Below are 56,924 nucleotides of genomic sequence, written 5' to 3' on the forward strand. Positions count from 1 at the left end.
CCCCCCCCCCCCCCCCCCCCCCCCCCCCCCCCCCCCCCCCCCCACCCCAGCTCCCACAGTTGATTCGGTTCCAGCCGTTGGATTTCCAGCAATCGATGGCCCAATCCCGCGCGTGATCCGGCCCGATCCCGTGCGCCACAAATCTGTCATCCGTTCATCCTCTGTTCACCAACAACGAACAAGTCCGGCGTACCGGACGAGGAGGGGCGGTGAGCGCAACACCCTTTATTCAATTCTCAGGCGTGCAAAAAAGCTTCAAGGTCGAGGGCCGCCATTTTGTGGCTGTACGCAATGTGTCGCTGCAGGTGCAGCGCGGTGAAATCATCACCCTGGTCGGCCCGTCGGGCTGTGGCAAATCCACGTTGCTCAACATGACGGCCGGGCTGTTCGGGCCCTCCGAAGGCCAGGTGCATTACGACGGCGCCGAGGTCAAAGGCGTGAACACGCGGGTGGGCTACATGACCCAGGCCGACCACTTGCTGCCGTGGCGCACCGTGGCGGGCAACATCGCGGTGCCGTTGCAGATTCGCCGCGTGCCCAAGGCGCAGATCGAGGCGCGGGTTGAAGAGTTGATGGCCTTGGTGGGCCTCACCGGTTTTGGCGAAAGCTACCCCAACCAGCTTTCCGGCGGCATGCGCAAACGCGCGGCCATGGCGCGCTTGATGGCCAGCGACCCGGAAACCCTGCTGATGGACGAACCCTTCGGTGCCCTCGATGCGCAGATGCGCCTGACCCTGCAAACCGAACTGTTGCGTCTGTGTCGCAAGCTGAACAAGACCGTGCTGTTCGTGACCCACGACGTCGACGAAGCCATCGCCCTGGCCGACCGCTGCGTGGTGTTCGCCGGGCGCCCGGGCACCATCGACCATGTGCTCGACATCCCCCTGACGGGCGAACGCAACCTCGTACAACTGCGCTCCGACCCACGCTACGTGGCGCTCTGCGCCGAACTGTGGAAACGCCTTGCGCCAGATGTCGCCGGCGCGGCCGATCCCGCTTCATTGGCTCACTCTCTGGAGGTCGTATGATCCAGGTTTATCGCGTGTTGTTCCTGGTGTTTTTGCTGCTGTTGTGGGAAGGCGTGTCGCGCTGGTTCGGCGTGGAGTTCTTCATCAGCCGTCCTTCGGCAGTGGCGCAAAGCCTGTGGAAAATCCTGTTGAACGGGGTGTTTTTCTACCACGCCGGCATCACCACACTCGAAGCCGTACTGGGCTTTTTCTTCGGTTCCCTCGCGGGCTTGATCGCAGGCCTGGTGCTGGGCCGGGCGAAAGTGCTGGCGGATATCCTCGACCCGTTTCTCACCGCGTTCTACAGCCTGCCCAAAGTGGCGTTGGCGCCGTTGTTCATCCTGTGGTTTGGCATCGGCTTGCCGATGAAAGTGATCCTGACCGCCGCCGTGGTGTTCTTCCTGGTGTTTCTCAACACCTACAGCGGGGTGCGCAACGTGTCCCGCGAGCAATTGACCATCCTGCGCCTGATGGGGGCCAAGGAGCGCGACCTGCTGACCATGGTGGTGATCCCGTCGGCGTTCACCTGGGTGTTTACCGGCCTGCGCTTGTCGGTGCCCTACGCACTGATCGGTGCCCTGGTGGGTGAGATCATCGCCGCCAACCGTGGCCTGGGTTACTTGCTGTCGGATGCCGCCTCGCAGTTCGACACCGCCGGTGTGTTCGCCGCGCTGGTGGGCATCATCGCCCTGGCCCTGATCCTCAACACGGTGGTGAAGCTGGCCGAGCGCAAGCTCATGCCCTGGAAAGCCAATGAAGCGGAACGTGAAGTTGCGGTTTAACCCCCCTTTAATCGTGGAGCTTGATCATGCTTAAGCGTTTCGTGTTTGCCAGCCTGTTGTGCGCCGCTTTCCTGCCCGCTGCCCAGGCCCAGGACCTCACCAAAGTCACCCTCGCGTTCCCCAGCGAAGGCTTCCTGTATGTGCCGATCTACGTCGCGCAGAAGCAGGGCTACTTCGCCGAAGAAGGCCTGAATGTGGAAGTGATCGTGTTTCAAAAAGGCGGCTCGGCCGCGCTGACCGCCGTGCTCGGCCGCGACGCCGATGCCTACGTCGGCCTGCCCGCCGTGGCGGAGCGCGCCCGCAGCAAAGGCCAGAATGTGCAGGCCTTCGCCGCCGTGCAGACCCAGTTCGGCAGTACCGTGGTGATCGACGGTGAGTCGGCGCACAAGGCCGGGGTGTCGGCCACCTCGCCGGTGTCCGCCCGCGCCCAGGCGCTCAAAGGCTTGAAGATCGGCGTGACCGGCCCCGGCAGCACCACCGATATGCTGGTGCGCTACCTGGCCAAGGACGCGGGTTTGAACCCCGACAAAGACTTCACCATCATGCCCATCGGCGGCGCGCCGAACATGCTGGCGGCGTTTTCCCAGGGCAGCATCAATGGCTTTTCGTTGTCGCCACCGACCATCACCACCGCTGCGCAGCAAGGCGGCTTTGTGCTGATGGACCTGGCCAAGGGTGAATACAAGCCATTGGACGGTTTCCTGTTCACCGCGATGATTGCCCGCGAGGACTGGCTGAGCGCCAACAAGGCCACCGCTGAAAAACTGGTGCGCGCCCTGTGGAAGGCCGAACACCTGATCGCCACCGAGCCGGCCAAGGCCCGTGAGTCGGTGCGCCCGTACTTCGCCCATACCGACGCGGCGATCTTTGATGCCGCCTGGACCGCCTCGTTGCCGTCCTACCCGGCGACGCCGCGCATCGAAAAAGACGGTGTCGAGAAAAACATCAGCTTCATGAACGCGGTTGAAAACGAGCCTGTGTCGCTCGACGCGCAACAGGTCTACACCAATTCCATCGTCGACGCTGTGGCGCCGACTGTTTCCACCCTCAAGGGAGAGGCGAAATGACGCCCGAGGTTCACCTGGTCAATGTATTTCCCGCCACCCCCCGTGGCGGCAACCCGGCCCCCACCGTGGCCGTGGCCGATGGTATGAGCGACGCCGATATGCAGCAGGTCGCCCGAGATTACGGGCATGAATGCGGCTTTGTGTTTGCCGCGCCGGCTGGCAGTAATTTTGATTTTGCCCTGCGCTTCTGGGTGCCCAACCATGAGATGGAAATGTGTGGGCATGCCACCGTCGGCGCAGTGTGGTTGCTGGATCAACTGGGCATGTTGCACAAGGACCGCCTGGCACTCTGGACCCAGAGCGGGCGCGTCGACGCGCGGGTAACCGATGCGGGGACGCCGCAGATCCAGGTGGAGATCAGCCAGCCCAAGGGCCAGGTCGAAGCCTTGAGTGACCCGCTGGTGGAGGCCGAAATCCTCTCGGTGCTGGGCATCACTTCCAACGAGCTGGCGCCGTTGCCGATCCAGAATGCTTGCACCAGCCGCGTGAAAACCCTGGTGGCCTTGAAAAGCGTGGCGGTGCTGGACAGCCTCAAGCCGGACTTTCGCCGTATGGAGCAACTGTGTGAACGCATCGGCTCCACCGGTTTGTACCCGTATGCGCCGTCGGACCTGGAAGGTCGCCAGTTCGATGCGCGGCAATTCCCCAAATCCTCGGGCTACCCGGAAGACGCCGCCACCGGCATCGCCGCCGCAGCCTTGTCTTTTGGCTTGCTGGAGAACGGCCTGGTGACCGCCGATGACCGCCCGGTGCATATCCGCCAAGGGCGGGCGATGGGCCGGCCGTCGCAGATTTCCCTGCGCTTTCGCCGCGATGAGACGGGGCAGGTGCAGGGCTGCTGGCTGGGTGGGCACGTGGAATTCGCCGAGGCGCCGGCATGAGCCTGCGCGAGCGAATCACCGTCTTGGGCATGGTGTTGCCCGAGACGCCCAGCCCCAAGGGCGACTACGTACCGGTGACGATCCACGCCGGCGTGGCCTATGTCAGCGGCCAGGTTTGCCGGGTGGGCGAGGGCGTGATCAGCGGCCCGGTGACCGACCAGACGCCGCCGCAAACCGTGCTGCACGCCGGGCAAACCTGCGCACTGCGTGCCCTGAGCGCGTTGGACCAGGCCGTGGGCCTGGAGAACATCGAGCGCATTTTATTCGTGCGTGGCTTTGTGTACGGCGGGGAGGGTTTTCAGAACTTCTCCAAAGTCGTCGACGGTGCTTCGCAGGTGTTGATCGACGTGTTTGGCGAGCACGGCCGTCACGCACGCTCGGCGGTGGGCGTGGCAGGCCTGCCCAGCGGCGGCCTGCTGGAACTGGAGGTTGTCGCCGCGGTGAAACCCAATCCCTAACCGTAGGAGCCGGCTTGCCGGCGATAGCGATCAAACAGGCACCGACGTGCTGACTGAAACACCGCCATCGCCGGCAAGCCGGCTCCTACCCGTCCTGTGGCAGAATGCTGGCCTTTTACGCGTATCTCGCAAAGGTGCCCCTTGAGCGCAGGCAAAGCCGTCGGACTGTTACTACTCACCTCGATGTTGGCGGCGTGCGGCACCTCGCCGCCACGCACACCCAACGACCTCTGCGGCATCTTCCGTGAAAAGGACGACTGGTACGACGCCGCCAAAGTCACGCAAAAGCGCTGGGGCGTGCCGATTCAGGTGCCGTTCGCGATCATGTATCAGGAGTCGGGCTTCCACCAGGACGCCAAGGCCCCGCGCAAATACCTGCTGTGGATCATCCCCTGGGGCCGCGTCTCCACCGCGTCCGGCTACGCCCAGGCCAAGGATGAAGTGTGGAACGACTACCGCAAGAGCACCGGCCGCACCGGCGCCAGCCGCCAGGACTTCGACGATGCCATCGACTTCGTCGGCTGGTACATGGACAAGACCTACAGCATCAACGGCGTCTACAAGTACGACGCCTACGGCCAATACCTGAACTACCACGAAGGCTGGGGCGGCTACCGCCAGCGCACCTACGCCAGCAAAGCCTGGCTGCCGCCGGTGGCCAGCAAGGTGCAGGCGCGCTCGCAGATGTACGCGGCCCAATATGCGGGGTGCAAGGATGATTTAGGGCGCGGGTTCTGGAGTCGGTTTTGGCGGTAGTTGTGATGGGGCAACGACTTTGATTGCTCCTACGCTGCGTAAAGAGCACAGCGTAGGACAGACCTTCACATTTGGATTAACTCACCTACCAGCGGCACTATCAACAGCGTGCTGATTGCCATCGAGATGACATTGCCGATATACGGATGAACGTGCGCAGGCAAGCGCTGCGCAATGGCACAAGCCAATGGTGGGGCGATCAGTGCTCCGAGCAGTGCACTGGAGGCAATCACGCTCCAGCTACCTCCATGGGTCAGTACGGCCGCAGGTACCACAGAGACCAGCGGAACGTAGGTTGGATACCAGCCTCGTCTAATCCACTGTTGCCGCCAGATCACGACGCCCAATGCTGAGGTCAGCGCTTGCGCGCCTAGCAGGGGCAAAACCAATCCCGATCCATATACAGGGCTGAGGGGGTTCAGCGCGTAGGCCAGCAGGACGCCTGCCAGCAGTCCGAGACTGGCTAGCTCGTTCCCGAAAAATGGCGCCTCGGAAAAGTCTGCCAGTACCCGACGCAGGCTCCATATCACGCCATAGGTCGGCGTCTTGGCAGGTATTGGTTTGACTGGAGGGAGATAGTCGGAGCGCACTATCGAGGGTACTCGACGACATAGCACGAATGCGATAACGCTGCTGATGGCCATACCTGTCACATTACCGATGACGACGGGTAAGCCCAACGGAGTGCACACGAAATTCACGAGCAACAAGCACATCGGCGTCACCAGCAATGCCCCCAACACCGCACCATTGAGCGTAACCTTCCACCCCCCACCAAACATCAGCACCATGGCCGCAGGTAAAGACACGAAGGCTGCGAATGTGGGTTGCCACGTCTGTTCGGTGACGCTCCAGCCCCAGAACAGATTGCTGAGCACTAGCCCTAGCAGTGAACTGGTCACCAGCCAGGGCCAGAGGCCGGTACCGTAGGCAATCGAAAACCCTTGCCAGGCTCTCCCGTGCTTGCTGGCCCACCAGGCCAGATAGGCCCCCCCTAACAAGCCGACCGAGGCAAGTTCATGTTTGTAGAAGGCGACCTCACTGATGTCCCCGAGTACCCAACGCAGCCAGGCTGTCGGTTGTGACAGATCTGCCACCATTTCTGTATAGCCTGGCCAGGAACCCTCATGATGGAGTACCACCCAGAGCGCCATCAGTGTGCTGATCAGTCCCAGCACAATAACGGTGATATCTGTTCCCGAAAGACGTCGGTTCGTATTGGTAATGAGCGTTTCCATGTTGTCCCCCTCCGTCAGCGCGGCAGAGCGGGGTGGAGGGAGTATCCGAGCATTTGATCGTAGATATCGTGGCGTCGGTCTCGTTGCAGGTCGTTGAGACTGTTCCAGATAGGTGCGCTGCGGGAGCTGGTGATGTCGATGTCGGCGAACAGTATTTCTTGTCGATTGGCTGAAGCCACTGCTCCGATCGGCCAACCATTGGTTCCGGCTATCAACGAACATCCCAGGTAACGGGCATCTCGCTCTTCGCCGATGCGGCTGGCGGCGGCGATAAACACGTTATTCACATGGGCTGCAGTCATCGTCAGGTAGGACGCCATGCATTTACCCGCTTCATCGAATAGAGGCGGTGGGGTCCACACCCAATTATTCAAGCTACAGATGATATCTGCGCCTTGCTGGCTCAGAATGCGCGGTACCTCCGGGAACCATATGTCCCAGCAAATCAGTAACCCGATGCGGCCGATGGGTGTTTCAAACACCGGAAAACCGGTGTCACCAGGAGTGAACCAAAGCTTCTCCAAGTTCCATAAGTGCGCTTTGCGGTATTTACCGATAAACCCATCCGGGCCGAGCAGTACAGCCGTGTTAAACAACTGCATACCGTCTATTTCGCTCAGACCCGCTACCAGATACACCTGGTGCGTACTGGCAAAGTCAATCCATGCCCTTACGCTTGTTCCGTCCGGTACGGTCTCCGCATGATCAAAGGCGTCCTGTCGACTGCTGAAGAAATAACCGCAATTGGACAGTTCGGGCAACACGATCAGCTTGGCGCCGCCATGTGCTGCTTCGGTCGCAAGTGCAAGGCTTTGGCGCAGGTTATTTTCTCGATTTTCCATGCCGACTTGGGGATCAAGTTGGATGACCGCTACGCGTGCGGGGCTTACTGATTCACTCATGAAGGCGACCTCTTATTGTTATGCAGCCGGAGAGTGGCTGGACGTTTATAAGAGGCGGCAAAGCGTTTAATGGAAAGTCGGATGGTTCCTGTCGTGTTGTGGTCTATTTCTTTTACGGTTCGACTTTATACTCAGGGTAGTCCTGCAGGGTGAAACCACCATTGAACGTTGCGTGGGTTTTGTTACAGATGTGTATTACGGCGTCAATGGCACCTCTGAAGCAAGGTTCAGTCCAGCCCGCGTCCACCGAAAACGACTCGCCACAGAGATAAAGTCCCGAGGTATGAGAGAAGTCTCTGTTGTATTTCATCAAGCTCACCGCATTGTAGTATGTGCCTGCGCGGTAAAGTTTTGCACAGCCTAGAGCGTTTTTATCATTCATCCAGCGTTGAACAATTGCTTGTTTATGACCTATGTAGGGAGAGATTTTTTCATTTGTGTTTATGGATTTTAAGAGGATTCTATCAAGCTCGATTATGCACTTTTCGATTAGCTCTTGGTCATTGAAAAATGAGAGTTTGGTAGCGTCATCTTCCCATGTGTAGCTGAGAAGGATGCAGTCATAGGTGTTGTTGCTATTGTAGCGGTAGGTGTACACGTCGTGTATCAGGGTGTCTGTTACGATGGCTTGCGGTATGTTTTTGTTGCGTGATAGAAAAGATTTCTTAAGCGGGGCGTAGACTTTGCAACTGGTTTCCCAGTGGGCGGATTTATAAGCCTCTATTATTTCAAAAGGGAGCAAGTCGCTGTTGAAATTTTCGATTGATATCTGTGTCTCGATCAGCCAGGAGGGGAGTGTCATTACGACAGAGTCACACTCTATATGTTGAAGGTTTTTCGATATGTTTGACTCGTTATTCCAGTTGTATTCAACTCTTATTTTTCAGTTGTCGAGCCTTTTTAGTTTTGTCACAGCGCTATTGGTCATGAGCCCCGAATCACTTTTGATTAAATGTTCGTATAAGGACTCAGGGGCTTCTTTCGGTTTTATGAAAAGAAGAGACTCCGCCAGCGAACCAAGCCCAATATAGTTTGGTTTGTTAAATTTTAGCCCTCTAGAGTCTAGCGTTTCTTTGGCGTTTAAGTAGGGAGCGTCCAGAATCATACCGTCTGCATTCATGCGGCCGTGGATCAATTGCAGATGGCTGCTGAATCCGAATATCGCTGTGCGCAGTGGATAAAGTGAGCAGACATCATAAAATGCGCCCCAACTGCCATCGCCAATTCCGATGGAATAGAAAATAGCTGATTCCTGTGCCGTCATTCCCATGCCACCAAAATTGCCTGGGTCATTTTTTTGCCAACTGTCAATGGGGGGCATCTTTACCAAATCACGAAAGGAAATACCTTCATACTTTCTTACTATCGAATCCCATAACTTTTCCCAATGGTCGGCACCATAGTGTTCGGCGACGGTGAGCGTCATGCGCTCGGCAAAAGATTTCCATTTTGCGAAAACCTTACCCAGTGTTTCGCCGGGAGGCGCTGTGTTTCCGTCGGTGTTTTTCCATATGAGCATGGTGGGCTCGCCGCTGCCGTCGATGCTGCCCTCTCTAAGGTATATCCCCGTAGAGTGGACCGCAGGGCTACCTGGGTTTGGGAAGTCTGAATGATGCAGTTCGAATTCATTGGCGTAATAGGCCATGAGAGATCGACCATTTTTCGGCGGCTCATTGGATGTGTTGAAAAACGGCATTCTCATCGCTCCCATTTCAAACGGTGGCCTGCCGATGGTCGGAGTGTTGTTATTCCCGAGGGTGGTGAAGTGCCTGCCGCCGAGTCTTTTCGACTTTTCAAATAGCGTGATGTTGGTGAATCCGCATCTATAGAGTTCCCGTGCAGCTGTTAGGCCTGTTATGCCAGCGCCGATAATGCAGATCTTATGGTTGGCGTTCGTCGCCTGCGCGATGCCGTTTACTTGTTCTACCAAAGTGCGATAGTCAAAACACAAATCGGGAGGATTAGGGAATCTGGCCCTCCATTTATTTTGAGTAGAGCGCTTTTTTCGAAAATGTTGTTGGGCTACGTCAGCCGGATAATTAAAGTTGGAGCCGATGGTCATTCACATTTCCTTTATTCGGTGTTGCTGGTTTATTTATAGGATGAGCGCAGGCATTGCGGGTCAACATCAGCGGGTTGAAGTTTCTAACGACGGGAAGTCGTATTTTTTTGTAGGTGCAGCGCAACCGGCGAACGGAGTAGCTGATCCCAGCTTTGGTTGTCATGCAGTGATCTGGCCCCGGGACTTGCCAAACCCACCCAGTTCTGGGAAAACCCCACCCTTTGCACTTCCAGCGAGCACCTCATGAGCACCGACGAACTCCAAATCACCGACATCCGCCCCGGCACCGGCAAAGCTGTGGTCAAGGGCGCGCTGATCACCACGCAATACACCGGCACCCTGGAAGATGGCACGGTGTTCGATTCGTCCTGGGAGCGCGGTAAGCCGTTCCAGTGTGTGATCGGCACCGGGCGGGTGATCAAGGGCTGGGACCAGGGTTTGATGGGCATGCAGGTCGGCGGTGTGCGCACCTTGTTTGTGCCGGCGCACTTGGCCTACGGCGAGCGTTCGATGGGCGCGCATATCAAGCCCAACAGCAATCTGCGTTTTGAGATCGAATTGCTCGAAGTGCTGACACGGGACGATTGAGGACGAGCAAACATGGACGTTGATTCACAGGTATTGCCGGGATGTTCCGTTGCGGGCATCCGGGTGGTTGAGTTGGGCGGTAGTGATGTAGCCGAGCTGCAGCAATTTTTCGAGCGTGCGCCGGATTACTTCATCGCCGTCAACGGTGAGCCGGCCACCCCGACGGAGGCGCATGAAGAGTTGCAGGGTCAATTGCCCGCTGGGTGGTCATGCAGCCGGATGTACTGGTTGGGTTATCGCGATGCACAGGATCAACTGGTTGCGGTGGTAAACATCGCAGCGGATTTGTTGGCGATGGGCGTCTGGCATATTGGCCTGTTGCTGGTGGACACACCCTTGCATGGCACCGGGCTTGCGCAGCGGTTGCATGCAGACCTTGAGGCGTGGGCTGCCCGAAAGGGGGCCCAATGGCTGCGGTTGACGGTGGTCATCGGCAACACCAGGGCCGAACGCTTCTGGCCCAAGCTGGGGTATGTGCAGGTGCGCACGCGGGAAGGCATCACCATGGGGCGGCAGGTGAATACGGTGTCCATTCAGGTCAAGGCGTTGGCCGGTGGCCAGGTTGATGATTACCTGGCGCGAGTCGAGCGCGATCGACCGGGTTATACACCGCCCTTGTAGGAGCCGGCTTACCGGCGATTGCGGAGTGTCTGCCATGAAATGATTGGCTGATACGCCGCAATCGCTGGCAAGCCAGCTCCTACAGGGATTGGGTCAGATAATTTTCCTGAACCAGCCCTGAAGAATGGGCTTTATTCAGTGGCGGTACATTTTCCTACGGTTTACTCACCCATCTTCGGAGCGTAAGCTGCGGGCGTTTTTATCAATAGCGGAGACCCTCAGTGGGTACTTGTTCGAGTGACAGTCGTCGGCCGGTTTCGGTAACCGGCACCAACTTGGCAAGGTAACGCGCATTCTTCCGATGCCGTTGTCTCGCCTGAAATAGCGAGATGCGGTATCCCGGCAGTGGTCAGTCCTGGCTCCTGCTCAGATCCCTCTCAATTGACGCTGACCCGCACCTGATGCCAATCGGGATGCGACGGACACGCCTGCCTTTACGGTGGGCGGGCCGAGCTGACCTTGCCTGTTTATCGGGCATGGTGCGGCCGGTCGTACCTGGCTGGATGGATTTTCACAATGGCCAGTCAGACTGGCAGGCAAGGACCGTGTTCATAAGGACAGTCCGTCGTCAGGAGCAACATTCCATGCAAGCAATCAACAACATCAACCTCAATTCCCTGGTCGATACCCTGGTGAGCCTCACCGCGGCGTTTATCCTCGGTGGCTTGATCGGTTTCGAACGTCAGTATCGCCAGCGCACGGCGGGGTTGCGTACCAACGTGCTGGTAGCGGTGGGCGCGGCGATTTTTGTCGACATGGCCAACCGGCTCGGTGGTGCGGAAGGTGCGGTACGCGTCGTGGCGTATGTGGTGTCGGGCATCGGTTTTCTCGGTGCCGGCGTGATCATGCGTGAAGAGGGCAATGTGCGCGGGCTCAATACGGCCGCAACCCTCTGGGCGTCGGCGGCAGTGGGGGCGTGCGCGGGGGCCGACCTGATTCTCGAAGCACTGCTGGGCACATTGTTCGTGCTGGCAGCCAATACGCTGCTGCGTCCGATCGTCAATAACATCAACCGTCAGCCGTTGGATGTGGTGTCGGCAGAGGTCACCAACATTCTTTATGTCATTGCGCGACGCACTCAGCAGAAGGCTGTCCTGGCGTTGCTGGAGGCTGAGTTGGCGCGGTGCAACTACCCGGCCAGTGATGTCGACGTTCGCCCGTTTGGCACTGAAGAAGTGGAGATCGAGGCAACCTTGGCGGTTACGTCCGTGGACGGTGATGAACTGGATGCGCTGGTGGCACGAATCTCCACCTCGACCCTGGTGGTGCAGGCCTTCTGGAGCCCGAGTACCACCGACTAGTCCCCTGGCGCCAGTTTTACCTGGCGCAATGTTGCCTATGCTTATGCGAGGAAAAGTCCTACATGCATTCGAGACTATCCCTTCATTCAAGGGGACGCGGCGTTGTTAAGGTTGCGCGCTTGTTCCTACCCAGGAATCAAGGTGCGGCTTTACGTGGTTGTCGTGTTTTTCAATTAGAGGGGCCCCGTTGCCGGAGTTGCCGCGCAGGGTAATCAGTGCCGTTGGTCGGAACTGTTACTTTTCACAGGTAGATGGGGCCCGCTTGAAATGTAAGTGTTCCGATCCTCCCAGGGGAGCCCTATGAACAAAGCGTTAATTGTGGATGATCATCCGTTTATCCGTGCCACCGTCCGCTATCTGCTCAAGCAAGAAGGCTTCGATACCCTCTATGAAGCGGGAAATGGCGCCGATGCCATGCAGATCGCTCGTGAGGAGCGTCCGGCCCTGATTATCCTGGACCTGGCCATGCCCAAGCTGGGCGGTCTGGAAGTAATCAGCCGCATCAGGGCCCTGGGCCTCCCTTGTAAAATCCTGGTGCTGACGTCCTATCTGGCGGTGTTCTTTTCGACCCGTTGCATGCGCGCGGGCGCCATGGGGTTTGTCGCCAAGACCGGTGAACTGGATGAGCTGCAAAAAGCCATCAGAGCCGTGATGTCCGGTTATAGCTGTTTCCCCAGCCTGCCGACCAGCTCGGTCCACCGCGACGATTTGCAGTCCACCGAGCAGCAATTAGTGGACGCACTGTCGGATCGCGAATTGACCGTGTTGCAGAAGTTGGCACTGGGCCTTGGCAACAAAGAAATTGCCGAGGATATGTTGCTGAGTCACAAGACCATCAGCACCTATAAGACTCGGCTCAAGGAAAAGCTGCGCATGTCCTCGATCGTGCACTTGTCCAAGTTTGCTCAGCGCAATCATCTGATCTGACCTGAAATGACTATCCACTGGCTGCTCAGGGGGGCGGTGATCCTGTGGGCGGGATTACTGCCCGTGGCGGCGACCGCACTGGACGAGCCGCGACACCTGCACTTGCTGGGGCACTCGGATTTTGACGGCATTTCCGTGCCGCTGGACGAAGCCGACGGGCGCTGGCTGCGGCAGCGGCGGACCTTGTTGATGGGGGTTTCCGCGCCCGATTACGCGCCCTTTGACCTGACCAATAACAATGACGAACTCGAGGGTATCACCGCCGACTACGCGGCGCTGATCGGCCAGGCATTGAACGTCACGATCGAAGTTCGTCGCTACGACACCCGCGACGAAGTGATCGAAGCGCTCAAGGTAGGGGCCGTGGACTTTCTCGGCTCAGCCAATGGGTACGAAGCAGCCGACCCGCAGTTGGTGCTGTCTCGCACCTATGCCAATGATCAACCGACGTTGACCACCCGCTCCAGTGCCAGCCAGGCGTTGAGTGCCGACCTCGCCGGCAAGCGCGTGGCGATGCTGTATCACTACATGCAGCCCGATGCCGTCCAGGCGTTCTACCCCAAGGCTCATCTGCAGTTGTTTGCATCGACCTTCGAAGCGATCGGTGCCGTGGCGTTCGGCCAGGCTGACGTGTACCTGGGCGATGCCATCAGCAGCCGTTATCTGATCAACAAAAATCACCTCAACAACGTACGCATGGCGGACTTCTCCGCCCTGGAGGTCAACCCCTTCGGGTTTGCCTTCGCCAAGGACAATACGCGGCTGCTGAATATCATCAACACCGCATTGGCGGCGGTTCCCGTCAACCAGCAAATGGAAATCCTGCGACGCTGGAGTGCCGGAGGCGGTTATCTGGAGGCCGATCGGCTGCGCTTGAGTGTCAGTGAGCAGCGCTGGCTGGAAAAATACCCGAGGATCAAAGTGGCGGTTCTCGACCCATTCGTCCCGCTGTCTTTTTTCAACGAACAAGGGCAATTTGAAGGACTGAGCGCCGAGGTGTTGTCGCGGATCAGTTTGCGTACTGGCTTGAAGTTCGACGTGGTGCCGGGCAGTTCACTGCCGCAGCAGATCGAGGACGTCAACGCGGGGCGTGCAGATATGCTCGCGGTCGTCACCCCCAGCGTCGAACGGTCTGAAAAGGTCCGCTTCACGCGACCCTATGTCTCCAACCCCTACGTCCTGGTGGTGCGCAACGACGACAAGCGCACGGTTACGCTGGAGGACATGTCGGGAAAGCGCCTGGCGTTCATCGGCGGCAACAGCCTGGGGGCGCAAATAGCCCGGGATTATCCCACCATCACGTTTCTCGACACACAGAGCCCGGAGCAGGCCATGGCGCTGGTCGCCAATGGGGAAGCCGACGCAACGGTGTTGTTGCTGATCAGCGCGCGCTACATGATTGCGCGCAACTACCGTGATCGCCTGCGTATCACCAGTACCGTTGGCCCAGAGCCAGGTCGCGTCACATTTGGCGTCAACCGAAGCCAGTTGGAACTGTATTCGATCCTCGACAAGGCGCTGTTGAGTATCCCTCCAGAGGAACTGGATGAACTGACCAACCAGTGGCGCACCGAAGTCATCGTCGAAGAGAGTTACTGGCTGCGCCATCGTGACGTGATCCTGCAAGGTTTTGGCCTGGCCACGTTGTTGCTGTTGCTGACCCTGGGTTGGGCGATTTACCTGCGCACGCTGATCCGCAAGCGTGTGCAGGCCGAGCGCGCCTTGAGCGATCAGATGCGCTTCATGAGCGTCTTGATCGATGGCACGCCCCATCCGATTTACGTGCGAGACCGCCAGGGACGGTTAATGGCGTGCAATAACGCCTATCTCGATGTGTTTGGTTTCAAGCTTGAACACGTGATCGGCAAGACCGTGGTGGAAACCGACACTGGCAACCCGCCGCAGGCCCGGTCGTTCCATGAGGACTACTTGCGGCTGATGGCGATGGGCGAACCGCAGATCCACGACCGGATACTCAAGTTGCCCAATGGTGAGGCGCTGACCATCTATCAATGGATGCTGCCGTACCGTGATGGCGACGATAACGTGGTCGGCATGATTGCTGGCTGGGTGGATGTGAGTGAACGCCAGCGACTGTTGCGTCAGGTCCAGGAGGCCAAGGAAGATGCCGATGCGGCCAACCGCGCCAAGACCACCTTTCTGGCGACCATGAGCCACGAGATACGCACGCCGATGAACGCGGTGATCGGCATGATCGAGCTTGCCCTGAAAAACGCCGAGCAAGGTCGGGCAGACCGGGATGCACTGGAGGTCGCTTCGGTGGCCTCGCGCGGCATGCTGGAGTTGATCGGCGATATTCTTGATATTGCACGGATTGAGTCCGATCATCTTTCCCTGACCCTTGAACCCACCAACCTCCACGAGCGGCTCGCCTCGGTGGCGCGGGTGTTCGAGGGCCTCGCACGGGCCAAGGGCCTGGTATTGCAAGTGGACCTGGACCCGCTGATTGAGCGTGCAGTGCTGGTCGATCCGCTGCGATTCCAGCAGGTCGTATCCAACTTGCTGAGCAATGCCATCAAGTTCACCGCCAACGGCCAGGTGGTACTGGGGGCCCACGGGACACTGCTGGGAGAGCAGTTGATGCTCCGGCTGTGGGTGCAGGACACGGGCATTGGCATCAGCGCGCAAGATCAACTGCGGTTGTTCAACCCGTTTAGCCAGGGCAGCAACAACGAACAGTCAGTTCGCAGCGGTTCAGGCCTCGGGTTGGTGATCAGCCGCAGCTTGTGCGAAATGATGGGGGGGCAGCTGCACCTGAGCAGTGTGCTGGGGCAGGGCACGCGCATTGATGTGACGTTGACACTGGCCCTCACGACGACCTCGCCCGCGCCGCTGGCAGTGCCCATGCCGCACCTTGCGCCTGCGCGTGTATTGAGCATTCTGGTGGTGGATGACTATCCGGCCAATCGGTTGCTGCTGACACGGCAATTGAGTTTCCTGGGGCATCGTATTACGTCGGCAGAAGAGGGCGTCCAAGGGCTGGCACTCTGGCAGGCGGGCCACTTTGACTGCGTGATCACCGATTGCAATATGCCCCTCAAGAACGGTTACCAACTTGCCCAGGAGATTCGCGCCCAGGAGCGTGACAAGAGGCGGGTGCCATGCCTGTTGCTGGGGTTCACTGCCAATGCGCAGCCTGAAGAAGCTGAACGCTGTCGCCAGGCGGGTATGGACGGATGCCTGTTCAAACCCACAGGACTGGATGATTTGCGCTCGGCATTGGCTGCAACCACGGCCGGGGATGTGGTCGAGCCTGGAGCAAAGTTTGATTTGAGTGCATTGATCGCGCTGACCAACGACGCCCCTGGCGCCCTCAACGAGTTACTCCAACCACTGCTCGACAGCCTCAAAGCTGACCGCACGTTGCTCGCCTCCCTGCGACATGAGCCCGAGTTTGTAAAACTGCACGACCTTGCCCACCGTATCAAGGGCGGCGCGCGGATGGTCAAGGCCCAGGCATTGATTGCCTGTTGTGAAGCCTTGGAGGCCGTGTGCGAACAGCGGGATCGGCAAACCCTGGGCCCGGTCGTCGAGGCGGGGATGGAGGTTCTCGACGATTTGCACCATGGCCTGAGCCGTTATTGCAATCAGGTATGACTACAGTTGACGGCCATTCGGAGGGTTTGGGAGAACTCCTACATGAAGGGGGAACAAGCCTGATTTTGTCTGCGGAATATGTCTGGAAAATGGGCCCCGCTCACTGACGAGCACTGCCTGCCCAGGGGTTTGCCATGCCGAACAAAGCACTGACCATCCTGATTGCCGATGAACAGCATCTGCAACGGTTGTACATCGAGAAAATGCTCAACCAGTTGGGGTATCACCGGATCGTCCCGGTGCAAACGTTCGAGGAAGTCCAGATTCTGACTGCCATCCCTGCCGAGCCCTTTGATGTGCTCATCATCAACGCGGGGCTCGCCGCCCACACGTGCGGGCCGCAACCCCAGGTCCGCCATGTGCTGGTCTACGATCACCTCGACCTGGCGGCACCGGCCGGCGCAACGCCGGCTGTACTCGTGCGGCTGCCCGGCGTGCCGGACAACGTCAACCTCGAACACTTCATGGATATCATCGACCCACCGCAGGCCAATACAGGCCTGCGGGTGTTGCCGTGGCTGCGGGAGTTATCCCGCCAGCCAGTGGCCAGGGTCTAGTCCCACTTCGGCGCGATGCCCTTGGGGCTGGTCAGGCGGTGGCCACGTTCCAGGCTGGCGATCTGCGCCATGTCGGCAGCGCTCAAGGTCAGTTGCAAGGCCTTGAGGTTGCTCTCCAGGTTGGCCCGTTTGGTCGACGACGGGATCACCGCATAACCCAGCTGCATCGCCCAGGCCAGGGTGACCTGCGCCGGGGTGGCTTGATGGCGTTCGGCGATCTGTTGGATCACCGGGTCTTTCAGCACTTCGCCATAGGCCAGGGTCATGTACGAGGTGATCTGGATGCCGTTGGCGGTCGCGAAGTCCACCACTTTCTGGTTTTGCAGGTAGGGGTGCAGTTCGACCTGGTTGGTGGCGATGTTCTCGGCACCCACGGCGGCGATGGCCTGCTTCATCAGGTCGATGGTGAAGTTGGAAATGCCGATTTCACGGGTGAGGCCCAGGCGCTTGGCTTCCAGCAATTGCCCCATGAACTCGGCCACGGGCACCTGGTCTTCCGGCGATGGCCAGTGGATGAGGGTCAGGTCCAGGTAATCGGTCTGCAGTTTGCGCAGGCTTTCCTTGAGGCTCGGGATCAACTGGCCTTCGGCGAAGTTGGCGATCCAGATCTTGCTGGTGATGAACAGCTCGTCGCGCGGGATGCCGCTGTTGGCAATGGCCTGGCCGACGTCGGCTTCGTTTTCATAGATCTGCGCGGTGTCGATGACGCGGTAACCCAGTTCCAGGCCGGTGCTCACCGAATCGATGACCACCTGGCCTTGCAGGCGAAAGGTACCAAGGCCAAAGGCGGGAACAGCGTGCTTAGGGATAGACATCGGTAACTCCTGAAGGGGGTGTGAACAATGGAGTCGAGTATCCGCTCGTCGTTCCTTCGGAAAAACCACCGAACCCGAAAAGGACTCTTTACCGCAAATCACGAATGGTCAGTGCTATCTCTGAACATCCACACGACCGCTCATCCACTTTGTCATCCGGGATTTGCCGGCTTCACTTGCCAGCCACTGCTGCTGCGCGGTATTCCAGAACGCTCTCCCTTCACCCTGGATATGCCATGACCCAACACCTCACCGAATACGCCGATGCCAGCCCCGAAGTGCGCGCGGTCTACGACGACATCATGCAAACGCGCAAGGTCGAGCAGGTGAACAACTTCTGGAAATGCCTGGCCGCGCACCCGCCGACCCTGCGCCGTACCTGGGAAAGCCTCAAGGAGATCATGGCGCCGGGCGCACTCGACCCGCTGACCAAGGAGCTGCTCTACGTGGCCGTGAGTGTGACCAACAACTGCCCGTACTGCATTGCGTCCCACACGGCTGCTGCGCGTAAGGCCGGCATGACGGATGAGATGTTTGGCGAGTTGCAGGCAGTGGTTGGCATGGCCAACGAAACCAACCGTCTGGCCACCGGCTACCGCGTGCCGGTGGACGATGCGTTCAAGTTGCCGTGAGGCAACTCATCGGTCGAACCACGCCAGCAATACCGTGACGTTATCGCGCCCGGCGTACTCGCGGGTGAGGTTGACCAGACGTCGGCACGCCGTTTCCAGCGTGTCGCGTTGGGCGACCGCGAGCACCTGGAGCATTTCCTGGTGTGGCACGCAGCCGTGCAGGCCGTCACTGCACAGCATCAACAGGTCGCCGGGCTGAACCGGGTGAACACGTACCTGCGGTTCGACCCGGGGGCCGGGGCCGATGGCTTGCAGCAACAGGTTGCGCGCGGGCAGCCGGTCGACCTTGCCGGCTTCGAGGGCTTGCTGGTACCAGGTCTGGTCGCGAGTTAGCAGGCTCAGTTCGCCCTCGCGGTAGCGGTACAGGCGGCTGTCGCCCACATGGAACACCAGCAACGGCCCGTTTGATTGCGGGCGCCACACGCCGGTGAGGGTGGTGCCCATGCCGCTGCCTTCGCTCATGTGGCGGGCCACGTTCTGCTGGTAAACACACTGGTTCACCTGGTCGATGGCGTTATGCAGCAGGCTGGCGGCTTGCATCTGCGGGTCGGACCAGGTGGCGTCGGGGTCGAGGCCGTCGTGGGGCGGGTGGATGCTGTGAACCTTGAGGGCCTCGCGCAGGCTGACCAAGGCTTCGGCGCTGGCCAGGGCGCCGGCCTCATGGCCACCCATGCCATCGGCCACGGCGAGCAGGCCCAGGGCCGGCTCCACCAGAAAATTGTCTTCGTTACTCTGGCGCACCGAACCGACATCACTGACCCCATAGGCAACCGCAGCGGCCAGTTGATGGGGCCCGCAGGCGCTGAGTGGGGAATCGGTCATGGGAGAGACTCGAAGCTGGTGAGGAATGCCAGGCGCTGGGCCTCGCTCTCGATGTGCTCGGCCAACAGCTGCAGGAACGGTTGGCGCAAGGAGGTGGCCCGTGCAGCCCGGCTGACCACAATGCGCGCGATGGGGCCGATCAACACAGCCAGGCGCTTTTCGGCCATCTGCGAAAAGGCCGGGTCAAGGGGCGCGGGCACTGTTTCAGTGGTGCGGGTGACTTCAGTGGGCGGCTCGATCGCCGTGGGCTCACGGGGCGGTTCCACAGGCGCGGTCGGCGGGTTCAGGCGCAGGAACAGCGACTGGCTGGCACTGGCGAACTGTTCCCGGCCACGCTCGGAAGGGATGTGGGGCAGCAGTGCTGCGCAGATGGCGTCGAAGTCATCTGCACCGTTGAGGCTCTTGCGCACCAGAAAACGTGCCAGCGGCCCGATCTGATGGGACAGCAGCGATTCCAGTTCCGGCATCACCGCAAGCTTCCAGGGCGTCAGGGTTTCCACCGCTTCGGTGAGCGCCGCCGTGCCGGTTGGCAGCGGCGTTACCCCACTGCTCAAGGGCTGGTTGGGGCGGATCAAGACGGTGCGGTCATCGTCGATTTCGGCGTTGGTCCAGGTGCCGGTCGCCGTGCCCAACAGGGCTTCCAGATCGTCGAGAAACGCCTGGGCCGAGGGGTAGCGCTCGGCCGGGCGTTTGGCCAGGGCGCGCACGATGACGGCATCCAGCGCCGGGTCCAGCGCCAGGTTGAGGCTCGACGGTGCCACGGGTGTCTGGTTGAGGATCTGCTGCATGACCATGGTGGCGGAGCCCGAGAACGGCCGCTCGCCCGTGAGCAATTGGTACAGCACGATGCCGGCGGAAAACACATCGGAGCGGCCGTCGATCAACTCGCCGCAGAACTGCTCGGGCGACATGTAGCTGGGCGTGCCGATCATCGAACCGGTTTGGGTGAGGGTCGAAGAGTCCAGGCGAGCGACGCCGAAGTCGGTGACCTTGACCTTGCCGTCGGCGGTGATCAGCAGGTTGGCCGGCTTGATGTCGCGGTGCACCACACCTTTGGAATGGGCGTATTCCAGGGCCGACAACAGTTGGCGCATCCAGCCGAGGCTGTGGCTCAGGTCACGGGGCGTCTGTGCGGCGAGCAAGGTGTTGAGCGGCGTGCCCTCGACAAACTCCATGGCGATGTACGCCGAGCCTTCATCCTCGCCGTAGTCGTACACGCCGACGATATTGGGGTGCATCAGGCGTCCGGCTGCCTGGGCCTCATTCTTGAAACGGCTGACCAGCTCGGCGTGCTGGCTGTCGCCGAACAGCTCCTTGCGGATGGTCTTGAGCGCCACTGTACGTGCGATGTTCGGGTCGAACGCCTTGTACACCGTACCCATGGCGCCTTTGCCGAGTACGCTGTCGATGCGGTACTTGCCAAGTTGTTCAAGCATGATCGCGAACCTATTCCTCAAGCATCTTCATGGCACTGACCAGGCTGGTGCGCATGCGGCCAAACGACTGGCCCAGGCGCGCCAGCTCGTCGCTGCCGCTGACGTCCATCGGTGGCACGTCGGTTTCACCCAGGCTGACCCGGTCGGCCAGCGCCGACATCTGCCGCAGGCGACGGGTGACAAACAGGTGCACCGCCACGTTCAAGGCTACGAACAGCACGGCAAAAATCCCCAGCATCGACAGCATGTAGCTGTGCAGCAGGCTTCTGGCCCGTTGCAGCGGCAGGTCCAGTGGCACGGTGACCAGTTGCGCGCCGATGGTGTCGTTGAGCTTCCAGCCAAAGCCGTTGCTCGCGCCGTAGATGTCGACCATGGTTTTGGGTGCCGCTTCGGGTGTGCTGTGGCACGCCAGGCAAGCCCCGTCCTTGATCTGGATCGGCCGCGCGATGTACAGCGCGGCGCCTTTTTCGTCGCTACGCTCGCCGACCAACTCGTCTGCCTGCGGCTGGCTGCGCAGGTTGTTGATCAGGCTTTTCTCCCAGTCATTGGCCAGGTCGCGTGGGTTGGTGGGGTTGAGGGTGGCTTCCTTGTAGGCATAGTCCGGATAGGACTTGAGCAGCTCCTGCAGGTGCGAAATGGCGGCGAAGTCCGGCACCGACTGCGGCAGGAACTGGAACTTCAAGCGGTTCTCCAACAGCGGCACGATCTGCTCGGCGGTGTAGGTGCTGGCGGCCGAGGCCGAGCGCATCAGCATGCGCGCGGTCTCCAGGGTTTCCCGGCGCGCGCTCTGCTGCAGCATGTAGTTCGTGGAGAGGCTGGTGGCGATAAAACCGACGATGAACACCGCCAGGAACACCACGTTGAATTTGACCGCGAGCGACAGTTTCATAAGGACCTTCAGGTACAGGCGTGGTGAGGATCAGTGCGCATTCTTGCGGCGCTCCAGGTGCAGCAGTTCCAGCTCCCACTCCAGCACGCCGCCGCGGTTGACCTTGACCGCCTGGCGGAACGCCGGGTCGTTGAGTCGCGGAGCAAAACGGCTGGCGAGCATCTGCTGGCTGAGGTTCAGCGGGCTGACCACCCAGGGCGCGATGTCGTCGTAGGTGACGTCGCGCTCTTTTTTCGGCTCCGCTGCCTTGGGGGCCTTTTTGCCAAGGGGCACCAACGGGTCGAGGAACTGGGGCGGCAAGGCGTCGATGAACGCCTGTTCGGGACGCGGCACACGCTTGAGTGGCCCGTCGCCGTCGCGCTGGGCAAAGTCTTCATGGCCCAGGGTGACGTTGCTGTCGGCCTTGCCACGGTTGTCGAGCTGGCTGACCACTTGGCTGCCGTCCTCGACGAACATCTCGGTCTGGTGCTTGCCCACATGGATCACGCTGGCGCTGCCGGTGAGGTTGAACGCCAGCCCTCCCGTGGTGACCGCCAGGTTCCCATGGCTGTTGCCCGCGACGGGTTGCAGCTTCAACCAGCCATTGAGCAGGTTGATCTGTGCGGCATTGCTGTTGGTCGCAATGAGGATGCGCGTATCGGGCCCCAGTGCCAGGGTCGCTGCGGCGAGCCCTTCGATCTGGATGCCGGCAGCACCGGTCTGCAGGATGTCGCCACCTTGCAGGCGGGTGCCGGGGCCGACGGTATACAGCGCAGTGGCGCGGATCAGCTTCAGCGGTTTTTCCGCATAGGCGATCACGGCGATGCTGGGCGCCGCCGCGTGTGCCAGCGCAAGGGGCAGCAGGCTGGCGAGGAGTAGGGCAATCGAAAGTTTCTTCACGTTGGCGCCATCTATCGAGCACTTGGGGTCAGGCACCGATGCTGTGGGTACAGCCGGTGTTCGTGCGTGCGCAAGGCATCGCAGGGCCGAAGGCTACCGGCTGCAAGGGCGAAGGAAGAAGACAATTATCTGCATGGAAATCGCTCATTTCGATTAAGCGAAATCATGGAATAAAGCATCGGGGGAGGGTGTTCTTCTCATGGTTTCCCGTGATCCGAACGGTGTTTGAGGATCGGCAACACGTCTACGCTTTCCTACTGCCCGGAGCCCCTTATGTCCACCCAATGCATGAACGCGTTTTCATCCACCAAGACCTTTCTGCAACAGAACTTCATGACGGCCAAGCGTATTCCTTCCGGGCTGGTTGCCGGCCTGAATGTGTTTGACGTCAATGATCACAAAGCCGGCGGCTTTCGCCTGGCGACCCTGGATAAACCGGGGGAGTACGGCAAGGTCGAGCGGCCACTGATGGGGCATTGGGTGCCCCAGGGCAGCTTCTGTGACATTCCTGCCAACCCCGGTGCGACTGGCTATGTGTTCACGCCGGATTTCAGTGGTTGTTCGATCCTGATCGACCACATCGACGACACCACCTACCGGGTGTTCCATGTGCAGGGCGGCAGCGATTATCTGAACAAGGAGTACCTGAGCCGGTTTGATGGGCATGGCCTGGGATTCGCCACGGCCATGACGTTCGATGACTATGGCGAGGATGCGTACCCACGAGGCTTTGCCTTTATGAAGTTCGAGGAGGGCCGTTGGTGGATTTATTTCCAGCGCCAGAACGGCGTGGGGCTGAACTTTGCGTACGGCAAGTTCCAGATGAATGGGGCGCAAACCGTGCGCGGCGGGGGGCGTATCCCGGTGCCGAACCTCAAGCGTGAGTCGCCGCGACACGGCGTGGTACACAGCGGCAAGGCGCTGCCGATGCCCGCCAGTCAACGCGCGGAGTTGAAGGTGGAGGTCTGGTAGGTGGGGCGTTTTCGCCGGGTCTGGAAAAAAGTCGGGAATAAATACTTCGGGTCGGTTGTTCATCCTGCAGACGCTGATAACCAGCCGTGATCGACTACCGATGGATCCCAAAATGATTGACCAGACCCTTCTCGACCCTTCTTCTGACAGGCGAACAATGAGCAACACCGACCCCGACGTTGTAGCGCGCCGTAATCGCCTGGCGCTGATGGTATTGCAGGTGATCGGCCTGGTGGTGCTGGTGCTCTGTGCAATCGACGCACAGCGTGCCCAGGCCCAGGACCTGCCGGAACCGGCCGCGGGAGCTGCGAAACATGTGCTGATGACGGTGCAGGCAACGGGTGTGCAGATCTACACCTGCGCCAAGGACAGCAACGGCCAGTTGGGCTGGCAGTTTCGCGAGCCGCTGGCCACGTTGATGATCAACGGCAAGACGGTCGGTCGGCATTTCGCCGGGCCGACCTGGCAGCTGGATGACCGTAGTGCGGTGGTGGGCAAGGTGCTTGCCCAGGCCCCGGGGGCCGGCCCCAAGGATATCCCGCTGTTGCGCCTGGGGGTGGTCGACCATCAGGGCGAGGGTGGGCTGGCGCAGGTGGTTGCCGTGGAGCGCTTGCATACGTTGGGCGGTGTGTTCAGTGGCAGCTGCGAGCAAGCCGGTGAACTGCACGTGGAACCCTACAGCGCCGACTACCGCTTCCTCGGCCAATAGCCTTACCCCGAACTGTTCGGTTCGGTGCTGACCCCCCTTATCTGAATTCACGCTTCGCGCCGATCCCATTCGGCGTGCGGCAACGCTGTGCCTGTCAATCAACCAAAAAAACCAGGAGCTTCTACATGATCACTCGTTTACTCGGCGTTACTGCGCTTACTGTGGTGGCTTGCGCCTCCGTCCAGGCTGCCGAAGGCCCCACCGACTGGACCGGTTTCTACGGTGGCCTGAGTGCCGGCTACGGCTTTGGTGGCGACGGAGACGTCAACACTAAGGGCCAGGCTGCACCGAACATTGCCAACATCAACGGCGGCGCCCGCCCGGGTCGGGTTGACCTGGACCGCAATGGCCTGCTGGGCGGTGCGCAGATCGGCTACAACTACCAGTTCGGCCAATGGGTTGCCGGCATCGAGGCCGACATCTCCCACACCGACCTGCAAGACAGCCGCACTATCGGCACCTCGCAACTCAACACCCACCTGGCGCTGAACAACAAGTTCGAGTCGAAGATCAAGTACCTCGGCACCCTGCGCGGTCGCTTCGGTTATGCCTTTGACCACACCTTGATCTACGGCACGGCCGGCTTGGCCTACGGCGAAACAAGCCAGAGCGTCGACATGTTCGGTCCTACTGGAAACACGCAGTTCAGCGGCGATCAAAGCCATTTCAAGATGGGTTACACCGTGGGCGCCGGTATCGAGCAGGCGATTACCCAGAACCTGTCGTTCAAGACCGAATACCTGTACTACGACCTGGGCGAGGACAAGCTGAACGTGGCGGTGATTCCGGGCAGTGGCGGGGCGGGCACCGGGTACGACTCCAAGTTCAAGAACGATGGGCAGATGCTGCGCGTGGGGTTGAACTGGAAGTTTGATTGACGTGACGCGCAAGGCCTCAGGCGCAGGCGCTTGAGGCTTTCAACGGGCGCGCCGGGCGGTGTTGGTAGAACTGGCCCTGGCGTGCCTTGCGGTGTTTGCGGGACTGGAAGCTGTTCCAGGTGGTGAAGTCGAAGCGCGTGGCCGAGACGACGTTTTCCTGGATAAGCATGATGGGCGCCGGTGTGATCACGTTTGCGTAGTGGGTGTTGAGCGTGACTTCGAGCGTGTCTTTGTCGCGGTAGCCGCTGAGCAGGGGGATCAGGGTGAATGCGTGGTCCACACCGTCCGACTCAGTCGGCCCGCCAACCACGGCAACAATGCCTACATACACTTTTCGGTCACTGAAACTGAACATGCACGGCACTTGTTGTTGAATTGACTCCTTGAGCAACGTCTTGAACGGTGTGCCTTCAAGAATACCGAGGGTCAACTGCCAGTCCAACTGCGTGGCATTTTCGAGACTCAGGCGGCTGCTTTTGGACAGGACATACAACCGTGCCCAGCAAAAAGGCATGAGCATCGATGTCAGCCCGACTTGCAGCAGGAACACCCACAGCGTGCAGTTTTTTTCATTGGCAATATCGAGTTGCACCAACTGGGAACCCAGATAGTCACTGTAGTCGGTCGGGACCAACCTACCGCCCGCGTACAGGTTCTGTTTTGACACGACCAGTACCAGAGCACTCAAGAAGGTGGCTGCAAGCAGGCAAGCGACTCCCAGTCGCGCTACCTGCAGATAAAGCAACTGCCCATCGAAGCGATGCAGGCGGCAGTAGTAATAGGGGTGTTTGATGCAGACCAGATAACCGCTGACCAGCAGTGGCAGAATGATTAGCAGGCCCATGAATCGTCAGTCTCCATTTTGCGGATCTGGCGTATCGCATTCCGATAGTTTTGCGAGGACATGATCTCGACGGGGTCCAGCGAGATGTACCTGCCCGTGATCTTCCAGGTCTTGAGCGACTTGACGGCCTTCGCGGTCGCCAGTTCATCCGGGGTGGGTTTACAGCACAGCAGATGCAATCCAAACATAGCCACAACCTCGAAAAGAAGTAGCCAGTTTTATAGCAAGCGCTCCCAGGCCTTCACCACTGATGGCCGCCACGCCACTGTCGCCAGTTCCCGTAGGAAAGGTCTCCATTGCCACCAGCGGCTTAAAATGTCGGCGGTGTTATCACCCAGATCACCACGGTTTCCACCTTGCCCGGGTTGCCATAGCGATGGGGCTCGTTGCTGGCAAAGCTGAAGCTGTCGCCCTCATCCAGCAAAAAGCGCCGCTCACCCACCCACAACTCAAACTGCCCACTCAGTACGTACCCGGCTTCCTCACCCTCATGGCTGTAGCTCTCTTGACTGTAGGTGCCCGGAGGAAAGCACGAGTGCAGCATTTCCAACTGGTGATTGGGCAACGGCGTCAGCAGTTGATCGACAATGCCGTCTTCGTAGCGAATGCTCTGGCGGTTGCCCCTGCGCACCACATAACCTTCGTCCTCCGCTGCCGGCACGGTTTCGCTGGCGAAGAACCACTGGATGGTCACCCCCAGGCTGCGGGCGATATTGAACAGCGCCGGGATCGACGGATAAGCCAGGTTGCGCTCCAGCTGGCTCAGGTAGCCGGCGGTCAATTCACTCATCTGCGCCAGGTCCGTCAGCGTCAGGCCGCGAGCCTTGCGCAGGCCGCGAATGCGGGTGCCCAAAAACAATTGCGCTGATTCGTCGTTCAAAGCGTCCACGCTACCTTCAGTCCTTCATAGATCGCCTCTTCGGCGGTGCGCGGTGCCAGGCAATCGCCAATGCGATCGAAGGGCATCACCCCTTGCAGCTGTGCACCCAGAGTGTCTACCGGCTGATGGCCCTGGCACAACACCAGGGTGTCGACCGATTCGAGCAACATCGGCTCGCCGCTGGCGGTGTGTTGCAGGTACACGGTGCTGTCATCACAGCCGTAGAGGCGGGCGTAGGGAATGATCGGGATGCCCAGGCGATGCAACTCGCCGGCCAGTTGGTCGCGCACATACAGCGGCAGGTTTTCCCCGCAATGTGTGCCGTTGACCGCCAGTTGTACGGCGTGGCCGGCGCGCACCAGGCGTTCGGCAATGCCGGGGCCGATCCAGTCGCAGCGCCAGTCGACCACCACCACCGAACGACCCAGTTCGACCTCGCCGCGCAGCACCTGCCAGGCGTCGACCACTTGCAGCTCGCCGCCTTGTTCGAAGGCCGGCCAATAGGGTTCGGCGCCGGTGGCGATGATCACGTGGTCGGGTTGCTCCCGTTCCACCAGGGCGCGATCAACCCGGGTGTTGCGCACCACACGTACGCCCGCCAACTCCATCTCCCGTTGCAGGTTGGTGCTGGCGCCGCCGAACTCACTGCGCCGTGGCAGCAACTGCGCCAGCAGCACCTGGCCACCCAATTGCCCACTGGCTTCATAGAGTGTCACCGCGTGCCCCCGCTGTGCCGCCACGGCCGCCGCCTTCATCCCAGCCGGGCCGCCGCCGACCACCATCACACGCTTGCGCGTCATCGCCGGGCGCGGGTCGCCGAATTGCAACTCGCGGCCGGTCTCCGGATGCTGGATGCAGGAGATCGGCAGCCCCTTGTGAAAGTGACCGATGCACGCCTGGTTGCAGGCGATGCATGCCCGTACATCCTCGGCCTGACCGTTTAGGGTTTTGGCGGGCATCAACGGGTCGCAGATCAGCGCGCGCGTCATGCCGCACACATCGGCCTGGCCTCGCGCCAGGATCAACTCGGCCTCCTGGGGCTGGTTGATACGCCCGGTGACGAATAGCGGAATCGACAGGCTGGCCTTGAACGTGGCCGCCTCATCCGCCAGGTACGCGGCGGCAATCGCCATGGGCGGCACGATATGGATCGCGCCGCCCAGTGACGCCGATGTGCCCGCAACGATATGCACGTAATCCAGGTGCGTTTGCAGGCTCTGCACCGCTTCCAGGGATTCACTTTCGGTGAGACCTTCGGCATCGCGCTCGTCGGCCGAAATACGCAGCCCGATGATGAAGTGCGTGTCGGTGACTTGCCGCACGGCGGCGATGATTTCTCGCAGGAACCTCAACCGTTGCTCAAGCGAACCGTTGTACCCGTCGGTGCGCCGGTTGACCCGAGGATTGAGAAACTGCGCCGGCAAGTAGCCATGGCTCGCAACCACTTCCACGCCGTCGATCCCCGCTTGATACAACCGCGAGGCTGCCGCCGCGTAGCCCGCGACGATCTCGTCGATCATCGGCTGCTCCAGCGCCCGAGGCATCACCCGGAACCGTTCGTTTGGCACCCCTGACGCGGAGTACGCCACTGCCAGCAGGCCATCGGCCGATTCCATGATTTCGCGGCCCGGGTGAAAGATCTGCGACAGCACCACCGTGCCGTGGGCATGGCAAGTCTCGGCCAATTCGCGGTAGCCCTCGATGCAGGCATCGTCCGTGGCCATCAGCACATGGGAGGTGTACCGCGCGCTGTCGTGCACCCCGGCCACCTGCAACACAATCAGCCCCACGCCACCTTCTGCACGGGCCCGGTGGTAGGCAATCAACTGCGGGTTGACCCGGTTGTCGGTGGGCATCGAGGTGTCGTGCCCGCTGGACATGATGCGGTTCTTCAGGCGTTTTCCCCGCAGTTGCAGGGGCTCGAACAGGTGGGGAAAGGCAGCGTGCGACATGGTGCGGATACTCCAGGCGCGATTGTTGTTATTTTTCTATAGGAGGTGAGCGCCAGTAAAAAATCAACCTGTTTTTTTACTGGTGCTTGTTTTTCATGGGTGCTTGTTTTTCTACTGAAGAGTGGATTAGCGTCGCCATCACCCACCCCGCCCGGAGCATAAAAATGACTCACTCCACCGAACAGCAACTGCGTGAAGAGCTTGCCGCGTGCTACCGCTTGATCGCGCACTACCGCATGAGCGACCTGATCTTTACCCACATTTCGGTGCGTATTCCCGGGCCGGAGCATCACTTCCTGATCAACCCCTACGGGCTGATGTTCGATGAGATCACCGCCTCCAGCCTGGTGAAGATCGGCCTCGATGGCCGCGCGGTGGAGCCCTCGGCGTATGCGGTCAACCCGGCCGGTTTTGTCATCCACAGTGCAATTCACGGTGCCCGAGAAGACGCCCAGTGTGTGCTGCACACCCACACCCGTGCGGGCTGCGCGGTGGCGGCACTGGAGTGCGGGTTACTGCCGGTGAACCAGATCTCCATGGAGTTCTACGGCAAAGTCGCTTACCACGATTACGAAGGCGTCGCCCTGGACATGGACGAGCAGCGGCGGCTGGTGGCCGACCTGGGTGACAAGCCGGTGCTGATGCTGCGCAACCATGGCTTGCTCACGGTGGGCGAGACGGTCAGCCAGGCATTCCTGCGCATGTACTACCTGGAGAAAGCCTGCGATATCCAGATCGCCGCCCAGGCCTGCGGCACGCTGATCCTGCCGTCTGCCGAGGTGTGTACCTACACCGAACAGCAATTCAACAACCCGGACAGGCCGCTGGCCGAAGGCGAGCTGGTTGACCTGGACGCCATGCAACTGGCCTGGGCGGCGTTGCTGCGCATGCTGGATCGGGTGTCGCCGGGTTACCGGGAGTGATGTAGAGTCTGGCTGCCGACTCAACTGCAGGAAACCGCCGCATGACCCAGGAATCCCGTTTTTCCCGGATGGACCCGGAAGTGCGCAAGGCCAATCTGGTCCAGGCCACGCTGACGTGCCTCAAGCGCGACGGCTTCCAGGGCGCGTCGATTCGCAAGATCAGTGCCGAGGCCGGGGTGTCGGTGGGGCTGATCAGCCATCACTATTCGGGCAAGGATGAGCTGGTCGCCGAGGCCTACCGCACCATCACCGGCCAGGTCATGAGCCTGTTGCGCGAGACCATGGCCAAGGCACCGCCGGACCCTCGGGAGCGGCTGTCGGCGCTGTTCCGTGGCTCGTTTTCCCCGGAGCTGCTCGACCCGCACCTGCTGGATGCCTGGCTGGTGTTCTGGGGCGCGGTCAAGACCGCGCCCGCCATCAACCTGGCCCACGAACACTCCTATGGCGAGTACCGCACCATCATGCGTTCGGCGCTGACCGACATGGCAGGGGAGGAGGGCTGGGAATACTTCGATGCCGACCTTGCCGCCATCGGCTTGAGCGCCTTGCTCGACGGGCTGTGGCTGGAGTCGGGGCTTAACCCCGGCACCTTTACCCCGGAGCAGGGCATTCAGATCTGCGAAGCCTGGGTCGACGGCCTGCAGGGCGCCGGGCGCCAGCGTTACCAGCTCAAACCCTGAGCCTTTCTCGCCGCCTGGGCGCACTGTCCGGGCCGGCATTTCTCCTCTGAAAATATTTGCAGTTTGCCGATTGCCACCTTACTGAACGCTCGTTTAGTATCTCGCCATGTCGCACCCCTCAAGCCAATTAAAATAATTCGAGGAAGCCATGACGATCGATTCGCCCGTGCTCACCGCAGTGCAAGCAGGCGTTGCCTGGATCACCCTCAACCGTGGGCCCCAGCGCAATGCGCTCGATATCCCCACCCTCAAGCACCTGCATGCCTTGCTCGACGGCTTCAACGCCGACGCCAGCGTGCGGGTGGTGGTGTTGACCGGCAGTGGCCGCAGCTTCTGCGCCGGTGCCGACCTGGCGGAATGGGCCGATGCCGAAGCCCGTGGCGCCCTGGAAACCTACGGCTGGACCGAAACCGCCCACGCCCTGATGACCCGCTTGCACACCCTCGACAAACCCACGATTGCTGCCATCAACGGCACCGCCGTCGGCGCCGGCATGGACCTGACCCTGTGCTGCGACCTGCGCGTCGCCGCCCAATCGGCACGCTTCAAGGCCGGCTATACCAGCATGGCCTACTCGCCGGACGCCGGTGCCAGCTGGCACTTGCCGCGCCTGATCGGCACCGAGCAAGCCAAGCGCCTGCTCTTCCTGGATGAGCTGTGGAGCGCCGACCGCGCGCTGGCCGCCGGGCTTGTGGGTGAAGTGGTCGCCGATGACCAACTGCAGGCCCACACCCTTGAACTGGCGGCACGCCTGGCCAACGGCCCGACCTTCGCCTTTGCCCAGACCAAGACCCTGATCCGCGAAGGCGCCGACCGCAGCCTGCCCGAGCAATTGCAGGCGGAACTGGCCGCCGGCCTGTTGTGCGGGCGCAGTGCTGATGGTGCCGAAGCCCTGCGCGCCTCGATGGAAAAACGCCTCCCGATTTTCAGCGGCAAATAACAACAACACCTCCGAACAGGTAGCGCCATGAATTTCCAACTCAGCCAAGAACAAGACATGTTGGTGGACGCGGTACGCAGTTTTGTTGCCAAGGAATTGCTGCCCCATGAGGAGGCCGTGGACCGTGCCGACGAGGTCTCGCCAGCGCTGGCCGCACAGATCCGCGACAAGGCGATTGCTGCCGGTTTCTATGCCTTCAACATGCCGGAAGAGGTGGGTGGCGGGGGCCTCGACTACCTGTCCCAGGCCTTGATCGAACGCGAGTTGTCGAAGGTGTCGTGGGCGCTGCATGTGTTCGTTGCGCGCCCCTCCAAGATCCTCATGGCCTGCACCGGCGCGCAGATCGAGGACTACTTGTTGCCGTGCATTCGGGGCGAGAAAATCGACTGCTTTGCCCTCACCGAACCGGGGGCCGGCTCTGACGCCAACGCCATCAAGACCCGTGCGGTGCGCAGCGGCGATGACTTTGTGATCAACGGCAGCAAGCACTTTATCAGCCATGCCGGGCACGCCGATTTCGCTATCGTGTTCGCGGTCACCGACACCTACGAGCACAACGGCCGGCAGCGCAATGCCGTGACCTCGTTCCTGGTGGACCGCGGCACGCCGGGCATGACCATCCGCCGTGGCCCCAAGTGCGTGAGCAACCGTGGCTACCACACCTATGAAATGTTTTTCGACGACTGCCGCGTGCCAGCCTCCAAAGTGCTGGGCGAAGTGGGCAAGGGCTGGGACGTGGCCAATGCCTGGCTGACGGCCGGCCGTGTGATGGTCGCCGCTAACTGTGTCGGCCAGGCCCAGCGGGCGCTGGATGTGTCGCTGCAATGGGCGGCTGATCGCAAGCAGTTCGGCCAGCCGATCGGCACCTACCAGGGCGTGAGTTTCAAGCTGGCCGACATGGCCACGCAAATCCGCGCCGCCGAGCTGTTGACCCTGCACACCGCCTGGAAGATGGACCAGGGCAGCATGACCGACGGCGAGGCCGGCATGGCCAAGCTGTTTGCCAGCGAAACCCTGGGCAAGGTCGCCGATGAGGCCGTGCAGATTTTTGGCGGCATGGGCCTGATGGACGAAGGCCCGGTGGAGCGCATCTGGCGCAACGCGCGGATCGAACGGATCTGGGAAGGCACTTCGGAAATCCAGCGCCATATCATCGCCCGCGAGCTGTTGCGGCCACTGTTGCGCTGATCGGCGCGGAGAACGCTTATGTCCCAGGCTATTCGCGACAACCTCAAGCGCCTGCTGGCGCCCCGGCACCTGGCCTTTGTGGGCGGGCGCAGCATGGCCCGCGCACTCAAGCGCTGCGCCGAGGGTGGTTTTGACGGGCCGATGTGGCTGGTCAACCCGCAGCACGACAGCCTTGATGGCATCCCCTGCGTGCGCCGGGTTGCTGATTTGCCCTGCGCCCCGGATGCGGTGTTTATCGCCACCAACCGTGAACTGACCCTGACCTGCGTCGCCGAGTTGGCCGCCATCGGCACCGGCGGCGCCATCTGCTACGCCTCCGGGTTTGCCGAAACGGGGGCCAGCGGCGCGGCCCTGCAGCAACAGCTGTTAGCCGCTGCGGGCGACATGGCCTTGCTCGGCCCCAACTGCTACGGCCTGCTCGACTACCTGCACAGCTCGGCGCTGTGGCCGGTGGCCCACGGCGGCAAGGCGGTGGAGAAGGGCGTGGCGGTGCTGACCCAGAGCGGCAACTTCGCCTATAACCTGTCCATGAGCGACCGCTCGTTGCCAGTTGCCTACATGGCGTCGGTGGGCAACCAGGCGCAGCTGGGTGTTGCCGAATTGATGGACGTGTTGCTCGATGAGCCGCGTGTCACTGCCATCGGCCTGCATCTGGAAGGCTTGAAAAATGTGCCGGGCTTTGCCCGTGCGGCGCACAAGGCGCTGGAAAAAGGTATCCCGATCATCGCGTTGAAAACCGGCGTGTCGCAGATTGGTGCCGAGCTGGCTTTGAGTCATACCAGTTCGTTGTCCGGCTCCGATGCGCTGTATGACAGCCTGTTTGCGCGGCTGGGGGTGATTCGCGTGAGCGGGCCGGTGAGTTTTGTCGAGACCCTCAAGGCCGCCGCGTGCGGCAACCTGCCTGCGGGTCATAGCCTGATCGCACTGGCCTGCTCCGGTGGCGATGCCGGGCTGATTGCCGACTACGCCGAGCGCAACCAGCTCACCCTGCCAAAACTCGACGAAGACCAGCGCGGCGAACTGGCCCACGTGCTGCCCAGCTACGCCAACCTGGTCAACCCGCTGGACTTCACCACCGCCATCTGGGGCGACCGTGAAGCCCTCAACGCCATGCTCGACACGGCGCTGCGCACTGACGCCGATGCGGCCATGCTGGTGCTGGATTACCCGGCGGAGTTCACCGGCGAGCGCAAGGAATGCGACCTGTTGCTGGATCTGTTTTGCGACGCCCTGGGTCGCCATGGCAAGACCGGGTTTGTCACCTCGGCGTTTCCTGAACTGTTGCCGCCCCATGCCCGCCAGCGCTTGCATGCCGAGGGCATTGCGGCACTGCAAGGGGTCGAGGACGCACTCGCGGCCTGGGGGCGGATTGCGGCATATCAAACCACCCGCCGTACCTTGCTGGCGCGCGGCGAATCGATCCTTGAGCCGCTCTGCCCGCAAGCACTGGATGGCCACGGATTGGCGCTGGATGAATGGACGTCCAAGCAAGCCCTGCGCGCCTTTGGCCTGGCCACGCCAGCCGGGGTATTGAGCACACCGGGGCGGGCCGTGGGCGATGCCGAGTTGCTGGGTTACCCGCTGGTGCTCAAGGCGGTCAGTGCAGATTTGCCGCATAAGACCGAAGCGGGCGCCGTGGCGCTCAACCTCAAGGACGGCGTCGCGCTGACCACGGCGCTGTCGCTGATGCGTGAGCACATCGCCGCGTATGCACCGACGGTGGTGTTTGACCAGTTGCTGCTGGAGTCCATGGCCACACCACCGTTGGCCGAGCTGATCGTGGGCATCAAGCGCGAAAACGATTTCGGCCTGGCCCTGGTCATCGGCGCGGGCGGCATCCTGGTGGAACTGCTCAAAGACAGTCGCAGCCTGTTGCTGCCCACCACCGATGATGCAATCCGCAACGCCGTGCTCAGCCTGCGCAGTGCGACCCTGCTGCAAGGCTTTCGCGGGCGAGACAGGGCGGACATGGAAAGCGTGGTCGCAGCGATCCGTGCGGTGGCCGATTACGCCTGTGCCAACGCCGGGCGCTTGCTGGAGCTGGATGTGAACCCACTGCTGGTCAGCGCCCACGGCGCCACGGCGGTCGATGCGTTGATCCGCCTGGGAGGTGAACATGTTTGACAAGACGATGACAGGCGGCCAGGCCTTGGTACGGTTGCTGGCCAACTACGGCGTCGACACGGTCTTCGGCATTCCCGGAGTTCACACCCTGGAGCTGTACCGGGGCCTGCCTGGCAGTGGCATTCGCCATGTGCTCACGCGCCACGAACAAGGCGCCGGCTTCATGGCCGACGGCTATGCGCGGGTCAGCGGCAAGCCGGGGGTGTGCTTCGTGATCACCGGCCCCGGCGTGACCAATGCGGCCACGGCCATCGGCCAGGCCTATGCCGATTCGATTCCGATGCTGGTGATCTCCAGCGTCAACAGCACCGCCAGCCTCGGCAAGGGGTGGGGCATTCTGCATGAAACCCAGGACCAGCGGGCGATCACGGCACCGATCACCGCATTTTCGGCGGTGGCGTTGAGCGCCGAAGATTTACCTGAACTGGTCGCCCGGGCTTACGCGGTGTTCGACAGCGAACGGCCGCGCCCGGTGCACATCTCAGTGCCGCTGGATGTGCTGGCAGCGCCGATCAAGCGCGACTGGAGCAGCGAGGTGGTGCGCCGTCCAGGGCGTGGTTTGCCGTCGGTTGACGCGCTGGAGTTGGCAGTGGCCAAGCTCGCGGCGGCCAAGCGGCCGATGATCATAGCCGGTGGCGGCGCGCTGGCCGCCGGTGAAGCCTTGCAGCGTTTGAGCACACAATTGGCCGCGCCGTTTTTCACCAGCGTGGCGGGCAAGGGCCTGTTGCCGATCAATGACCCGCTGAATGCCGGTTCGACCCTCTGCGTGGAACCCGGTTGGCAACTGATCAGCGAGGCGGATGTGGTGCTGGCCGTCGGCACGGAAATGGCCGACACCGATTACTGGCGCGAGCGCTTGCCGCTCACCGGAGAGCTGCTGCGGGTGGATATCGACCCGCGCAAGTTCAATGATTTCTACCCCTGCGCGGTGGCGTTGCGCGGCGATGCCCGGCAGACGGTGCAGGCGTTGCTGGAGCATTTGCCGACGGCATTGCGTGACCCCGCCGAGGCGGTTGAAAAAGTCGCGGCACTGCTCCAGGCCGTCGAGCTTGGGCATGGCCCGTTGCAGTCGATTCACCAGGCCATCCTCGACCGCATCGCGGCCGAACTGCCGGCCAACGCCTTCATCAGTAGCGACATGACCCAGTTGGCCTACACCGGCAACTACGCCTACCAAAGCCGTGCACCGCGTAGCTGGTTGCACCCCACGGGCTACGGCACCCTCGGCTACGGTTTGCCGGCCGGCATCGGCGCCAAGTTCGGTGCGCCGCAGCGGCCGGGCCTGGTGCTGGTGGGCGATGGCGGCTTTCTCTACACCGCGCAGGAACTGGCCACCGCCGTCGAAGAACTGGACAGCCCGCTGGTGGTGCTGCTGTGGAATAACGACGCCCTCGGCCAGATTCGCGATGACATGCTGAGCCTCGATATCGAGCCCATCGGCGTGTTGCCGCGTAACCCGGATTTTGCGCTGTTCGCCCAGGCGTTCGGCTGCACCGTGAACCAGCCACACAACCTGGATGAATTGCAGACGGACTTGCGCAATGGTTTCAAACGCAATGGCGTGACCTTGATCGAGCTGAAACATGCCTATGCCTGTTGACCTTTAGAGGAACAAGACCATGAGCGAAAACAACAACAAAATGACTCAAGTGATGCACCGACGGGATTTCCTCAAGCACAGCGCCGTGGCCGGTGCAGTGGCTGCTGCGTTCTCCATGGGCTTGCCGTTGCCGGCTTTTGCCGCTGATGCCACCCCCAAGCCCGGTGGCGTGCTGCGCCTGGGCCTGGCCGGGGGCAGCACCACCGACTCTCGCGACCCCGGCTCCTGGGTCGATACCTTCACCTTCGTCGGCTTCTCGGCGGTGTACAACACGCTGACTGAAATTGCCGTCAACGGCACCGCCATCCCTGAGCTGGCCGAGCGGTTCGAGTCCACCCCGGATGCGCGGGTGTGGACCTTCACCCTGCGCCAGGGCGTGACGTTCCATAACGGCAAAAGCCTGACCGCCGAAGACGTGGTGGTGTCGATCAATCACCACCTGAGCAAAGACTCCACCTCGGCGGCCAAGACCGTGCTCGGCGATGTCGCCAGCGTCAGCGCCAAGGGCAACGACACGGTGGTGTTCGAGCTGCATTCGGGCAACGCCGACTTTGCCTATGTGGTCGCCGATTACCACCTGGTGATCATGCCCGCCAAGGACGGCGTGGCCGACTGGCAAGCCGGTATGGGCACCAGCGGGTATCGCCTGAAGAGCTTCGAGCCCGGCGTGCGCATGGACCTGGAGCGCAACCCCGACTACTGGAAACCGGACCGCGCACACTTCGCCAGCGCCGAGCTGTTGGCCATTGCCGACGGCGCGGCACGGGTCAACGCGTTGGTCACCGGGCAAGTGGACGTGATCAACAAGGTCGACCTGAAGACCGTGGCGCTGCTCAAGCGCAACCCCAATCTGGTGATCGAGGAAACCAAAGGCGCCCAGCACTACACCTTCCCGATGTTGTGCGACAGCAACGAGTTCAAGAACAACGATATCCGCATGGCGATGAAGCATGCGATCAACCGCGAAAGCTTGCTGGCGTCGGTGCTGTACGGCTATGGCCTGGTGGGCAACGATCACCCGATCCAGCCTGGCAGTCGCTTTATCAACGCGGCGTTGGAGCAGCGCACCTACGACCCGGAAAAATCGCGCTTCTACCTGCGCAAGGCCGGCGTGGAATCGCTCAAGGTGCGCCTGCAAGCGTCCGATGCGGCCTACACCGGCGCGGTGGATGCCTCGGTGTTGTTCAAGGAGCAGGCGCGCCAGGCCGGTATCGATATCGATGTAGTGCGCGAGCCGGCCGATGGGTTCTTCTCCAATGTGTGGATGAAGCAACCGTTCACCACCTCGTTCTGGTACAGCAGCCTGACCGCCGACCGCATGTTCAGCATCGGCTACGCCAAGGGCGCGGCGTGGAATGAAACCCACTGGGACAACCCGCGCTTCAACCAATTGCTCACCGCTGCGCGTGGTGAGATGAACGCCCCGCTGCGCCAGGAGATGTACAACGAAATGCAGGCCCTGTGCCGGGACGACGGCGGCGCGATTGTGCCGTTGTTTGCCAGCTCCGTGGCGGCACGTTCGAACCGCGTGGCCCATGGCGCGCAGACCGCGCCGTATGGTGAGTTGGATGGGCTGCGCCTGATTGAGCGGTGGTGGCAGGCCTGAGTTCAACGACGAACACCTGTAGGAGCCGGCTTGCCGGCGATGGCTGCCTTGAGAGTGCCAGAGATGCCACTGGCCCTATCGCTGGCAAGCCAGCTCCTACAGGTAGCGGTGGTGTTTTTGAACGTGTGCCCAGTCAAGGAATCGCACGATGAATAGCTTGTTGAAACTGGTCCTCCAACGCCTGGCCCTCGGCCTATTCTCACTGTTCGCCGTCTCGGTGATCATCTTTCTCGCCGTGGGCATGCTGCCCGGCGATATCGCCCAAGCCATGCTCGGCCAGTCCGCCACGCCGGAAACCGTGGCGGCGTTTCGGGCGCAGTTGGGCCTGGACTTGCCGCCACTCACGCGTTTTGCGCAATGGCTGCTGCGTCTGTTGCACGGCGACCTGGGTGCTTCGCTGGCCAACCAGCGACCCATCGCCGATTTGATCGGCGCACGCCTGGGCAACACCTTGAGCCTGGCCGCGTTGGCGGCGTTGGTCTCGGTGCCCACTGCGCTGGTACTGGGCATGCTGGCGGCGTTGTATCGCAACAGCTGGTTCGACCGCCTGCTCAATACCTCGGCGCTCAGCGCGGTGTCGTTCCCGGAGTTCTTTGTCGCCTACCTGCTGATCCTGGTGTTCTCGGTGAAGCTCGGCTGGTTCCCCAGCCTGTCCAACCTGGCGCCGGACGCCACCCTGGGCACGATCCTGGAACGCTCGGTGTTGCCGGTCGCCACCCTGAGCCTGGTGGTGATCGCGCAGATGATGCGCATGACCCGCGCCTCGCTGATCAACCTGCTGGCCAGCCCGTACATCGAGATGGCGCGCCTGAAGGGCATCAGCCAGTCGCGGATTATCTGGAAGCACGCCTTGCCCAACGCGCTGGCGCCCATCGTCAACGTGATCGCGCTGAACCTGGCGTACCTGGTGGTGGGGGTGGTGGTGGTCGAAGTGGTGTTCGTCTACCCGGGCCTGGGCCAGTTGCTGGTGGACTCGGTGTCCAAGCGCGACATCCCGGTGGTACAGGCGTGCAGCCTGATCTTTGCCGCGACTTACATCCTGCTCAATACCGGGGCGGACGTGTTGTCCATCGCCAGCAACCCACGCCTGATGCATCCGAAGGGGTAGACCATGAGCCTGTTGAGCCAAGTGGCACGGGCGCCGTTGAGCGCCAAGTTCGGCCTGCTGATCATTGTGATGTACATCGTGGTGGCGGTGTTTGCGCCATTGCTTGCGCCCTATGGTGAAACCCAGGTGGTGGGTGAGGGCTTCGCGCCCTGGAGCGGCCAGTTCCTGCTGGGCACCGATAACCTGGGGCGCGACATGTTCAGCCGCCTGGTTTACGGCGCGCGCAACACCTTGGGCATCGCTTTTCTGACCACCACCCTCGCGTTTTTGCTGGGGGGCTTGAGTGGCCTGGTAGCGGCCATCAAAGGTGGCTGGATCGACCAGGGCCTGTCGCGGGTGGTGGACGTGCTGATGGCGATCCCGCAGCTGATTTTCGCGCTGTTGATCCTCAGCGTGGTCGGCACCAACGCCACCTCGTTGGTGCTGGTGATTGCCTTGCTGGATTCGACGCGGGTGTTTCGCCTGTCCCGTGCCGTGGCGATGACCGTGGTGGTGCAGGACTTCGTCGAGGCCGCCCGCCTGCGCGGCGAGGGCCTGTGGTGGCTGGTCACCCGCGAGGTGTTGCCCAATGCGGCCGCGCCGTTGATTGCCGAATTCGGCCTGCGCTTCTGCTTTGTCTTTTTGTTTATCAGTGCGCTGTCGTTTCTCGGCCTGGGCATTCAACCACCGACCGCCGACTGGGGCAGCATGGTACGTGACAACGCGGTGCTGATTACCTTCGGCGACATCAGCCCGTTGCTCCCGGCGCTGGCCGTGGCATTGATCACGGTGAGTGTAAATTTCGTCGTCGACTGGATGTTGCATAAATCCAGCGGCCTGAAGGAGTGTTGAGGATGGACACGCCATTGCTGGAAATCCGCAACCTGCAGATCGAAGGACATTACGAAGACGCGTGGCACCCGCTGATCAAGGGCATCGACCTGACCTTGCAGCGCGGCGAAGTGCTGGGGTTGATCGGTGAGTCGGGGGCGGGCAAGTCCACCCTTGGCCTGGCCGCGATGGGCTATGCGCGGGACGGTTGCCGCATCACCGGTGGCTCGGTGTGTTTTGACGGCATCCAGCTGCTGCAGGCCAAGCCCGAAACGCTGCGCAAGCTGCGCGGCCTGCGCATCGCCTATGTGGCGCAGAGCGCGGCGGCGTCGTTCAACCCGGCCCATCGGTTGATCGACCAGCATGTGGAAACCGCCGTGATCAATGGCGGCATCAGCCGTGCCCAAGCTGAACGCGAGGCGGTGGAACTGTACCGCGTGCTGCGCCTGCCCAACCCGGAAAGCATTGGCCAGCGTTACCCCCATCAAGTCTCGGGCGGGCAGTTGCAGCGTGTGATGACGGCAATGGCCATGGCCTGTCACCCGGACCTGATCATCTTCGACGAACCCACCACGGCCCTCGATGTCACCACCCAGATCGAAGTGTTGGCGGCGATCCGCGATGCGGTGAAAACTTTCGGCAGCGCCGCACTGTACATCAGCCATGACCTGGCGGTGGTGGCGCAGATGGCCGACCGCATCATGGTGTTGCGCCACGGCAAGCTGGTGGAGGAAGCCGACACCCGTAGCATGCTCAGCCAGCCGCAAGAGGATTACACCAAGTCGCTGTGGGCGGTGCGCAGTTTCCGCACTGAGCCCAAGGCCTGCCCGACGCAGCAGGTGCCGTTGCTGGAGGTGCGCCAGGCGTGCGCCAGTTATGGGCATCAGCCGGTGCTGCATGAGGTGTCGATGAAGCTGTATCGCGGCCAGACCCTGGCCGTGATCGGCGAGTCCGGCAGCGGCAAAAGCTCCACGGCGCGGCTGATCACTGGTTTGTTGCCGGCTACGGCCGGACAGGTGCTGTACGACGGCGAGGCGCTGCCGGTGGATTTTCGGCGGCGAAGCAAGGAGCAGCTGCGGCGCATCCAGATGATCTACCAGATCCCGGACACCGCGCTGAACCCACGCCAGCGCATCGTCGACATCATTGGTCGTCCGCTCGCGTTTTACCTGGGGCTCAAGGGCAAGGCCCTGCGCGCCCGCGTTGCCGAGCTGCTGGAAATGATCGAGCTGGACCCGGCGGTGTTCATGGAGCGTCAGCCACGGGAGTTGTCCGGTGGGCAGAAGCAACGCATCTGCATCGCCCGCGCCCTGGCGGCTGACCCGCAACTGATCATCTGCGACGAAGTCACCTCGGCCCTTGATCAGTTGGTAGCCGAAGGCGTGTTGAAGCTGCTCAACCGAATCCAGCAGCAACTCGGCGTGGCCTACCTGTTTATCACCCATGACGTCGCCACCGTGCGCGCCATCGCCGACGAGGTGGTGGTGATGCAGCGGGGCAGGGTGGTGGACCACGGCAGTCGCAGTGCGATTTTCACCCCGCCGTACCAGGACTACACCGGCCTGCTGTTCTCATCGGAGCCGGAAATGGACCCCGACTGGCTCGACCACCTGCTGGCCCAACGGGCGGCCCACACTGTTTGAGGAATTCCCATGAAGGTTTTGATTGTTCACGCTCACCCTGAACCGCAGTCATTCACTGCCGCTCTGCGCGATAAGGCCATTGCCACGCTGCAAGGCCAGGGGCATGCGGTGCAGGTCAGCGACTTGTATGCCATGCACTGGAACCCGGTGGCGTCGGCGGCGGACTTTTCGTCGCGGGAAAACCCTGACTACCTGGTGTATGCGCTGGAGCAGCGGCTGGGGGTGAAAAAGCAGTCGATTGCGGCGGATATCCAGGCTGAACTGGACAAGTTGTTGTGGGCGGACCTGCTGATCCTCAACTTCCCGATCTTCTGGTTCTCGGCGCCGGCGATGCTCAAGGGCTGGATCGACCGGGTGCTGGTGTCGGGGGTGTGTTACGGCGGCAAGCGCTTCTATGACCAAGGCGGGTTGGCGGGCAAGCGCGCGATGGTCACGGTGACCCTGGGCGGGCGTGAGCATATGTTCGGCGAGGGGGCGATCCATGGGCCGCTGGAGGACATGCTGCGCCCGATACTGCGGGGGACGCTGGCGTATGTGGGCTATGACGTGCTGGCGCCGTTTGTGGCGTGGCATGTGCCGTACATCAGTGATGAGGCGCGGCGGGACTTTCTGGTGGCGTATGAACAGCGGCTGCAAGGGCTGGCGGATGAGCAGCCCTTGGTGTTTCCGAAGCTGGCGCAGTTCGACGAGGCGTTGTATCCCCGGCCTTGAGTTCACTGTGGGTCAAATGTGGGAGCTGGCTTGCCTGCGATGGCGGCCTGTCAGGCTACGCATCTGTAGCTGATGTACCGCTATCGCAGGCAAGCCAGCTCCCACATTTTTGATCTTCACATGTCAGAGGTTTCGGTGCTGTGCGCGCGAAGACGCTCCGCCGCACTGCGCAATAGCTGCTCAGTCCCCGCCCAACCCAAGCAACCATCGGTCACCGACACACCGTATTTCATCGACGCGCTCAACGGCTGGCAGCCTTCGAACAGGTGGCTTTCAATCATCATGCCGATGAGCGAAGTGTCGCCTTGCAGGCGTTGCTCCAGCACGTCATTGAATACCGCCGGCTGACGCAGCGGATCCTTGCCGCTGTTGGCATGGCTGCAGTCGACCATGATCCGTGCCGCCACCTTGGACTTGGCCAGGTCCTGTTTCACTTGGGCCACGCTCTGGGCGTCGTAGTTCGGCCCACGGTGACCGCCGCGCAGCACCAGGTGGGTGTCGGGGTTGCCCGGGGTCTGGATGATCGCCGGGTGGCCCTGGCTGTCGACGCCGAAATGGCGGTGCGGGTGGGATGCCGAGCGCATCGCGTCACAGGCAATCGCGACGCCGCCATCGGTGCCGTTCTTGAAGCCCACGGGCATGCCCAGGCCGCTGGCCATTTCACGGTGGATCTGGGACTCGGTGGTGCGTGCACCAATCGCCACCCAACTGAGCAGGTCGTCGAAGTAGCCGGCGGCCATGGGTTGCAGCAATTCGGTGGCCACCGGCAGGCCCAGGCGCAGCATTTCGCGCATCAATTCGCGCGACAGCGTGAGGCCGGCGGCCATGTCGTCGCTGCCGTCCAGGTGCGGGTCGTAGGCCAGGCCTTTCCAGCCGACGGTGGTACGCGGTTTTTCGACGTAGGCGCGGATCACCAGCAGCATCTGGTCGCTGACGTCGAGTGCGAGTTTCTTCAGGTTGCGCGCGTATTCCATGGCCGACTCGGGGTCGTGGATCGAGCACGGGCCGACAATCACCAGCAAACGTGAATCTTCGCCATTGAGGATAGCGCGCACGGCTTGGCGATGGGCGTGGACTTGTTCATTGAGGAACGGGCTGAGGGGCAGCTGGTGCTTGAGCTCGAGGGAGCTGGGCAGGCGTTGGGTCAGCGCTTCGTTGGCGCTGGACAGGTTGGCAACAGGCAGAGCGGCGGTGGCAGAGTTCATATCCAAGGCTTCCTGGGCAAGCGGCGGGCTATTCCCGCACGCTCGGCCCTACTGGGGTGTTCGACAATTGGCCGTATCGGCGACGTGTGTTGGTTTGCCACCAATAGGTGACCGATCGGAGGCGGCAGGCTGTCCCGAACGGAGCTTGCTAAATCGCCATGCAGTGCTGGTGTCGTAGCGGTAATAGGTGGCGTAGTTCATGTCGTGATTCCTTTAAATGTTCTTCAAAAAAGTTAAGGGCCTGAAAAAACAAAACCCCCGGTCGGGGAGCCGACCGGGGGTTAGATTTCTCTGGCAGGCGACCCCTTGAGTAGTGGCCGCCGATTTCAGGTATCAGGCGCGCCAGTGGCTAAACCAATACCCAAAATAAAAGCTTACAGCTGCGCTCGAACCGTTCACGCGGGTAGCCGATACCGAACGCGGGGCGCTGGCAGCAGGGCAAACCTGAGTGTGGGTGAGTTGCAACATGTTATGTCTCCAAATGATGGGGGTGAGCTTACTAGAGGCACGCAGGAGGATTCAATCGGTAATTTCTATCGCGCAGGGGTACTGACGGCTATCGGTCGGGATATGCTGATAACACTTTGATACCGATTGCTTGGACGCGACCATGACTGCCTTGACCCTTGCTGCTGCTCAATCTGCCTCCATCGCCGGCGACGTGCCCGCCAATATCCAGCGGCATCTGCGATTGATGCACGCCGCCGCCGAGTATGGCGTGCAGGTATTGGTGTTCCCGGAATTGTCGCTGACCGGGTATGAGCCGTCGCTGGCGGCCGGCCTGGCGATTGCCCTGGATGACGCGGTGCTGGCGCCGCTGCGGGAAATGGCGCGGGAGTTGCGAATGACGGCGGTGGTGGGGATGCCGATCCGCCTGGCACCTGAGGGCAGCGTGCTGATTGGCGCATTGGTGCTGGGGGCGGACGGTTCCCTGGCGGTCTACACCAAGCAGCACCTGCACCCGGGTGAAGAGGTGGCGTTTATCCCGGGGCAGGGCGGTGAAGCGCTCGAACGGGGCAGTGATCGTATTGCGCTGGCGGTATGTGCAGACTTTTCCCACGCCAGCCATCCACGGCAGGCGGCTGAATCGGGGGCCACGGTGTATGCCGCAGGTGTACTGATCAGCGAAGGCGGTTATGCCAATGACAGCGCGCTGCTCCAGGGATACGCCGCCGAGCATGGCTTGGTGGTGTTGATGGCCAACCATGGTGGCCCCTCGGGTGGCTACGTGTGTGCTGGTCGCAGTGCCATCTGGTCGGTTGATGGCAGTTTGCTCGCATCCGCCCCCGGCGTTGGCGACGCCTTGGTGATCGCCCGCCGTGAGGGCGTGCAGTGGGCTGGCCAAGTGGTCGTCCTCTAGCCATGGCGTTTCACCTTCGAGCAGCGACAGATGAGGATCGTGTGTTTGCGCGAAAGCTCACCCGCGAAGCCATGAGCCGCTACTACCTTCAATATGGGTTGTTGTGGTCTGACGATGGTTTCGACGTCGCCTGGGCGGGGCGCGAGAACTGGCTGATTTGCAACGATGACACGGTGATGGGCTTTATCAGCCTGAGTCGTGACAGCCGGGCGCTGTATATCCGCGAGCTGCATATGCTGGAGAGCTGTCGCAAACACGGCGCGGGTAGTTGGGTGCTCGAACAGATGGCGCTCAAGGCCCAGGCGCAGGGGCTTTTGCGCTTGACGGTGTTCAAGACCAATCCAGCAAGAAGACTGTACCAGCGGCTGGGTTTGAGCATCGTTGGAGAGGAAGATTGTTTCTGGCGCATGGAGCGCGAATGTCCTCGTGTTCCGGAGGCGTAGCGCATTGGCGCCAGGGTAAAGTTGACCTTTTGCTCAGCATAAGAGGCCGGCTGCGAGTCGGCGATGGCCGAAATCGCACGCAAACTCTATATATATGACGCTTGCAGCTAGGTCTGCACCTTGGTTTTTTGCTAAGGTGTTCAGCAACCTATAAGACCATATCGCGAGGTGTCTGCTTGATTAGGGTGCTAGTAGTCGATGACCATGATCTCGTTCGTACAGGCATTACACGAATGCTGGCTGACATCGATGGCCTGCAAGTAGTCGGCCAGGCTGAGTCGGGGGAGGAGTCCCTGATCAAGGCCCGGGAGTTGAAACCCGATGTGGTTTTGATGGACGTCAAGATGCCTGGGATCGGCGGTCTTGGTGCCACTACCAAATTGTTGCGCAGCCATCCGGACATCAAAGTCGTGGTGGTGACCGTGTGCGAGGAAGACCCGTTTCCTACACGCCTTCTACAGGCAGGTGCGGCGGGTTACCTGACCAAGGGCGCAGGCCTGGCGGAGATGGTGCAAGCCATTCGCCTGGTATTTGCTGGCCAGCGGTACATCAGCCCACAGATTGCCCAGCAATTGGCCATTAAATCGTTCCAGCCCACCAGTGACTCGCCGTTTGATGCGCTGTCGGAGCGGGAAATCCAGATCGCCCTGATGATCGTCGGTTGCCAGAAGGTGCAGACGATCTCCGACAAGCTGTGCCTGTCGCCCAAAACCGTCAACACCTACCGCTATCGTATTTTCGAGAAGCTCGCCATCAGCAGTGATGTTGAATTGACCCTGCTCGCGGTACGCCACGGCATGGTGGACGCCAGCGCCTGACATGACCACACCGTTTGATCCGAGTGCCTTCCTCTCAACCTGCAGTGGCCGCCCTGGCGTGTACCGCATGTTCGACAGCGAGGCACGCCTGCTTTATGTCGGCAAAGCCAAGAACCTGAAGAACCGCCTGGCGAGCTATTTTCGCAAGACCGGTCTTGCGCCCAAGACCGCCGCCTTGGTGGCGCGTATCGCCCAGGTCGAGACCACCATCACCGCCAATGAAACCGAGGCGCTGCTGCTTGAGCAGACGCTGATCAAGGAATGGCGGCCGCCCTATAACATCCTGCTGCGCGACGACAAATCCTACCCTTACGTGTATTTGTCCGACGGCAACTTCCCGCGCTTGAGCATTCACCGGGGCGCGAAGAAGCTCAAGGGCAAGTATTTCGGCCCTTATCCCAGCGCCGGAGCGATCCGCGAAAGCCTGAGCCTGCTGCAAAAGACTTTTTTTGTGCGCCAGTGCGAAGACAGCTTCTACAAGAACCGCACGCGGCCCTGCCTGCAATACCAGATCAAACGCTGCAAGGCGCCGTGCGTAGGCCTGGTTGAGCCGGCGGAGTACGCCGAGGATGTGCGCCATTCGGTGATGTTTCTCGAAGGTCGCAGCAATGCGCTCACCGATGAACTGTCGGGGGCCATGGAGCAGGCGGCCAGTACGCTGGATTTCGAGCGGGCAGCAGAACTGCGCGACCAGATCTCCTTGCTGCGCCGAGTCCAGGACCAGCAGAGCATGGAAGGCGGCACCGGCGACGTCGACGTGATCGCAGCCTTCGTGAACCCGGGCGGCGCCTGTGTGCACCTGATCAGCGTGCGCGGCGGGCGAGTGCTGGGCAGCAAGAACTTCTTCCCGCAGACCGGTATCGACGAAGACGTGGCCGAAGTCATGGCCGCGTTCCTCGGCCAGTACTACGTCAGCAGTCCCGAGCGCGACCTGCCGTCGGAGCTGATCGTCAATGTGGTGCATGAAGACTTCCCCACCTTGATCGAGGCGATCCACGAACTGCGTGGCCGCGAACTGGACATCAGCCACCGCGTGCGCGGCACCCGTGCCCGCTGGCAGCAGTTGGCGGTGACCAACGCCGAACAGGCCCTGGGCGCACGGCTGGCCAACCGGCAGCACGTCGCCGCGCGCTTCGACGCCCTGGCCGAAGTGCTCAACCTGGACGAACCACCGCAGCGCCTGGAGTGCTACGACATCAGCCACTCCAGCGGCGAGGCCACGGTGGCCTCCTGCGTGGTGTTCGGGCCGGAAGGGCCGATCAAGGCCGACTACCGGCGCTACAACATTGAAGGTGTGACGGCGGGCGATGACTACGCCGCCATGCACCAGGCGCTGACGCGGCGCTTCAGCAAGCTGAAGGACGGGGAGGGCAAGCTCCCCGACATCCTGCTGGTGGACGGTGGCAAGGGGCAGTTGTCCATGGCCCGTGACGTGCTCAACGAACTGGCCGTGCCCGACCTGATCCTGCTCGGCGTGGCCAAGGGCGCCACGCGCAAGGCCGGTTTCGAAACGTTGTACTTGAATGATGCCGCCCATGAGTTCACTTTGAAGGGCGACTCACCGGCGTTGCATTTGATCCAGCAGATCCGCGACGAAGCCCACCGCTTCGCCATTACCGGCCACCGCGCCCGACGTGGCAAAACTCGGCGAACCTCAACCCTGGAAGGGGTGGCGGGGGTAGGACCGACACGGCGGCGTGACTTGCTTAAACATTTTGGTGGCTTGCAAGAGCTATCCCGTGCCAGCATTGACGAAATAGCCAAAGCACCCGGTATCAGTAAAAAGCTTGCTGAGTTGATTTATGCCAATCTGCACAGCGAATAGAATGCCTTTCCACCTCGTAGCCAGTTGTGCCGATGAATATCCCTAATCTGATCACCGTTCTACGCGTCCTGCTTATTCCGATTTTCATTTTGCTGTTCTATTTGCCTTACGAATGGAGCTATGCCGCCTCCAGTTCGGTCTTTGCATTTGCCGCTGCGACCGATTGGCTCGACGGCTACCTGGCACGCCGCCTGGAGCAAAGCACGCCGTTCGGTGCGTTCCTGGACCCGGTGGCCGACAAACTCATGGTCGCTGTCGCCCTGGTGTTGCTGGTGCAGGAACACGGCAACCTGTGGTTGACCCTGCCGGCTGCCGTGATCATCGGCCGCGAGATCGTCGTCTCGGCCCTGCGCGAATGGATGGCCGAAATCGGCGCCCGCGCCCACGTGGCCGTGTCCAACCTGGGCAAGTGGAAAACCGCTGCGCAAATGCTGGCCTTGGTGATCCTGCTGGCCAACCCGTCGGACTTCTCCTTCTGGGTGCTGATTGGCTACGCGCTGCTGCTGATCGCTGCCGGCCTGACACTGTGGTCCATGCTCCAATATCTGCGCGCTGCCTGGCCTCACCTGCGCACCACCGTGGAAAAGAAATAAAACTTTTTTGAATCAAGCGGTTGACGAGTTCTGAGATTTCTATAGAATGCGCATCACCAAGCGGGAATAGCTCAGTTGGTAGAGCACGACCTTGCCAAGGTCGGGGTCGCGAGTTCGAGTCTCGTTTCCCGCTCCAAGCATTACGAAAAAAGCCACTCTAACGAGTGGCTTTTTTTTGCCTGCGATTTATGGAAGGAGACGCTTTTGCGTCTTTTTTTGTTTTCGTGGAAATCTCTGACACACAGCGCGCATCGGCCTCAAGCGTTCACGCCGCCATCGACCAGCAGACCTGCACCGGTGATCTGCTTGGCGCCGGGGCTGGCAAGGAAGGCCACCGCCGCCGCAACGTCTTCGCTGGTGCCGTAATGGCCCAGCGCGATGCCGGCCTTGCTGGCGGCGGCTTTCTCGCTGTCGGCGGGGTTCATGTCGGTGTCGGTGGGGCCGGGGTGAACAATATTGACCGTGATGCCGCGCGGCCCCAGGTCGCGGGCCAGGCCTTGGGTGAAGGCGATCAGTGCGGATTTGCTCATGGAGTAAATGCTCAAGCCGGCTGCGGGAACCTGCTCGGCCAGGCAACTGCCCAGGTTGATGATACGACCGCCGTCCGGCAGGTACGCCAACGCGGCCTGGCTGGCGAGGATGACGGACTTGATGTTGACGTCGATCACCGCGTCCAGCGTGGCCAAGTCCAGGGTTTCCAGCGTGCCGTACTGAAAAATGCCGGCGTTGTTGACCAGTATGTCCAACCCGCCCAATGCCTCTGCGGCCTGATCTACCGAGTTTTTCACCGCCTGCGCGTCGGCGCTGTCGGCCTGCAAGGCCAAGGCCTTGCGCCCGTTACCAGGGCGCGTTTTCCGTTGAGAGTGGTCATGTGAGCCGCCTTTCTGTGTTGATCGTTATATAAATATGCTGAGGTTGTTCCAGGGCTGTCAATCAATTATTGTGGTGATCGATACAGAAATAGGAGTCACCCATGTCTACCCGAGGTCGTCCACGCAATTTCGACCGTGATCAAGCACTCGATGCCGCGATGACGCTGTTCTGGGAAAAAGGCTACAGCGCAACGTCGATTTCAGAACTGTGCAGCGCCATGGACATTGGTTCTCCCAGCCTGTACGCCGCGTTCACCAGCAAGGAGGCGTTGTACGTCGAGGCGGTAACGCGTTATCGGGAGGTCGTCACTCCGTCGATCTGGAAACCGGTGTATGAGGTTTCACCCGTGCGTGAGGCGGTTGAGCAGTTCCTGATGGAGTCCGCTGACGTGCTCACATTGAAAGGCCGGCCGGGTGGCTGCATGGTGACCCTGTCAAATGTCGGCAGTGAAGGGCCGCAATCCCTTGGCTGCTGGGTACAGGATCTGCGTCAAACAGGCGTGATGAAACTTGAAGAGCGAATCGCCGAGGCTGTTGCCGAGGGAGAGTTGCCCGCCGACACCGATGTTCAGACCTTCGCCAGGTTCATCATTGGCGTACAGCAGGGCATGTCGGTGCAGGCTCGGGATGGGGCCTCTCGCGAAAGTCTGCAGCAGGTGGCGCGGATGGCGATGACGATCTGGCCGGAGCATATTCAGGACAAGCTCAAGGGGTAGGCTTGGCGCCTGCCTCCTCCAAACACCGTTTCTCCCCCTCGCAACTGCATTCCAAAAACGACCCGATACTTTCCTGTAAGCGACCTGCTACCGTCGAGACGTACCTCTGTAACTCGATGATTTAACTCATAAAAATATTATTTATTTTGTGTTTTGTGTGAATTCTATTTGTATACACAGAAAATACATCCTATTGACCCGCACTTTCCCCCATGCCAGTCTGGCTTCGCCCGGCAGTCTTTTTCAGCGCTGAACCCCTTGTTTTCGCGTCACTCCTTCCTCTGGCAACCAGAGGTCCGACACTACAAATAAAATGAGATCGAGGCACGCCATGAAGAAATTCTGGAAAACGGTTTGTGCGGTTGCACTGATGGGGATGGTGATTCTTCCCGCGCAAGCAGAAGAAAAAACCATCACCGTCGGGACGATGTCCTGGGAGGACCTGACCCCCATTACCGGCATTACCAGGAAGGTCCTGGAGAATGCCGGTTACACCGTCAAGGTCGTCGAGTTTTCCGAAATCGGCATCGCGTATGCCGCGTTGACCAAAGGCGATGTGCAGGTACTGGCCTCGCAGACCGACTACGCCACCCAGGACTATTGGAACAAGAACAAGAACCGCCTGGAAAAACTCTCTCCGGTTTCCTACGGCTTGTACCAGGCAATCGCGGTGCCCAAGTACGTCGACATCGATTCCCTGGAACAACTCAATGACAACGCCGAGAAGTTCAGCGGCAAGATCGTCGGCATCGAACCCGGCTCGGGCTTGATGAGCGATGCCAACAAGGCCGTCAAGGACTATGGCCTCAAGCTGCAATTGCTCGAAGGCAGCACCGCCGCCATGACCGCCGCGCTCAAGTCGGCGGTCGACCGCAAGGAATGGGTTGCGGTCACGATCTGGGAGCCGTCGTGGATGGCCCAGAAGTTCGACCTCAAGTTCCTCAAGGACCCAAAAGGCTCCTTCGCGCCGCCCCAGGCTTACTACTGGATCGGTCATAAAGGCTTTGCCGCCGAATACCCCCATGCCCGTGAGGTCATCGCCAGCGTGTACGTGCCATTGGCCGACATCACCGCCATCAACGGTGTGGTCAAGGACGGCAAGACCATGGATGAAGCGGTCGCCGGTTGGGCCGACAACCACGCAGACCTGATGAAACGCTGGGCCAATATCAAACAATAAGCATCGACCTTTTTTTGCCACTGCCAGGTACGGATAACGCGTTCTGATCCATTAGAAAAACCAGCCCGACTGGTTCAATAGGCTCAAAGATGACAACGGTCAAAATAGACACCAACGAAGTGCTCGTGGATTGCCAGTCGGTCTGGAAAATCTTCGGTCAGAATGCCAAGGCGGCGATGGACGCGGTGGTCAGCAGGGGGCTCGGCAAGACCCAGGTGTTGCAGGATTTCAGCTGTGTAGTAGGGGTGTCGGATGTCAGCCTACAGGTTCGCCGCGGCGAGATTTTTTGCATCATGGGCTTGTCCGGCAGTGGCAAGTCGACCCTGATCCGCTTGCTGAACAAATTGATCACCCCCAGCGCCGGCAAGGTGCTGGTCAAGGGTAAGGATCTGTCTGCCCTATCGCCCGCGCAGTTGCGGGATGTGCGGGCGAAAAACATTGGCATGGTGTTCCAGAGCGTGGCGTTGCTGCCTAACCGCACGGTGTTGGAAAACACCGCCTTCGGTCTGGAGGTGCAGGGCGTCGGCAAGGCTGAGCGCTACAAGGTGGCGGAGCGTGCGTTGGCCAAGGTCGGTTTGACCGACTGGGCCTCGCGTTACCCCAGCGAATTGTCGGGTGGCATGCAGCAGCGTGTCGGGCTGGCCCGTGCGCTGACTGCTGACCCTGAGATTATCCTGATGGATGAGCCGTTCAGCGCGCTCGACCCGTTGATCCGTCGCCAGTTGCAGGATGAGTTCCGTCAACTCACCAAGGAACTGGGCAAGTCCGCCGTGTTCATCACCCACGACCTGGAGGAGGCGATCCGCATCGGTGATCGCATCGCCATCATGAAGGACGGGGTGATTATTCAGGTCGGCACCGCCGAAGAAATCGTATTGAACCCGGCCGATGATTACGTCGCCGAATTCGTCGCGGGCATCTCGCGCTTGCACCTGGTCAAGGCCCATTCGGTGATGACACCGATTGCGCTCTACACACGAACGTTCCCGCTGTGCGATTTCTCTCGATTGCCCCAGACCTCCCCCGACACGGATATCGATGCGCTGATCGGGTTGACCATGAACGCCGACCTTGAACCCCTGGCTGTGGTCGAGCACGGCGTGGTGGTCGGCGTGATCACCGCCAAGGACCTGTTGCGCGGCGTGCAGGGCATCCCCAACGACGCCCAGGCGCTGACTCCCGTGTTGGAGACTTCGTCATGAGCGTCCCGGATTTCTCGGTGCAATTCGATGCGGCCGTGGACGCGGGCCTGATGTGGCTGCAGGACAACGGCGAGGCGTTTTTCGAGGGGGCCAATACCGCGCTGACTGGCGTGTTCAAGGCCGTGCAGTGGTGTCTCGCGGCGCCGCCGTTCTACGTGATTGCCATGGCGGTCGGCCTGCTGGGCTGGCGCATGGTGGGTGCACGGTTTGCGCTGCTGTCGGCGCTGGCGTTGCTGGTGTGCAGTTTTATCGGCCTGTGGCCGGAAACCGTCGGCACCTTGGCCCTGGTGCTCACCGCCACCTTGCTGGCACTGCTGGTGGCGATACCGCTGGGCGTGCTGGCCGGGTTGACGCCGGCGTTCGACCGCGTGGTCGACCCGTGCCTGGACCTGGTGCAAACGTTGCCACCTTATATCTATCTGCTGCCGGCCATCGCCTTGCTCGGGTACGGCCCCGCTACCGCGTTGCTGGCGACCTTTATTGTTGCGGTGCCGCCGGCCTTGCGCCTGACCTCGCTGGGTATTCGCATGACGCCCAAGGAGTTCGTCGAACTCGGCGACGCGAGCGGCGTGACCGGCCTGCAGATGTTCTTCAAGATCCGCTTGCCGTTCGCCATGCCCAGCATCATGGCCGGGGTCAACCAGAGCCTGATGATGGCGTTCGGCATGGTGGTCATCGCCGGGATCGTCGGTTCCGGGGGCTTGGGCGAAACCATCTACGGCGCGGTGCGTACCCTGGATATCGCCAAGTCGATCAACGCCGCGCTGGCCATCGTTATTCTTACCATGATTCTCGACCGCCTCGCGCAGGCTGCTGCCCAGGCGCGCAAGGGAGCCAGCCAATGAACGTGACGGACTTTCGCTTTTCCCCGGGCGCATTCCTGGCGCCGGCCATCGATTGGTTGAATGCCAACCTGCATGGCGTGTTCGTGATCATCAGCAAGATCATCGAAGCCACGTTGGGCGCCATCGAGACGGTGTTGCTCGCGCCGCCTGCGTATGGGCTGATTGCTGTGGTGGTGCTGGCGGCATGGGGCCTGGCCAAGTGGCGGGTGGCTCTGTTTGCCGGGCTGATGTTGGCGTTCTGCTTGTTCGCCGGGCTGTGGGTGGCGTCGATGCAGACCATCGCGCTGGTCTCGGTGGCGGTGCTGATTTCTGTCAGCGTCGCGTTTCCCCTGGGCATTCTTGCCGCAAGGGTCAAGCGCGTGGACGCGGCGCTGCTGCCGATCCTCAACATCATGCAAACCGTGCCGCCGTGGGTGTACCTGATCCCGGCAGTGATGCTGTTCAGCCTGGGCCGTGTGCCGGCGATCATCGCCACCATCGTGTATGGCATTCCACCGATGCTGCGCTTGACCACCCTGGCCTTCAAGCAACTGCCCAAGGACCTGCTGGAGTTGGGCCAGGCCATGGGTGCGTCGCCTCGGCATATCCTGTTCAAGATCGAGTTGCCCACTGCCGCGCCTACTTTGTTGGTCGGGCTTAACCAGTGCATCCTGCTGTCGCTGGCGATGGTGGTGTTGGCCGGGTTGGTGGGGGCTGGGGGGCTGGGCGCCGAAGTGACGCGCGGCCTGACCCGCATGGAAATGGGCCTGGGCCTGCGCGCCGGACTGGCGATTGTGGCCGTGGCGCTGTTGCTCGATCGCCTGTCACGCGGTGCGTTGCAGCGCCAGGCTCGGCGTGTCTGACGTGGTAGCTCGACGGCAATTCTGCGGTGCGATGCAGGGCAAGAACCTGCGCTATCTCGACGCTCAGCCGAGCCAGGAGGTGCGCAGGGCGCGGGCGGGGTTTGTGCTGCTGGAGCATTTTTCGCTGCCGGCCTTCACTCAGGCGCTCGATACCATTGTCACCGCCAACCTGTTGCGGCCGGCAGTGTTTGCGACAAAAACCTTTGGCCTTGGCACCGACGAAATTGTCAGCGACCTGGGCCTGATGATCCGGCCGGACGAGCACCTGACGCCCGATGCGGTGTGCGAACTGGACCTGCTGGTGATCTGTGGTGGCTATCGCACGTCGTTGCGCTACAACGATGAACTGAGCCTGTTGCTGGAAGTGGCGGTGGAACAGGGCGCGGCGCTGGCCGGGATATGGAACGGTGCGTGGTTTTTGGGCCGGGCAGGGCAGTTGGACGGGTATCGGTGCGCGGTGCATCCGGAGCACCGTCCTGCAGTGGCCGAGATAGCCCGGCTTACCCAAGTGACGAGTGAAGCCTACGTGGTGGATCGTGATCGGCTGACGGCATCGAGCCCGACGGGTGCCTTCTATATGGCCCTGGAGTGGATCCGCAGCCTGCACGGCAAAAGCCTCACCGATGGCATCGAGGACATCCTGGCGTTCGAGGCGTCACGCTTCAGGCGTATCAAGCCGATGTTGAACCTGTCTGTCAGCGGGCCGCTGCGTGAGGTGATCAACCTGATGGACGTCAACCTCGAAGAACCGTTGCAAATGCTCGATCTGTGCCTGTACGCCGGCCGCTCGCGACGGCAGATCGAGCGCCTGTTCAAGGAACAGCTCGGCACCTCGCCGCAGCGTTATTACATGGACCTGCGCATCACCGAGGCGCGGCGGTTGTTACAGCACACCTCGCTGAGCATCGTCGAGGTGTCGGTGGCCTGTGGTTTCGTCTCGCCCAGTCATTTCAGCAAGTGCTACAGCGCCTATTTCGGGCATCGGCCTTCGAAGGAAATCCGCCTCGTCAAATGACTGATTAAGCCCGTAGCCATTGGGCCATCGTCTCGTTTTACGTTGTGTATATTAATTGTAGACAATAAGAATATTGTTGTTTTATAGTGCGAATACAGGTAGTAGACCGTGTGCACTTACTACTAGGAAGGTTTCACCATGGCTACCAAAGAACTCAGCACCCCGGCTCCCGTCGAGCCAACCATCGACCGCAAGGCGGTCCTGGGGGACGCGCTACGGCGCCGCATCCTCAGCATGGAACTGGCACCGGGTGCCGTGGTGGATGAGTTGGCGCTGTGTGATGAGTTCGGTTTGTCGCGCCCACCGGTGCGTGAACTGATGCGGCAGATGGCGGCGGAGGGCTACATCGATCTGGAAGCCAACCGCGCGGCAAGGGTGTCGGCGATGAGCTACCAGTCGCTGCGCAGTTTTTTCCTGGCGGCGCCGTTGATCTACATCGCCACCACGCAGTTGGCCTGCTCCCACGCGACGCCGGCTGAAGTTGAGGAATTGAAGCGGATACAAGGTTTGTTCCGCACGGCCATCGATGAAAAAGATGTCGAGAACCGTGTGTTGTACAACGACGAGTTTCACCTGCAGATCGGCAAGATGGCCCACAACGCCTACCTGATGCCGAGCTTGCAGCGCTTGCTGATCGACCACGCCCGTCTGGGCAAGATCTTCTACCGCCATCCGACCACGGTGGATATGCAGGAAGACCTGGAAGTGGCCGCCCAGCAGCACGACGACATGATCGACGCAATTGAACGACACGACCCGGTCTTGGCCGGGGAAATCGTGCGGGCCCACCTCGAACTGTCCCGTCGGCGGATGTCCGAGTACGCGGCGCCCGAAGGCCTGGATGTAGCGCTTACCTTCTGACCGGTTGAGGCTGGGCAGTGTGACGCGATGCAGACGGGTAGCTGTTAGCTCTAACAACTATAAAAGAACCCAGGTCGCGAACATGGCACTCATCAGAAACACCCCGGCAGACGATTCAACCTGCGGCTGGTTTCACCTCAGTCCGCCGCGTGTGGCACGCCCGCCACACAGTGGCATTCGCTCGGCGCGCTGGGCCGTGGTAGGGGCGGGGTTCACCGGCCTTGCGGCGGCCCGCCAACTGGCGCTGAATTTTCCGGATGACGAGATCGTATTGATCGAGGCGCAGGAAGTCGGCTACGGCGCCTCCGGGCGCAACGCCGGCTTTGCCATCGACTTGCCCCACGACATCGGCGCCGAAGACTATATCGGCGACATTGCCACCGCCAAAATCAGCATGGAGCTCAACCTCGCCGGGCAATCGATGCTCCGTGCGTTGGTTGCGCAGCACGGCATCGACTGCCAGTGGCGCGATTGCGGCAAGTACCAGGCCGCTGTCGAAGACCGCGGCATCGCGGTACTGGACGCCTACCAGCGCGGTCTCGACAAGCTCGGCCAGGCCTATCAGGTGATCGAAGCCGACGAGCTGCCCAGCCGCATCGGCACGGGTTTCTATCGCAAGGCGCTGTTCACCCCGGGCACAGCCCTGGTCCAACCGGCGGCACTGGTCAAAGGGCTGGCGGACACCTTGCCGTCCAACGTGACCCTGTACGAAAACACCCCGATCACCGACGTGGAGTACGGTGACAAAACCGTGCTCAGCCACAAGAACGGCCGCATCATCGCCGACAAGCTGGTGCTCACCAACAACGCCTTCGCCATGAGTTTCGGCTTTCTCAAAAGTCGCATGCTGCCGATCTTCACCTACGCCAGCCTGACCCGTCCGCTGGACGAAGAAGAGCAGGCGCGCCTGGGAGGCAACCCATTCTGGGGCGTGATCCCGGCCGATCCCTTCGGTACCACCTTGCGCCGCACCGTCGACAACCGTTTGCTGGTGCGCAACAGCTTCAGCTTCAACGCCGACGGGCGTAGCAACCCCAAGTACCTGCAACGCTTCGTCAAGCGCCACAAAGCCTCCTTCGACCGCCGCTTTCCGCTGCACCGTGACGTGACCTTCGACTACACCTGGGGTGGCTCCCTGAGCCTGTCGCGCAACCACATGGCGCACTTCGGCGAGCTGGCCAAGAACGTTTACGGCGCCCTGTGCTGCAACGGCCTGGGCGTCACCCGCGGCACCGTCACCGGCACCTTGCTGGCCGAGTGGCTGGCGGGCAAAAGCAATCACCTGGTGGACTTCCTGTTGACGTCCCCGGGCCCGAGCAGAAACCCACCGGAGCCGCTGCT

52 protein-coding genes, 1 tRNA gene and 2 pseudogenes (1 of these 55 only partly in view) are annotated in these 56,924 nt (G+C 61.2%); 41 read left to right on the top strand and 14 right to left on the bottom strand.

All coding sequences use genetic code 11. From position 1 onward, the window contains the following. Positions 1-209: 209 nt before the first annotated feature. The 6 genes from AC07SU_RS08070 to AC07SU_RS08095 all read left to right on the top strand — a co-directional run bounded on the left by AC07SU_RS08070 (position 210) and on the right by AC07SU_RS08095 (position 4,951). Positions 210-1,028: an ABC transporter ATP-binding protein gene (locus AC07SU_RS08070; protein ID WP_494996699.1), complete on the top strand. Its 819-nt coding sequence runs from the start codon at positions 210-212 to the stop codon at positions 1,026-1,028. Continuing rightward, positions 1,025-1,789, top strand: a complete 765-nt coding sequence (locus AC07SU_RS08075; protein ID WP_494996700.1) for an ABC transporter permease — start codon at positions 1,025-1,027, stop codon at positions 1,787-1,789. The genes AC07SU_RS08070 and AC07SU_RS08075 overlap by 4 nt, the downstream gene beginning before the upstream one ends. Positions 1,790-1,815: 26 nt before the next feature. Then, on the top strand, positions 1,816-2,856 hold the full coding sequence (locus AC07SU_RS08080) for an ABC transporter substrate-binding protein (RefSeq protein ID WP_494996701.1): 1,041 nt from the start codon (positions 1,816-1,818) through the stop codon (positions 2,854-2,856). After that, the gene (locus AC07SU_RS08085) at positions 2,853-3,737 is read left to right on the top strand and encodes a PhzF family phenazine biosynthesis protein (RefSeq protein WP_494996702.1); all 885 of its coding nucleotides are present in this window, start codon (positions 2,853-2,855) and stop codon (positions 3,735-3,737) included. Before AC07SU_RS08080 ends, AC07SU_RS08085 begins: the two co-directional genes overlap by 4 nt. After that, on the top strand, positions 3,734-4,195 hold the full coding sequence (locus AC07SU_RS08090) for a RidA family protein (protein ID WP_494996703.1): 462 nt from the start codon (positions 3,734-3,736) through the stop codon (positions 4,193-4,195). The genes AC07SU_RS08085 and AC07SU_RS08090 overlap by 4 nt, the downstream gene beginning before the upstream one ends. 141 nt (positions 4,196-4,336) lie before the next feature. Further along, positions 4,337-4,951 (top strand): transglycosylase SLT domain-containing protein, encoded by a 615-nt coding sequence (locus tag AC07SU_RS08095; RefSeq protein ID WP_494996704.1) that lies wholly within the window; start codon positions 4,337-4,339, stop codon positions 4,949-4,951. 65 nt (positions 4,952-5,016) lie between these two features. On the opposite strand, the gene AC07SU_RS08100 is transcribed toward AC07SU_RS08095, so the two are convergent. The 3 genes and pseudogenes from AC07SU_RS08100 to AC07SU_RS08110 form a co-directional block, all read right to left on the bottom strand. After that, positions 5,017-6,189, bottom strand: coding sequence for a hypothetical protein (locus AC07SU_RS08100; RefSeq protein WP_494996705.1), 1,173 nt, complete (start codon positions 6,187-6,189; stop codon positions 5,017-5,019). Positions 6,190-6,203: 14 nt separating this feature from the next. Continuing rightward, the gene (locus AC07SU_RS08105; protein WP_494996706.1) at positions 6,204-7,091 is read right to left on the bottom strand and encodes a nitrilase family protein; all 888 of its coding nucleotides are present in this window, start codon (positions 7,089-7,091) and stop codon (positions 6,204-6,206) included. Positions 7,092-7,203: 112 nt separating this feature from the next. Further along, a pseudogene (locus AC07SU_RS08110) lies at positions 7,204-9,153 on the bottom strand (flavin monoamine oxidase family protein). Between the two features lie 243 nt (positions 9,154-9,396). Here AC07SU_RS08110 and AC07SU_RS08115 point away from each other — a divergent pair. The 6 genes from AC07SU_RS08115 (at position 9,397) to AC07SU_RS08140 (ending at position 16,765) form a co-directional block, all read left to right on the top strand. Beyond that, positions 9,397-9,741 carry an FKBP-type peptidyl-prolyl cis-trans isomerase gene (locus tag AC07SU_RS08115; RefSeq protein WP_104993266.1) on the top strand — a complete coding sequence of 115 codons (345 nt, stop codon included), beginning with the start codon at positions 9,397-9,399 and terminating at the stop codon, positions 9,739-9,741. 12 nt (positions 9,742-9,753) lie between these two features. Then, entirely contained in the window at positions 9,754-10,362 is a 609-nt protein-coding gene (locus tag AC07SU_RS08120) for a GNAT family N-acetyltransferase (RefSeq protein ID WP_494996707.1), read from the top strand. Between the two features lie 584 nt (positions 10,363-10,946). Beyond that, on the top strand, positions 10,947-11,663 hold the full coding sequence (locus tag AC07SU_RS08125; protein ID WP_176997577.1) for an MgtC/SapB family protein: 717 nt from the start codon (positions 10,947-10,949) through the stop codon (positions 11,661-11,663). A 300-nt stretch (positions 11,664-11,963) separates the two neighbouring features. After that, a complete protein-coding gene (locus tag AC07SU_RS08130; protein ID WP_176997578.1) occupies positions 11,964-12,590 on the top strand; it encodes a response regulator transcription factor in 627 nt (208 codons plus the stop codon). Between the two features lie 6 nt (positions 12,591-12,596). Further along, positions 12,597-16,208, top strand: a complete 3,612-nt coding sequence (locus AC07SU_RS08135) for a transporter substrate-binding domain-containing protein (RefSeq protein WP_494996708.1) — start codon at positions 12,597-12,599, stop codon at positions 16,206-16,208. A 134-nt stretch (positions 16,209-16,342) separates the two neighbouring features. After that, positions 16,343-16,765 (top strand): chemotaxis protein CheY, encoded by a 423-nt coding sequence (locus tag AC07SU_RS08140; RefSeq protein ID WP_494996709.1) that lies wholly within the window; start codon positions 16,343-16,345, stop codon positions 16,763-16,765. Here AC07SU_RS08140 and dkgB read toward each other — a convergent pair. After that, positions 16,762-17,580, bottom strand: a complete 819-nt coding sequence (gene dkgB / locus AC07SU_RS08145; protein ID WP_494996710.1) for a 2,5-didehydrogluconate reductase DkgB — start codon at positions 17,578-17,580, stop codon at positions 16,762-16,764. The genes AC07SU_RS08140 and dkgB overlap by 4 nt on opposite strands. A 236-nt stretch (positions 17,581-17,816) precedes the next feature. Between dkgB and AC07SU_RS08150 the strand changes: the two genes are divergently transcribed. Then, positions 17,817-18,212 carry a carboxymuconolactone decarboxylase family protein gene (locus tag AC07SU_RS08150; protein ID WP_176997582.1) on the top strand — a complete coding sequence of 132 codons (396 nt, stop codon included), beginning with the start codon at positions 17,817-17,819 and terminating at the stop codon, positions 18,210-18,212. A gap of 6 nt (positions 18,213-18,218) precedes the next feature. On the opposite strand, the gene AC07SU_RS08155 is transcribed toward AC07SU_RS08150, so the two are convergent. Genes AC07SU_RS08155 through AC07SU_RS08170 form a run of 4 tightly spaced genes read right to left on the bottom strand, consistent with a single transcriptional unit; the run spans position 18,219 to position 22,238 of the window. Then, positions 18,219-19,034, bottom strand: a complete 816-nt coding sequence (locus tag AC07SU_RS08155; RefSeq protein WP_494996711.1) for a PP2C family protein-serine/threonine phosphatase — start codon at positions 19,032-19,034, stop codon at positions 18,219-18,221. Next, complete coding sequence (locus AC07SU_RS08160) at positions 19,031-20,470, bottom strand: serine/threonine-protein kinase (RefSeq protein WP_494996712.1); 1,440 nt, start codon at positions 20,468-20,470, stop codon at positions 19,031-19,033. The genes AC07SU_RS08155 and AC07SU_RS08160 overlap by 4 nt, the downstream gene beginning before the upstream one ends. 10 nt (positions 20,471-20,480) lie before the next feature. Then, positions 20,481-21,359 carry a c-type heme family protein gene (locus AC07SU_RS08165; RefSeq protein WP_494996713.1) on the bottom strand — a complete coding sequence of 293 codons (879 nt, stop codon included), beginning with the start codon at positions 21,357-21,359 and terminating at the stop codon, positions 20,481-20,483. 30 nt (positions 21,360-21,389) lie between these two features. Next, a complete protein-coding gene (locus tag AC07SU_RS08170; RefSeq protein ID WP_494996714.1) occupies positions 21,390-22,238 on the bottom strand; it encodes a FecR family protein in 849 nt (282 codons plus the stop codon). 273 nt (positions 22,239-22,511) lie between these two features. Here AC07SU_RS08170 and AC07SU_RS08175 point away from each other — a divergent pair, with 273 nt between their 5' ends. The 3 genes from AC07SU_RS08175 to AC07SU_RS08185 all read left to right on the top strand — a co-directional run bounded on the left by AC07SU_RS08175 (position 22,512) and on the right by AC07SU_RS08185 (position 24,797). After that, complete coding sequence (locus AC07SU_RS08175; RefSeq protein ID WP_176997587.1) at positions 22,512-23,210, top strand: hypothetical protein; 699 nt, start codon at positions 22,512-22,514, stop codon at positions 23,208-23,210. Positions 23,211-23,367: 157 nt separating this feature from the next. Continuing rightward, positions 23,368-23,919: a DUF3455 domain-containing protein gene (locus AC07SU_RS08180; RefSeq protein WP_494996715.1), complete on the top strand. Its 552-nt coding sequence runs from the start codon at positions 23,368-23,370 to the stop codon at positions 23,917-23,919. A gap of 125 nt (positions 23,920-24,044) precedes the next feature. Beyond that, complete coding sequence (locus AC07SU_RS08185; RefSeq protein WP_176997589.1) at positions 24,045-24,797, top strand: outer membrane protein; 753 nt, start codon at positions 24,045-24,047, stop codon at positions 24,795-24,797. A 16-nt stretch (positions 24,798-24,813) separates the two neighbouring features. Here the strand turns inward: AC07SU_RS08185 and AC07SU_RS08190 are convergent, their stop codons facing one another. The 4 genes from AC07SU_RS08190 to AC07SU_RS08205 form a co-directional block, all read right to left on the bottom strand. Continuing rightward, positions 24,814-25,641, bottom strand: coding sequence for a hypothetical protein (locus tag AC07SU_RS08190; protein ID WP_494996716.1), 828 nt, complete (start codon positions 25,639-25,641; stop codon positions 24,814-24,816). Further along, positions 25,629-25,829, bottom strand: a complete 201-nt coding sequence (locus AC07SU_RS08195; RefSeq protein ID WP_494996717.1) for a hypothetical protein — start codon at positions 25,827-25,829, stop codon at positions 25,629-25,631. The genes AC07SU_RS08190 and AC07SU_RS08195 overlap by 13 nt, the downstream gene beginning before the upstream one ends. Before the next feature lie 122 nt (positions 25,830-25,951). Then, positions 25,952-26,530: a cupin domain-containing protein gene (locus tag AC07SU_RS08200; protein ID WP_176997592.1), complete on the bottom strand. Its 579-nt coding sequence runs from the start codon at positions 26,528-26,530 to the stop codon at positions 25,952-25,954. Next, the gene (locus AC07SU_RS08205) at positions 26,518-28,473 is read right to left on the bottom strand and encodes an oxidoreductase (RefSeq protein ID WP_494996718.1); all 1,956 of its coding nucleotides are present in this window, start codon (positions 28,471-28,473) and stop codon (positions 26,518-26,520) included. The genes AC07SU_RS08200 and AC07SU_RS08205 overlap by 13 nt, the downstream gene beginning before the upstream one ends. A 164-nt stretch (positions 28,474-28,637) precedes the next feature. Between AC07SU_RS08205 and AC07SU_RS08210 the strand changes: the two genes are divergently transcribed. The 11 genes from AC07SU_RS08210 (at position 28,638) to AC07SU_RS08260 (ending at position 41,806) form a co-directional block, all read left to right on the top strand. Further along, positions 28,638-29,396, top strand: coding sequence for a class II aldolase/adducin family protein (locus tag AC07SU_RS08210; RefSeq protein ID WP_176997594.1), 759 nt, complete (start codon positions 28,638-28,640; stop codon positions 29,394-29,396). A gap of 41 nt (positions 29,397-29,437) precedes the next feature. Further along, complete coding sequence (locus AC07SU_RS08215; RefSeq protein WP_176997595.1) at positions 29,438-30,076, top strand: TetR family transcriptional regulator C-terminal domain-containing protein; 639 nt, start codon at positions 29,438-29,440, stop codon at positions 30,074-30,076. 148 nt (positions 30,077-30,224) lie between these two features. Then, the gene (locus tag AC07SU_RS08220; RefSeq protein ID WP_494996719.1) at positions 30,225-31,016 is read left to right on the top strand and encodes an enoyl-CoA hydratase/isomerase family protein; all 792 of its coding nucleotides are present in this window, start codon (positions 30,225-30,227) and stop codon (positions 31,014-31,016) included. Positions 31,017-31,043: 27 nt separating this feature from the next. Continuing rightward, positions 31,044-32,204, top strand: a complete 1,161-nt coding sequence (locus AC07SU_RS08225) for an acyl-CoA dehydrogenase family protein (protein WP_178924057.1) — start codon at positions 31,044-31,046, stop codon at positions 32,202-32,204. A gap of 18 nt (positions 32,205-32,222) precedes the next feature. Next, positions 32,223-34,328 carry an acetate--CoA ligase family protein gene (locus tag AC07SU_RS08230; protein WP_494996720.1) on the top strand — a complete coding sequence of 702 codons (2,106 nt, stop codon included), beginning with the start codon at positions 32,223-32,225 and terminating at the stop codon, positions 34,326-34,328. Next, on the top strand, positions 34,321-35,928 hold the full coding sequence (locus tag AC07SU_RS08235) for a 5-guanidino-2-oxopentanoate decarboxylase (RefSeq protein ID WP_494996721.1): 1,608 nt from the start codon (positions 34,321-34,323) through the stop codon (positions 35,926-35,928). Before AC07SU_RS08230 ends, AC07SU_RS08235 begins: the two co-directional genes overlap by 8 nt. Before the next feature lie 19 nt (positions 35,929-35,947). Continuing rightward, entirely contained in the window at positions 35,948-37,534 is a 1,587-nt protein-coding gene (locus tag AC07SU_RS08240; protein WP_494996722.1) for an ABC transporter substrate-binding protein, read from the top strand. Positions 37,535-37,682: 148 nt separating this feature from the next. Beyond that, a complete protein-coding gene (locus AC07SU_RS08245) occupies positions 37,683-38,642 on the top strand; it encodes an ABC transporter permease (protein ID WP_494996723.1) in 960 nt (319 codons plus the stop codon). 3 nt (positions 38,643-38,645) lie between these two features. Then, a complete protein-coding gene (locus AC07SU_RS08250) occupies positions 38,646-39,473 on the top strand; it encodes an ABC transporter permease (RefSeq protein WP_176997602.1) in 828 nt (275 codons plus the stop codon). A gap of 2 nt (positions 39,474-39,475) precedes the next feature. Next, positions 39,476-41,095: an ABC transporter ATP-binding protein gene (locus AC07SU_RS08255; protein ID WP_494996724.1), complete on the top strand. Its 1,620-nt coding sequence runs from the start codon at positions 39,476-39,478 to the stop codon at positions 41,093-41,095. 9 nt (positions 41,096-41,104) lie between these two features. Then, complete coding sequence (locus tag AC07SU_RS08260; protein WP_494996725.1) at positions 41,105-41,806, top strand: NAD(P)H-dependent oxidoreductase; 702 nt, start codon at positions 41,105-41,107, stop codon at positions 41,804-41,806. Between the two features lie 116 nt (positions 41,807-41,922). On the opposite strand, the gene AC07SU_RS08265 is transcribed toward AC07SU_RS08260, so the two are convergent. Continuing rightward, a complete protein-coding gene (locus tag AC07SU_RS08265; protein ID WP_176997605.1) occupies positions 41,923-43,011 on the bottom strand; it encodes a 3-deoxy-7-phosphoheptulonate synthase in 1,089 nt (362 codons plus the stop codon). 610 nt (positions 43,012-43,621) lie between these two features. On the opposite strand from AC07SU_RS08265, the gene AC07SU_RS08270 reads away from it, so the two are divergent. From AC07SU_RS08270 to AC07SU_RS08295, 6 genes are all read left to right on the top strand, one after another. Beyond that, the gene (locus tag AC07SU_RS08270; RefSeq protein ID WP_494996726.1) at positions 43,622-44,371 is read left to right on the top strand and encodes a carbon-nitrogen hydrolase family protein; all 750 of its coding nucleotides are present in this window, start codon (positions 43,622-43,624) and stop codon (positions 44,369-44,371) included. 2 nt (positions 44,372-44,373) lie between these two features. Then, a complete protein-coding gene (locus AC07SU_RS08275) occupies positions 44,374-44,814 on the top strand; it encodes a GNAT family N-acetyltransferase (protein WP_176997607.1) in 441 nt (146 codons plus the stop codon). Positions 44,815-44,990: 176 nt separating this feature from the next. Then, positions 44,991-45,632, top strand: coding sequence for a response regulator transcription factor GacA (gacA, locus tag AC07SU_RS08280; protein WP_003190387.1), 642 nt, complete (start codon positions 44,991-44,993; stop codon positions 45,630-45,632). A gap of 1 nt (position 45,633) precedes the next feature. Further along, complete coding sequence (uvrC, locus tag AC07SU_RS08285) at positions 45,634-47,457, top strand: excinuclease ABC subunit UvrC (protein WP_176997608.1); 1,824 nt, start codon at positions 45,634-45,636, stop codon at positions 47,455-47,457. Positions 47,458-47,489: 32 nt separating this feature from the next. After that, positions 47,490-48,050: a CDP-diacylglycerol--glycerol-3-phosphate 3-phosphatidyltransferase gene (pgsA, locus tag AC07SU_RS08290; RefSeq protein ID WP_105700203.1), complete on the top strand. Its 561-nt coding sequence runs from the start codon at positions 47,490-47,492 to the stop codon at positions 48,048-48,050. Positions 48,051-48,110: 60 nt separating this feature from the next. Then, a tRNA-Gly gene (locus AC07SU_RS08295) sits at positions 48,111-48,186 on the top strand. Between the two features lie 121 nt (positions 48,187-48,307). Here AC07SU_RS08295 and AC07SU_RS08300 read toward each other — a convergent pair. Then, positions 48,308-48,877 (bottom strand): annotated as a pseudogene (locus AC07SU_RS08300) (SDR family oxidoreductase); the annotation flags it as partial. 146 nt (positions 48,878-49,023) lie between these two features. Between AC07SU_RS08300 and AC07SU_RS08305 the strand changes: the two are divergent. From AC07SU_RS08305 to AC07SU_RS08340, 8 genes are all read left to right on the top strand, one after another. Next, the gene (locus tag AC07SU_RS08305; RefSeq protein WP_494996727.1) at positions 49,024-49,638 is read left to right on the top strand and encodes a TetR/AcrR family transcriptional regulator; all 615 of its coding nucleotides are present in this window, start codon (positions 49,024-49,026) and stop codon (positions 49,636-49,638) included. Positions 49,639-49,969: 331 nt separating this feature from the next. After that, a complete protein-coding gene (locus AC07SU_RS08310; protein WP_494996728.1) occupies positions 49,970-50,818 on the top strand; it encodes a glycine betaine ABC transporter substrate-binding protein in 849 nt (282 codons plus the stop codon). 89 nt (positions 50,819-50,907) lie between these two features. After that, the gene (locus AC07SU_RS08315; protein WP_494996729.1) at positions 50,908-52,020 is read left to right on the top strand and encodes a quaternary amine ABC transporter ATP-binding protein; all 1,113 of its coding nucleotides are present in this window, start codon (positions 50,908-50,910) and stop codon (positions 52,018-52,020) included. After that, positions 52,017-52,865: an ABC transporter permease gene (locus tag AC07SU_RS08320; protein ID WP_494996730.1), complete on the top strand. Its 849-nt coding sequence runs from the start codon at positions 52,017-52,019 to the stop codon at positions 52,863-52,865. The genes AC07SU_RS08315 and AC07SU_RS08320 overlap by 4 nt, the downstream gene beginning before the upstream one ends. Further along, positions 52,862-53,707 (top strand): ABC transporter permease, encoded by an 846-nt coding sequence (locus AC07SU_RS08325; RefSeq protein ID WP_494996731.1) that lies wholly within the window; start codon positions 52,862-52,864, stop codon positions 53,705-53,707. The genes AC07SU_RS08320 and AC07SU_RS08325 overlap by 4 nt, the downstream gene beginning before the upstream one ends. A 1-nt stretch (position 53,708) precedes the next feature. Further along, positions 53,709-54,722, top strand: coding sequence for a GlxA family transcriptional regulator (locus AC07SU_RS08330; protein ID WP_494996836.1), 1,014 nt, complete (start codon positions 53,709-53,711; stop codon positions 54,720-54,722). Positions 54,723-54,860: 138 nt separating this feature from the next. Further along, complete coding sequence (locus AC07SU_RS08335; protein ID WP_178925749.1) at positions 54,861-55,583, top strand: GntR family transcriptional regulator; 723 nt, start codon at positions 54,861-54,863, stop codon at positions 55,581-55,583. Positions 55,584-55,665: 82 nt separating this feature from the next. Continuing rightward, positions 55,666-56,924 carry the 5' portion of an NAD(P)/FAD-dependent oxidoreductase gene (locus tag AC07SU_RS08340; RefSeq protein ID WP_178925748.1) on the top strand. 61 nt of this gene lie beyond the right edge of the window, so the window shows 1,259 of its 1,320 coding nt (coding positions 1-1,259); it begins with the start codon at positions 55,666-55,668; its stop codon lies beyond the right edge, outside the window.

The organism is Pseudomonas sp. GW821-FHT05H12 (assembly GCF_059419385.1).

Coding starts and splice junctions, on each gene's coding strand:
- AC07SU_RS08130 (WP_176997578.1), top strand. CDS start 11,964: ATGAACAAAGCGTTAATTGTGGATGATCATCCGTTTATCCGTGCCACC.
- AC07SU_RS08315 (WP_494996729.1), top strand. CDS start 50,908: ATGACAACGGTCAAAATAGACACCAACGAAGTGCTCGTGGATTGCCAG.
- AC07SU_RS08215 (WP_176997595.1), top strand. CDS start 29,438: ATGACCCAGGAATCCCGTTTTTCCCGGATGGACCCGGAAGTGCGCAAG.
- AC07SU_RS08085 (WP_494996702.1), top strand. CDS start 2,853: ATGACGCCCGAGGTTCACCTGGTCAATGTATTTCCCGCCACCCCCCGT.
- AC07SU_RS08125 (WP_176997577.1), top strand. CDS start 10,947: ATGCAAGCAATCAACAACATCAACCTCAATTCCCTGGTCGATACCCTG.
- AC07SU_RS08180 (WP_494996715.1), top strand. CDS start 23,368: ATGAGCAACACCGACCCCGACGTTGTAGCGCGCCGTAATCGCCTGGCG.
- AC07SU_RS08105 (WP_494996706.1), bottom strand. CDS start 7,091: ATGAGTGAATCAGTAAGCCCCGCACGCGTAGCGGTCATCCAACTTGAT.
- AC07SU_RS08255 (WP_494996724.1), top strand. CDS start 39,476: ATGGACACGCCATTGCTGGAAATCCGCAACCTGCAGATCGAAGGACAT.
- AC07SU_RS08225 (WP_178924057.1), top strand. CDS start 31,044: ATGAATTTCCAACTCAGCCAAGAACAAGACATGTTGGTGGACGCGGTA.
- AC07SU_RS08075 (WP_494996700.1), top strand. CDS start 1,025: ATGATCCAGGTTTATCGCGTGTTGTTCCTGGTGTTTTTGCTGCTGTTG.
- AC07SU_RS08115 (WP_104993266.1), top strand. CDS start 9,397: ATGAGCACCGACGAACTCCAAATCACCGACATCCGCCCCGGCACCGGC.
- uvrC (WP_176997608.1), top strand. CDS start 45,634: ATGACCACACCGTTTGATCCGAGTGCCTTCCTCTCAACCTGCAGTGGC.
- AC07SU_RS08230 (WP_494996720.1), top strand. CDS start 32,223: ATGTCCCAGGCTATTCGCGACAACCTCAAGCGCCTGCTGGCGCCCCGG.
- AC07SU_RS08250 (WP_176997602.1), top strand. CDS start 38,646: ATGAGCCTGTTGAGCCAAGTGGCACGGGCGCCGTTGAGCGCCAAGTTC.
- AC07SU_RS08100 (WP_494996705.1), bottom strand. CDS start 6,189: ATGGAAACGCTCATTACCAATACGAACCGACGTCTTTCGGGAACAGAT.
- AC07SU_RS08265 (WP_176997605.1), bottom strand. CDS start 43,011: ATGAACTCTGCCACCGCCGCTCTGCCTGTTGCCAACCTGTCCAGCGCC.
- AC07SU_RS08320 (WP_494996730.1), top strand. CDS start 52,017: ATGAGCGTCCCGGATTTCTCGGTGCAATTCGATGCGGCCGTGGACGCG.
- AC07SU_RS08190 (WP_494996716.1), bottom strand. CDS start 25,641: ATGGGCCTGCTAATCATTCTGCCACTGCTGGTCAGCGGTTATCTGGTC.
- AC07SU_RS08275 (WP_176997607.1), top strand. CDS start 44,374: ATGGCGTTTCACCTTCGAGCAGCGACAGATGAGGATCGTGTGTTTGCG.
- AC07SU_RS08205 (WP_494996718.1), bottom strand. CDS start 28,473: ATGTCGCACGCTGCCTTTCCCCACCTGTTCGAGCCCCTGCAACTGCGG.
- AC07SU_RS08270 (WP_494996726.1), top strand. CDS start 43,622: ATGACTGCCTTGACCCTTGCTGCTGCTCAATCTGCCTCCATCGCCGGC.
- AC07SU_RS08240 (WP_494996722.1), top strand. CDS start 35,948: ATGAGCGAAAACAACAACAAAATGACTCAAGTGATGCACCGACGGGAT.
- AC07SU_RS08235 (WP_494996721.1), top strand. CDS start 34,321: ATGTTTGACAAGACGATGACAGGCGGCCAGGCCTTGGTACGGTTGCTG.
- AC07SU_RS08165 (WP_494996713.1), bottom strand. CDS start 21,359: ATGAAACTGTCGCTCGCGGTCAAATTCAACGTGGTGTTCCTGGCGGTG.
- AC07SU_RS08150 (WP_176997582.1), top strand. CDS start 17,817: ATGACCCAACACCTCACCGAATACGCCGATGCCAGCCCCGAAGTGCGC.
- AC07SU_RS08120 (WP_494996707.1), top strand. CDS start 9,754: ATGGACGTTGATTCACAGGTATTGCCGGGATGTTCCGTTGCGGGCATC.
- dkgB (WP_494996710.1), bottom strand. CDS start 17,580: ATGTCTATCCCTAAGCACGCTGTTCCCGCCTTTGGCCTTGGTACCTTT.
- AC07SU_RS08305 (WP_494996727.1), top strand. CDS start 49,024: ATGTCTACCCGAGGTCGTCCACGCAATTTCGACCGTGATCAAGCACTC.
- AC07SU_RS08080 (WP_494996701.1), top strand. CDS start 1,816: ATGCTTAAGCGTTTCGTGTTTGCCAGCCTGTTGTGCGCCGCTTTCCTG.
- AC07SU_RS08135 (WP_494996708.1), top strand. CDS start 12,597: ATGACTATCCACTGGCTGCTCAGGGGGGCGGTGATCCTGTGGGCGGGA.
- AC07SU_RS08195 (WP_494996717.1), bottom strand. CDS start 25,829: ATGTTTGGATTGCATCTGCTGTGCTGTAAACCCACCCCGGATGAACTG.
- AC07SU_RS08160 (WP_494996712.1), bottom strand. CDS start 20,470: ATGCTTGAACAACTTGGCAAGTACCGCATCGACAGCGTACTCGGCAAA.
- AC07SU_RS08175 (WP_176997587.1), top strand. CDS start 22,512: ATGTCCACCCAATGCATGAACGCGTTTTCATCCACCAAGACCTTTCTG.
- AC07SU_RS08245 (WP_494996723.1), top strand. CDS start 37,683: ATGAATAGCTTGTTGAAACTGGTCCTCCAACGCCTGGCCCTCGGCCTA.
- AC07SU_RS08140 (WP_494996709.1), top strand. CDS start 16,343: ATGCCGAACAAAGCACTGACCATCCTGATTGCCGATGAACAGCATCTG.
- pgsA (WP_105700203.1), top strand. CDS start 47,490: ATGAATATCCCTAATCTGATCACCGTTCTACGCGTCCTGCTTATTCCG.
- AC07SU_RS08090 (WP_494996703.1), top strand. CDS start 3,734: ATGAGCCTGCGCGAGCGAATCACCGTCTTGGGCATGGTGTTGCCCGAG.
- AC07SU_RS08185 (WP_176997589.1), top strand. CDS start 24,045: ATGATCACTCGTTTACTCGGCGTTACTGCGCTTACTGTGGTGGCTTGC.
- AC07SU_RS08210 (WP_176997594.1), top strand. CDS start 28,638: ATGACTCACTCCACCGAACAGCAACTGCGTGAAGAGCTTGCCGCGTGC.
- AC07SU_RS08155 (WP_494996711.1), bottom strand. CDS start 19,034: ATGACCGATTCCCCACTCAGCGCCTGCGGGCCCCATCAACTGGCCGCT.
- AC07SU_RS08220 (WP_494996719.1), top strand. CDS start 30,225: ATGACGATCGATTCGCCCGTGCTCACCGCAGTGCAAGCAGGCGTTGCC.
- AC07SU_RS08335 (WP_178925749.1), top strand. CDS start 54,861: ATGGCTACCAAAGAACTCAGCACCCCGGCTCCCGTCGAGCCAACCATC.
- AC07SU_RS08310 (WP_494996728.1), top strand. CDS start 49,970: ATGAAGAAATTCTGGAAAACGGTTTGTGCGGTTGCACTGATGGGGATG.
- AC07SU_RS08260 (WP_494996725.1), top strand. CDS start 41,105: ATGAAGGTTTTGATTGTTCACGCTCACCCTGAACCGCAGTCATTCACT.
- AC07SU_RS08325 (WP_494996731.1), top strand. CDS start 52,862: ATGAACGTGACGGACTTTCGCTTTTCCCCGGGCGCATTCCTGGCGCCG.